At 68.7% G+C, this 55,572-nt stretch carries 56 protein-coding genes and 1 tRNA gene (1 of these 57 only partly in view); 43 read left to right on the plus strand and 14 right to left on the minus strand.

What is annotated here, in order from left to right; all coding sequences use genetic code 11:
• Positions 1–1,103 (plus strand): TonB-dependent receptor domain-containing protein (locus V7D63_RS04420; RefSeq protein ID WP_333591049.1); only part of this gene is annotated, 1,103 nt, incomplete at its 5' end.
• A 72-nt stretch (positions 1,104–1,175) separates the two neighbouring features.
• Complete coding sequence (locus V7D63_RS04425; protein ID WP_333591050.1) at positions 1,176–2,462, plus strand: SMP-30/gluconolactonase/LRE family protein; 1,287 nt, start codon at positions 1,176–1,178, stop codon at positions 2,460–2,462.
• Position 2,463: 1 nt separating this feature from the next.
• On the opposite strand, the gene V7D63_RS04430 is transcribed toward V7D63_RS04425, so the two are convergent.
• Entirely contained in the window at positions 2,464–3,249 is a 786-nt protein-coding gene (locus V7D63_RS04430; protein ID WP_333591051.1) for a LytR/AlgR family response regulator transcription factor, read from the minus strand.
• Positions 3,250–3,251: 2 nt separating this feature from the next.
• A complete protein-coding gene (locus V7D63_RS04435; RefSeq protein ID WP_333591052.1) occupies positions 3,252–4,361 on the minus strand; it encodes a sensor histidine kinase in 1,110 nt (369 codons plus the stop codon).
• A gap of 208 nt (positions 4,362–4,569) precedes the next feature.
• On the opposite strand from V7D63_RS04435, the gene V7D63_RS04440 reads away from it, so the two are divergent.
• The 8 genes from V7D63_RS04440 (at position 4,570) to V7D63_RS04475 (ending at position 10,441) form a co-directional block, all read left to right on the plus strand.
• Positions 4,570–4,779, plus strand: coding sequence for a hypothetical protein (locus V7D63_RS04440; RefSeq protein ID WP_333591053.1), 210 nt, complete (start codon positions 4,570–4,572; stop codon positions 4,777–4,779).
• Positions 4,779–5,162 (plus strand): MarR family winged helix-turn-helix transcriptional regulator, encoded by a 384-nt coding sequence (locus V7D63_RS04445; protein WP_333591054.1) that lies wholly within the window; start codon positions 4,779–4,781, stop codon positions 5,160–5,162. Before V7D63_RS04440 ends, V7D63_RS04445 begins: the two co-directional genes overlap by 1 nt.
• On the plus strand, positions 5,159–5,881 hold the full coding sequence (locus V7D63_RS04450) for a response regulator (protein WP_333591055.1): 723 nt from the start codon (positions 5,159–5,161) through the stop codon (positions 5,879–5,881). The genes V7D63_RS04445 and V7D63_RS04450 overlap by 4 nt, the downstream gene beginning before the upstream one ends.
• A 184-nt stretch (positions 5,882–6,065) precedes the next feature.
• Positions 6,066–6,332: a hypothetical protein gene (locus tag V7D63_RS04455; protein WP_333591056.1), complete on the plus strand. Its 267-nt coding sequence runs from the start codon at positions 6,066–6,068 to the stop codon at positions 6,330–6,332.
• Entirely contained in the window at positions 6,332–6,772 is a 441-nt protein-coding gene (locus V7D63_RS04460) for a Spy/CpxP family protein refolding chaperone (protein ID WP_333591057.1), read from the plus strand. The genes V7D63_RS04455 and V7D63_RS04460 overlap by 1 nt, the downstream gene beginning before the upstream one ends.
• 6 nt (positions 6,773–6,778) lie before the next feature.
• Positions 6,779–7,345, plus strand: a complete 567-nt coding sequence (locus tag V7D63_RS04465) for an RNA polymerase sigma factor (RefSeq protein WP_333591058.1) — start codon at positions 6,779–6,781, stop codon at positions 7,343–7,345.
• Positions 7,346–7,445: 100 nt separating this feature from the next.
• Positions 7,446–9,194: a copper resistance system multicopper oxidase gene (locus V7D63_RS04470; RefSeq protein ID WP_333591059.1), complete on the plus strand. Its 1,749-nt coding sequence runs from the start codon at positions 7,446–7,448 to the stop codon at positions 9,192–9,194.
• The gene (locus tag V7D63_RS04475; RefSeq protein WP_333591060.1) at positions 9,191–10,441 is read left to right on the plus strand and encodes a copper resistance protein B; all 1,251 of its coding nucleotides are present in this window, start codon (positions 9,191–9,193) and stop codon (positions 10,439–10,441) included. The genes V7D63_RS04470 and V7D63_RS04475 overlap by 4 nt, the downstream gene beginning before the upstream one ends.
• Positions 10,442–10,513: 72 nt before the next feature.
• On the opposite strand, the gene V7D63_RS04480 is transcribed toward V7D63_RS04475, so the two are convergent.
• Positions 10,514–10,589: transfer RNA gene (locus V7D63_RS04480), tRNA-Lys, on the minus strand.
• A gap of 162 nt (positions 10,590–10,751) precedes the next feature.
• Here V7D63_RS04480 and V7D63_RS04485 point away from each other — a divergent pair.
• The 3 genes from V7D63_RS04485 to V7D63_RS04495 all read left to right on the plus strand — a co-directional run bounded on the left by V7D63_RS04485 (position 10,752) and on the right by V7D63_RS04495 (position 12,936).
• Positions 10,752–12,188, plus strand: coding sequence for an amino acid permease (locus tag V7D63_RS04485; RefSeq protein WP_333591061.1), 1,437 nt, complete (start codon positions 10,752–10,754; stop codon positions 12,186–12,188).
• Positions 12,188–12,538, plus strand: a complete 351-nt coding sequence (locus V7D63_RS04490; RefSeq protein ID WP_333591062.1) for an Hpt domain-containing protein — start codon at positions 12,188–12,190, stop codon at positions 12,536–12,538. Before V7D63_RS04485 ends, V7D63_RS04490 begins: the two co-directional genes overlap by 1 nt.
• 68 nt (positions 12,539–12,606) lie before the next feature.
• A complete protein-coding gene (locus tag V7D63_RS04495) occupies positions 12,607–12,936 on the plus strand; it encodes a beta/gamma crystallin-related protein (protein WP_442882113.1) in 330 nt (109 codons plus the stop codon).
• A gap of 13 nt (positions 12,937–12,949) precedes the next feature.
• Here the strand turns inward: V7D63_RS04495 and V7D63_RS04500 are convergent, their stop codons facing one another.
• From V7D63_RS04500 to V7D63_RS04510, 3 genes are all read right to left on the minus strand, one after another.
• A complete protein-coding gene (locus tag V7D63_RS04500) occupies positions 12,950–14,401 on the minus strand; it encodes a sigma-54-dependent transcriptional regulator (protein WP_333591064.1) in 1,452 nt (483 codons plus the stop codon).
• A 124-nt stretch (positions 14,402–14,525) separates the two neighbouring features.
• On the minus strand, positions 14,526–16,346 hold the full coding sequence (locus tag V7D63_RS04505) for a DUF4153 domain-containing protein (protein ID WP_333591065.1): 1,821 nt from the start codon (positions 16,344–16,346) through the stop codon (positions 14,526–14,528).
• A 61-nt stretch (positions 16,347–16,407) separates the two neighbouring features.
• Positions 16,408–17,115 carry a PepSY domain-containing protein gene (locus V7D63_RS04510; protein ID WP_333591066.1) on the minus strand — a complete coding sequence of 236 codons (708 nt, stop codon included), beginning with the start codon at positions 17,113–17,115 and terminating at the stop codon, positions 16,408–16,410.
• A gap of 115 nt (positions 17,116–17,230) precedes the next feature.
• On the opposite strand from V7D63_RS04510, the gene V7D63_RS04515 reads away from it, so the two are divergent.
• The 12 genes from V7D63_RS04515 (at position 17,231) to V7D63_RS04570 (ending at position 27,848) form a co-directional block, all read left to right on the plus strand.
• Positions 17,231–19,036 carry a M3 family oligoendopeptidase gene (locus V7D63_RS04515; RefSeq protein WP_333591067.1) on the plus strand — a complete coding sequence of 602 codons (1,806 nt, stop codon included), beginning with the start codon at positions 17,231–17,233 and terminating at the stop codon, positions 19,034–19,036.
• 73 nt (positions 19,037–19,109) lie between these two features.
• Positions 19,110–22,169, plus strand: a complete 3,060-nt coding sequence (locus V7D63_RS04520) for a tetratricopeptide repeat protein (RefSeq protein WP_333591068.1) — start codon at positions 19,110–19,112, stop codon at positions 22,167–22,169.
• 91 nt (positions 22,170–22,260) lie between these two features.
• Entirely contained in the window at positions 22,261–22,503 is a 243-nt protein-coding gene (locus V7D63_RS04525; protein ID WP_333591069.1) for an aa3-type cytochrome c oxidase subunit IV, read from the plus strand.
• Between the two features lie 110 nt (positions 22,504–22,613).
• A complete protein-coding gene (locus tag V7D63_RS04530) occupies positions 22,614–23,747 on the plus strand; it encodes a Re/Si-specific NAD(P)(+) transhydrogenase subunit alpha (protein WP_333591070.1) in 1,134 nt (377 codons plus the stop codon).
• Complete coding sequence (locus tag V7D63_RS04535; RefSeq protein WP_333591071.1) at positions 23,744–23,962, plus strand: hypothetical protein; 219 nt, start codon at positions 23,744–23,746, stop codon at positions 23,960–23,962. Before V7D63_RS04530 ends, V7D63_RS04535 begins: the two co-directional genes overlap by 4 nt.
• Positions 23,962–24,300 (plus strand): NAD(P) transhydrogenase subunit alpha, encoded by a 339-nt coding sequence (locus V7D63_RS04540; protein WP_333591072.1) that lies wholly within the window; start codon positions 23,962–23,964, stop codon positions 24,298–24,300. The genes V7D63_RS04535 and V7D63_RS04540 overlap by 1 nt, the downstream gene beginning before the upstream one ends.
• Positions 24,297–24,581: a hypothetical protein gene (locus tag V7D63_RS04545; RefSeq protein WP_333591073.1), complete on the plus strand. Its 285-nt coding sequence runs from the start codon at positions 24,297–24,299 to the stop codon at positions 24,579–24,581. Before V7D63_RS04540 ends, V7D63_RS04545 begins: the two co-directional genes overlap by 4 nt.
• On the plus strand, positions 24,581–24,883 hold the full coding sequence (locus V7D63_RS04550; RefSeq protein WP_333591074.1) for a nucleotidyltransferase domain-containing protein: 303 nt from the start codon (positions 24,581–24,583) through the stop codon (positions 24,881–24,883). The genes V7D63_RS04545 and V7D63_RS04550 overlap by 1 nt, the downstream gene beginning before the upstream one ends.
• A 32-nt stretch (positions 24,884–24,915) precedes the next feature.
• Positions 24,916–25,227 (plus strand): HepT-like ribonuclease domain-containing protein, encoded by a 312-nt coding sequence (locus tag V7D63_RS04555; RefSeq protein WP_333591075.1) that lies wholly within the window; start codon positions 24,916–24,918, stop codon positions 25,225–25,227.
• Complete coding sequence (locus V7D63_RS04560) at positions 25,224–26,639, plus strand: NAD(P)(+) transhydrogenase (Re/Si-specific) subunit beta (RefSeq protein ID WP_333591076.1); 1,416 nt, start codon at positions 25,224–25,226, stop codon at positions 26,637–26,639. The genes V7D63_RS04555 and V7D63_RS04560 overlap by 4 nt, the downstream gene beginning before the upstream one ends.
• A 368-nt stretch (positions 26,640–27,007) precedes the next feature.
• Positions 27,008–27,427, plus strand: a complete 420-nt coding sequence (locus V7D63_RS04565; RefSeq protein ID WP_333591077.1) for a cupin domain-containing protein — start codon at positions 27,008–27,010, stop codon at positions 27,425–27,427.
• A gap of 13 nt (positions 27,428–27,440) precedes the next feature.
• Complete coding sequence (locus V7D63_RS04570; protein ID WP_333591078.1) at positions 27,441–27,848, plus strand: DUF1801 domain-containing protein; 408 nt, start codon at positions 27,441–27,443, stop codon at positions 27,846–27,848.
• Between the two features lie 3 nt (positions 27,849–27,851).
• Here V7D63_RS04570 and V7D63_RS04575 read toward each other — a convergent pair whose 3' ends face one another.
• A complete protein-coding gene (locus V7D63_RS04575; protein WP_333591079.1) occupies positions 27,852–28,079 on the minus strand; it encodes a hypothetical protein in 228 nt (75 codons plus the stop codon).
• Between the two features lie 90 nt (positions 28,080–28,169).
• Between V7D63_RS04575 and V7D63_RS04580 the strand changes: the two genes are divergently transcribed.
• Both V7D63_RS04580 and V7D63_RS04585 read left to right on the plus strand, forming a co-directional pair.
• Positions 28,170–29,159, plus strand: coding sequence for a helix-turn-helix transcriptional regulator (locus V7D63_RS04580; protein ID WP_333591080.1), 990 nt, complete (start codon positions 28,170–28,172; stop codon positions 29,157–29,159).
• Positions 29,160–29,188: 29 nt separating this feature from the next.
• Entirely contained in the window at positions 29,189–30,589 is a 1,401-nt protein-coding gene (locus tag V7D63_RS04585) for a hypothetical protein (protein ID WP_333591081.1), read from the plus strand.
• A gap of 4 nt (positions 30,590–30,593) precedes the next feature.
• On the opposite strand, the gene V7D63_RS04590 is transcribed toward V7D63_RS04585, so the two are convergent.
• Complete coding sequence (locus tag V7D63_RS04590; RefSeq protein ID WP_333591082.1) at positions 30,594–32,000, minus strand: helix-turn-helix domain-containing protein; 1,407 nt, start codon at positions 31,998–32,000, stop codon at positions 30,594–30,596.
• A gap of 151 nt (positions 32,001–32,151) precedes the next feature.
• Between V7D63_RS04590 and aceA the strand changes: the two genes are divergently transcribed.
• Both aceA and V7D63_RS04600 read left to right on the plus strand, forming a co-directional pair.
• Complete coding sequence (gene aceA / locus V7D63_RS04595; RefSeq protein WP_333591083.1) at positions 32,152–33,429, plus strand: isocitrate lyase; 1,278 nt, start codon at positions 32,152–32,154, stop codon at positions 33,427–33,429.
• Positions 33,430–33,449: 20 nt separating this feature from the next.
• Positions 33,450–33,659: a hypothetical protein gene (locus V7D63_RS04600; RefSeq protein ID WP_333591084.1), complete on the plus strand. Its 210-nt coding sequence runs from the start codon at positions 33,450–33,452 to the stop codon at positions 33,657–33,659.
• A 6-nt stretch (positions 33,660–33,665) separates the two neighbouring features.
• On the opposite strand, the gene V7D63_RS04605 is transcribed toward V7D63_RS04600, so the two are convergent.
• Positions 33,666–35,969 (minus strand): ATP-binding protein, encoded by a 2,304-nt coding sequence (locus V7D63_RS04605; RefSeq protein WP_333591085.1) that lies wholly within the window; start codon positions 35,967–35,969, stop codon positions 33,666–33,668.
• A 108-nt stretch (positions 35,970–36,077) separates the two neighbouring features.
• On the opposite strand from V7D63_RS04605, the gene V7D63_RS04610 reads away from it, so the two are divergent.
• From V7D63_RS04610 to phoB, 6 genes are all read left to right on the plus strand, one after another.
• On the plus strand, positions 36,078–37,502 hold the full coding sequence (locus tag V7D63_RS04610) for a sensor histidine kinase (protein ID WP_333591086.1): 1,425 nt from the start codon (positions 36,078–36,080) through the stop codon (positions 37,500–37,502).
• 115 nt (positions 37,503–37,617) lie between these two features.
• Positions 37,618–39,048, plus strand: coding sequence for a phosphate ABC transporter permease subunit PstC (gene pstC, locus V7D63_RS04615; protein WP_333591087.1), 1,431 nt, complete (start codon positions 37,618–37,620; stop codon positions 39,046–39,048).
• A complete protein-coding gene (gene pstA / locus V7D63_RS04620) occupies positions 39,041–40,339 on the plus strand; it encodes a phosphate ABC transporter permease PstA (RefSeq protein WP_333591088.1) in 1,299 nt (432 codons plus the stop codon). The genes pstC and pstA overlap by 8 nt, the downstream gene beginning before the upstream one ends.
• A 37-nt stretch (positions 40,340–40,376) precedes the next feature.
• The gene (gene pstB, locus V7D63_RS04625) at positions 40,377–41,171 is read left to right on the plus strand and encodes a phosphate ABC transporter ATP-binding protein PstB (RefSeq protein WP_333591145.1); all 795 of its coding nucleotides are present in this window, start codon (positions 40,377–40,379) and stop codon (positions 41,169–41,171) included.
• On the plus strand, positions 41,168–41,893 hold the full coding sequence (phoU, locus tag V7D63_RS04630) for a phosphate signaling complex protein PhoU (RefSeq protein WP_333591089.1): 726 nt from the start codon (positions 41,168–41,170) through the stop codon (positions 41,891–41,893). Before pstB ends, phoU begins: the two co-directional genes overlap by 4 nt.
• 23 nt (positions 41,894–41,916) lie before the next feature.
• Positions 41,917–42,609, plus strand: a complete 693-nt coding sequence (gene phoB, locus V7D63_RS04635; protein WP_333591090.1) for a phosphate regulon transcriptional regulator PhoB — start codon at positions 41,917–41,919, stop codon at positions 42,607–42,609.
• A gap of 139 nt (positions 42,610–42,748) precedes the next feature.
• On the opposite strand, the gene V7D63_RS04640 is transcribed toward phoB, so the two are convergent.
• Positions 42,749–43,657 (minus strand): Hsp33 family molecular chaperone, encoded by a 909-nt coding sequence (locus V7D63_RS04640; RefSeq protein WP_333591091.1) that lies wholly within the window; start codon positions 43,655–43,657, stop codon positions 42,749–42,751.
• Positions 43,658–43,794: 137 nt separating this feature from the next.
• Between V7D63_RS04640 and V7D63_RS04645 the strand changes: the two genes are divergently transcribed.
• The 4 genes from V7D63_RS04645 to V7D63_RS04665 all read left to right on the plus strand — a co-directional run bounded on the left by V7D63_RS04645 (position 43,795) and on the right by V7D63_RS04665 (position 49,914).
• Entirely contained in the window at positions 43,795–45,201 is a 1,407-nt protein-coding gene (locus tag V7D63_RS04645) for an SDR family oxidoreductase (protein WP_333591092.1), read from the plus strand.
• 54 nt (positions 45,202–45,255) lie between these two features.
• Complete coding sequence (gene serA, locus V7D63_RS04655; RefSeq protein ID WP_442882112.1) at positions 45,256–47,160, plus strand: phosphoglycerate dehydrogenase; 1,905 nt, start codon at positions 45,256–45,258, stop codon at positions 47,158–47,160.
• A gap of 90 nt (positions 47,161–47,250) precedes the next feature.
• Positions 47,251–49,062 carry an autotransporter domain-containing protein gene (locus V7D63_RS04660; protein WP_333591093.1) on the plus strand — a complete coding sequence of 604 codons (1,812 nt, stop codon included), beginning with the start codon at positions 47,251–47,253 and terminating at the stop codon, positions 49,060–49,062.
• A gap of 225 nt (positions 49,063–49,287) precedes the next feature.
• A complete protein-coding gene (locus tag V7D63_RS04665; protein ID WP_333591094.1) occupies positions 49,288–49,914 on the plus strand; it encodes a M23 family metallopeptidase in 627 nt (208 codons plus the stop codon).
• Here V7D63_RS04665 and V7D63_RS04670 read toward each other — a convergent pair.
• Positions 49,911–50,300, minus strand: coding sequence for a hypothetical protein (locus V7D63_RS04670; protein ID WP_333591095.1), 390 nt, complete (start codon positions 50,298–50,300; stop codon positions 49,911–49,913). The genes V7D63_RS04665 and V7D63_RS04670 overlap by 4 nt on opposite strands.
• A 135-nt stretch (positions 50,301–50,435) precedes the next feature.
• Here V7D63_RS04670 and V7D63_RS04675 point away from each other — a divergent pair, with 135 nt between their 5' ends.
• Together V7D63_RS04675 and V7D63_RS04680 are read left to right on the plus strand one after the other, a co-directional pair.
• Complete coding sequence (locus tag V7D63_RS04675; protein WP_333591096.1) at positions 50,436–51,404, plus strand: ABC transporter ATP-binding protein; 969 nt, start codon at positions 50,436–50,438, stop codon at positions 51,402–51,404.
• Entirely contained in the window at positions 51,401–52,789 is a 1,389-nt protein-coding gene (locus tag V7D63_RS04680) for an ABC transporter permease (protein WP_333591097.1), read from the plus strand. Before V7D63_RS04675 ends, V7D63_RS04680 begins: the two co-directional genes overlap by 4 nt.
• 221 nt (positions 52,790–53,010) lie before the next feature.
• Here V7D63_RS04680 and rpsU read toward each other — a convergent pair whose 3' ends face one another.
• Positions 53,011–53,247, minus strand: coding sequence for a 30S ribosomal protein S21 (gene rpsU, locus V7D63_RS04685; RefSeq protein ID WP_092312110.1), 237 nt, complete (start codon positions 53,245–53,247; stop codon positions 53,011–53,013).
• A 187-nt stretch (positions 53,248–53,434) separates the two neighbouring features.
• On the opposite strand from rpsU, the gene V7D63_RS04690 reads away from it, so the two are divergent.
• Positions 53,435–54,124 carry a COQ9 family protein gene (locus V7D63_RS04690; RefSeq protein WP_333591098.1) on the plus strand — a complete coding sequence of 230 codons (690 nt, stop codon included), beginning with the start codon at positions 53,435–53,437 and terminating at the stop codon, positions 54,122–54,124.
• A complete protein-coding gene (locus V7D63_RS04695; protein ID WP_333591099.1) occupies positions 54,121–54,372 on the plus strand; it encodes a YdeI/OmpD-associated family protein in 252 nt (83 codons plus the stop codon). The genes V7D63_RS04690 and V7D63_RS04695 overlap by 4 nt, the downstream gene beginning before the upstream one ends.
• A gap of 10 nt (positions 54,373–54,382) precedes the next feature.
• Here the strand turns inward: V7D63_RS04695 and V7D63_RS04700 are convergent, their stop codons facing one another.
• Together V7D63_RS04700 and V7D63_RS04705 are read right to left on the minus strand one after the other, a co-directional pair.
• Positions 54,383–55,093, minus strand: coding sequence for a DUF4386 domain-containing protein (locus tag V7D63_RS04700; protein WP_333591100.1), 711 nt, complete (start codon positions 55,091–55,093; stop codon positions 54,383–54,385).
• A gap of 211 nt (positions 55,094–55,304) precedes the next feature.
• Positions 55,305–55,572 carry the 3' portion of a 5-(carboxyamino)imidazole ribonucleotide synthase gene (locus V7D63_RS04705; protein ID WP_333591101.1) on the minus strand. 812 nt of this gene lie beyond the right edge of the window, so only the last 268 of its 1,080 coding nucleotides appear in the window; its start codon lies off the right edge, out of view; the stop codon is at positions 55,305–55,307.

The raw sequence follows: 55,572 nt of genomic DNA on the forward strand, positions 1-55,572 counted from the left end.
ACACCTATTCGATCCAGGGTTCCTGGCGTCCGATCGACGACCTGCTGTTCCGCGTGACGCAGAACACGGCCATCCGCGTGCCGAACCTGGGCGAACTGTACTCGCCGCAAACCCAGACCTTCGCCAACGGCTTCGTCGATCCCTGCGTCGTGGCCAATATCAACGCCTTGGCTGACGCGACCATCCAGACCAACCGCCGGGCCAACTGCCAGGCCCTGTCGAACGCGGCCGGCTTCAGCTTCACCTTCGTGAATCAGACCGACCCGAACGCCTTCCAGCCGACCTACGGCACGGGCGGCATTCCCGGCGTGCAAGGCGGCAATCCGTTCCTGACCCCGGAAACCTCGGACTCCTTCACCGCCTCGGTGGTGTGGACGCCGTCGTACTTCCCCAACTTCTCGCTGGTGCTGGACTACTACAAGATCGAGATCGACGACGCGATCGACACCACCACCGGGCTTCAGAACGCGGTCCAGTGCGTGAACGGCAATACGATCAACCAGGCGGCGTGCGACACCATCACGCGCGATCCGACCACCTGGATGATCTCGACCTTCATCGAAGGTTCGCTGAACTACGCCAAGCTGACCGCGGAAGGCGTCGACTTCTCAGCCAAATACCGCTTCGACATCGTCGATGTGATCGGCCAGGACTGGGGCCGCATCAACTGGAACCTGCGCGGCTCCTACACGATCGAGCAGAACGACTACACCAACATCGCGCTGCCGGACTTCCCGACGATCTTCGCCGACACGGTCGGCACGCCGCGGGTCCGCTTCCTGTCGACCGTGGCCTGGCAGCCCACCGACCGCCTGACCCTGTCGTGGGATTGGGACTGGCAGGCCAGCCAGGAGATCGAGGACGCGGATGTCCTGGTCGCCAATCCCGACCGTTACGACACGGCCAAATATCTGGAGACCGGCGCCTTCAACCAGCACGACTTCACGATGGCCTATCAGGTCACCAACGACCTGCGGGTCCGTGCCGGCGTGGTCAACGCTTTCGACGAAGAGCCGGCGCACTGGTTGGGCCGCAACACCGCCGACAATTTCGACATGTTCGGCCGCCGCTACTTCGTCAACTTTAACTACAAAGTCTGGTAGGTTCGGAACCGGCCAGCGACCGGGGCGGCTCGAAAGAGCCGCCCTTTTCTTATCAGATCTCGGAGAAGACCCGTGTCTCGACTACCCATGACGGCGGTGTTGGCCGCTCTCCAGTTGGCGGCGCTCCCGGTCCAGGCCCAAGACGTTTCGCCCGCGATGCGCTTTCGCCAGTTGCGCGCCGAAGCGGTGGCGGCGGCGAACGCCGACGACCTGGCGACCGCCGCCGACAAACTGGCCCAGGCCGACGGCGTCGTGCGCAATCATCCGGGTCTGATCCAGTTGCGCGCGCGTGTCGCCGCGGCGTCCGAGCAGCCGGGGGAGGCGCTGGCTCAATGGCGTCGTTACGCCGGTCTGGGCCTGACGGCGAATCCGGCGCGCGACCCCCTGTATGCGGCGATGACGGCCCTGCCGGAATGGCCCGCGGTCGCGGACGCCTTGACCGCGAACCGAGCGCTGATAGGGGTGCTGGAGCCGCGCGCGCTCATCCCTGAAGCCGTGGCCGCCGAGAGCGTGGTCCGCGACGCGACGCGACAAAGGCTGTTGGTGTCCGCCATCGTGGGCCGAACGATCATGCAGATCGGCGCCGATGGAACGGCGGCCCCTTATCTGAAGGCCGAGGCTCCGGTGGCTGGCGTGTTCGGCCTGGCCGTCGATGAGGCGAGGGGGGTGTTGTGGGCCGCCTCGGCCGGGCTGGCGGCCGCGACGCCCGCCGACGATCCGTTGCGGGACAAGGCCGAACTGCTGAAGATCGACCTGGCCAGCGGACGCCTATTGGCGCGCTATCGAGCGCCTGACGCGCCGCGCCGCAATTTCGGCGATGTCGCCGTAGGACCGGACGGGACCGTCTATGTGTCGGATTCCCTGGCGGGGGACGTCTGGCGGCTGGGGGTCGAGGATGAGGCGCTGCGGCGCCTCGTGCCCGTCGGCGTCTTCGGTTCGCCGCAAGGCATGGCCGTGAGCGCGGACGGCGAGACGTTGATCCTGGCCGACTATGGATCGGGCCTGCATCGCATCGCCCTGGCGGACGGACGGGTCACGCCGATGCCGTCTCCGCGAGACGCCTCGCTGATCGGGATCGACACCCTGTTGCGGCGCGGCGACGACCTGATCGTGGTGCAGAACGGAACCGCGCCGATGCGGGTGTTGCGACTGACCCTGTCGCCGGACCAGACCGAGGTCGTGGCGGCCCGAACCCTGGCGGCCAATCTGGAGAGCATGACCGATCCGGCGGGCGGTTCGCTGGACGGGGCCTCTCTGTTGTTCGTCTCGATCAGCCAACTGGGCGCCTATGGCGATGACGGCGCGCTCAGAGACGGGCCGCCGCCGCCGGCCGTGATCTCACGGCTGAATCTGGACTGAACTACAGCCGCCAGCGTTTCAGGCGCGTGACGTTCATCAGGCGATCGACATAGGTCGGGCCGACGTCGATGGTGCGGCCGTCGGTCAGGCTGAGCGTCAAACCCTTGCCGCGGCGCCTGAAGGCGCGGACCTGGTCCAGGTTGACGATGGTCGATCGGTGACACCGCGCGAAGGCGGCCGGGTCCAGCCGACTCTCCAACGAACTGACCGTCTCTCGGTGCAGGATGTCGCCGTCGGCCGTGTACAGCATCACATAGTCGCCCTGGGCTTCGATCAGTCGGATGAGACCGACGGGCAATCGGATCATCTCGTCGCGCCGCCGAACCCAAAGGTGGCCGTCATGCCCGTTGGAGCCGTCCGCGTCTTCGGACTGCAAGGTGGCGACCAAGGCCTGGAGATCGGCGAAACGTTGATCGGCGCTGCGTGCGTTCAGCCGGGTGCGGGCGCGACGAACGGCGTCTCGCAGCCGCTCGAAGGCGATCGGCTTGGTCAGATAATCGACCGCCGCCAGCTCGAAGGCCTGGACGGCGTAGTGCCGAAAGGCGGTGGCGAAGATGACCTCGGGCATATGGTCGTCGGGACCGATGGTCTCGATCACGGACAGGCCGGTCTGATCCGGCATTTCAATGTCCAGGATGGCGACGTCCGGCCGGTGGCGCGCGATCAGGCGGCGGGCCTCGCCGCCGGTGGAGGCCGTCGCCACGATCTCGGCTTCGGGAATGCAGGCCAGGGCGGTTTCGAGCCGTCTCAGCGCCAGGGGTTCGTCGTCGGCGATGAGAATCCGCATGATCAGGCCGCCGGCAGGATGATTTCGGAACGCCAGCCGGGCTTCAACGGCGCGGCGACCAGACGGGCGGCTTCTCCATACAGAATGGCCAGGCGCTCACGCGTGTTGGCCAGGCCGACGCGCAGGCCCGAGGTTGAACGCCGCATCGGCTTCGCATCGTCCTGGACCCAGATGTGCAGGCCGTCCGTTTCACGGCGAGCGCCGATGGTCACGGTGACGGGGTCCACGGAACGCGCCAGCCCGTGCTTGATCGCGTTCTCGATCAAGGGCTGCAGAATCAGGCGGGGGGTTTGGCTGTCGAGCGCGGCCTCCTCGATCTCGTACCGGACCTTCAAGCGATCCGGGAAGCGCACCTGTTCGACGCCCAGGAACAGGCGCTCGATTTCAAGCTCTTCACGCAAGGGCGCCATTTCGTGCGGCGACACGTCGATGACGCGGCCGAGAAAGCCGCTGAGCTGCATCAGCGTGCGCTCGGCCCGCTCGAAATCGCGGTCGTGCACCAGGCTGGAGACCGCGTTCAGGGCGTTGAACAGGAAGTGCGGCTGCAACTGATTGCGCAGCGCCGTCAGTTGAGCCTGCTGCGCCAGGGTTCGTGCGACGGCGACCTGGCGGTCGCGGATGCGTATGTCGTCGGCGCCGGCCACGACGCCCACAAAGCCCGCCCATGTCATCAGAATCCACAGGAAGCCCAGATAGGTGACGGCCAGTTCGGAAGGCTTCAGATAGCGGTCCTCGATCACATACAGCGGGGACAGCCAGTAAAAATAAGTCTCGTTGCACAGGGTGATCACGGCGCAGGCGATCAGGGCGAGACCGGCGACGCGCAGGAAATAGCCGATGAAGCCGCCCGGACGACGCATGCGACGGGTCAAGGCCCAGACGCCCAGGCAAACCACGAACCCCGTCGCCCAGGTGCAGCAACGCGCCAGAGTGGTGCCCAGGTCATTCGTCCAATCCAATATGAACGAACGGGCGATCACATGCGCCGAGTGGGCCGACCAGAGCAGGGCGGTCAGAACCAGGACATCGCGATCCAGCGTCCCGAACCGGCGCGGCGCGGCGTCGGACGTCAGCAGACGGTCTGGTCCTGTGTCCAGGGCGTCGTAAGGCATCACGGCTTCCCTCGTGTCGCGACGACTTTGCATCGCCGCACGGCGTATTGCATCCGCGATCACGTCTCACGCGCAACGGCGTCGATGAAGACGGCCATAGCCGCGACGAACGACCGTGATCAGCCGCAGACCCGCCCATTGGCGCCGATCAACGCGGTTGCATGCCGGTTAGTCTTCGGTGACGGACATGCAAATCGGAAACCCGGTCATGAAGCTTCGCGCGACGATCAGCATCGACTTTGAAGCCGAGGACGTTCTCGACGCCCGCAGCAAGAAAAGAGAGATCGAGACCCGTCTTCAGGCCCTGCAGGCGACGTACGACGACCTGAGCCTGGTCGTCACGGAACGGCGCCCGCGCATCCGGCCCCGCGCACCGGCGCCGGCGGCCGTCTATCGGCCCGCCGCTACGGCCGTCTGATGGGGGCGGCCGAAGGGGTGTTGGACTGGCTGATGCTGGTCAAGGCGCGCGCGCCCGGACTCAGCCTGGGCCAACTGGCCGCGCTTCTGCACACGGCGCGTCGCGAAGGCGTTCGCATGACCGAACTGGCCGATCTGTGCCGCGAAAGCGTCGCCAACACCTCGCGTTATGTCCGATCGATGACCGCCGTCGACTATCCCGGCTCGCTGGGAGAGGCGCACGGATTGCTGGAGCTGCAGCGCGGCGCCCAGGACGCCCGTGTCCGTCATGTCCTGCTCAGCGCGGACGGCCGCGCCCTGATCAAGGCCCTGGAGGCCGTCATGGACCCGGCGAGTCTCGAAACGACGGGTTCGGCCCAGGACGAGGGAGCGCGCCGTCCATGACCGTGATCGAAACGTCGCCCATCGCGCCGATGCGTCCCCGCCCGCGTCCTCGTCCGGCGTCGGTTCTGTTGATCGACCCCCTGCGCGGAGAAAGACGCGCCCTGACCGGCTATCTGACGGCGCAGGATCTGGCGGTGGTCGAAGCGGATCACGTCGATGAGGCGCGACAGCCCATGGACGACCATGACGTCGTCGTCGTGGCGGCCTCCCTGCCGGATCCGGCCGTTTCGGCCTTCATCCGCCGTTCGGCCGAGGCCGACGGGCCGCCCATCCTGGTGATGTCAGAGACCGCCGAATATGTGGAGCGGGTCCTGGCGTTGGAGCTGGGCGCCGACGACCTGGTGCCGCGTGAGGTCAATCCGCGCGAACTCCTGGCGCGGCTGAGGGGGCTGATGCGTCGTCGTCATCGGCGCCGAGACGCCGCGCCGCGCCTGTCGCATGGGGGGGGCGCGACATGGACCCTGCAACTCTCCAGCCGGGCCTTGCTGGCCCCCACCGGACGCCGGATCGACCTGTCGCGCGCCGACCTGGCGCTGCTGACGGCGTTCGCGGACGACAGCGACAGCCAGATCCTGGACAACAGCCAGCCCGGCGGAAGCCTGCGCACCGCCGTCAGCCGTCTGCGCCAAAGGGCGCTCAGCCACGCACAGATCGACCTGCCGATCCGCAACGTCCGCGGTCTCGGCTATCGTTTCGACGCCCCGATCTCGAAGGTCTGACGCGCCGCTGACGGCGACGCCCCGGCCGCGCCTGTTCGCCCCTGCGCAGGCTCTCCTGCTATTGAAACCGGCGCACCGGTGATCGTTTCGCCTCAATCCGGGAGCCGGATCCTCGGCCGTGAAGCGAGGGATCGCCGTCGGGCGTGCGTAGATCTGAGCATGGGGCGGGGAAAGGGCACGCATCATGGATGAGTTGGACCGGTGGCTGACGCGCGCGCCGACGGACGAACCGTCGCTGGACGGGCTTGAGCGCGACGTGTGGGACAGGGTTCGCGCCTTGCGGACGGCGCGGGTTCAGACCCGTCTTCGCATCGTCGCCGTCGTCCTGGCCTTGAGCGTCGGCGTCGCCAACGGCGGCCTGGGCGCCCGCCTGGCGCACGCGCCGACGTCCGAGATGTCGGTGTTCGGGACCGCCTCGCTGTCGCCGTTGGCGCGTCTGGAGGCCGGCTGATGTCGGGGGGCTGGAAGTCCATCGCGCTGACGGCGGTCCTGGCGGCCCTGGCCGGGGGTGTCGGCGCCTGGGGCGGCGCGACATGGGTGCTGAAGCGCGAGGCGCGGCCGTCGCTGCACGAGATCGTGCATGAGGACCTGAAGCTGAACGCCGACCAGTTGGCGCGCATCGAGGTGCTGGAGGCCGACTTCGCGACACGCCGGGTCGCGCTGGAGCAAGAGGTCCAGGCGGCCAATCGGGAGCTGGCCCGGGCGATCGCCGCCAGCAACGGCGACAGCCGGGTCGTTCAACCCGCCGTGGATCATTTCCACGATGTCATGGGCGAATTGCAGCAGGCCACCATCGCCCACATCTTCCAGATGCGGGCGGTGATGACGCCGACCCAGGCGGAACGCTTCGACAGAAGCGTGGTCGAGGCGCTCACGGCCGAAGGCGCCTAGGCCGCCGTGACGGGACCAGACGACCTTGCGGCCCGCGCCGCGGGCGGCGACGCCGACGCATTCGGGCGGCTGATGCAGGCGACCAAGTCCGACCTCTATCGCTTCGTGCGCCGCTATGTGGGCGATGCCGAAGAGACCTATGACCTGATGCAAGAGACCTATGCCGCGGCCTGGCTGGCGATCCGGCGGTATGATCCCGAACGGCCGTTCGAGACCTGGCTGCGCGCCATAGCGATCAACAAATGCCGGGATTGGAGCCGTCGCCGCCGTGTTCGGCGCTGGCTGTTCGGCGCCGTCGATCTGGACACGCCGCGGGCGATGGCGACGCCCGATCCGGGGCAAGACGCCTTTGACGACCTGGCGACGGCCCAGACCCTGTCACGCCTGGAGCGTGCGATCGCGGACCTGCCGCCCCAGCTCAAGGAGCCGCTGTTGCTGACCGCGATCGAGACGCGCAGCCAGGCCGAGGCGGCCGTCATCCTGGGCGTGTCGGTGAAGACGATCGAGACGCGGGTCGCTCGCGCGCGACGCAGACTGGCCCAGGTTCTGGACCCCGACGACGCGCGGCGCTGACGCCCGCACTGCGTCAGCCTGTCGCGAGGGGACGATCCCCGGCAAGCGTATTAACAAGGCAAGACGCCGCCCGCTGCGGCGTGAGTCCATGGAGCCGAGTATGAAGTTCGACCGTCGAGCCGTCTTGCGCGGCGCCGTCGCGGGCGGGGGCGTCTTGGCCCTGCAAGGCGTGACGCCCGCCTGGGCCAGGACCGGTTCGCCGGGACTGCGGCCGGACCAGCCGACGCTGACGGGACCGGACATCGATCTGACGGTCGGGCGGACGCCGTTCACGGTGGGCGGCCGCACCGCGACGGCGACCACGGTCAACGGCGGGCTTCCGGCGCCGCTGCTGCGCCTGCGCGAAGGCCAGAATGTGCGCATCGCCGTGCACAACGGGCTGGACGAGGACACCTCGATCCACTGGCACGGGGTCTTGCTGCCGTTCCAGATGGATGGCGTGCCGGGGATCAGCTTTCCCGGCATCCGGCCGAGCGAGACCTTCGTCTATGAGTTTCCGATCATCCAGTCCGGGACCTTCTGGTACCACAGCCACTCGGGTCTTCAGGAGGCGGTGGGCCACTATGGTCCGATCATCATCGACCCGGCGGAGACCGATCCGGTCGCCTATGACCGCGAGCACGTGCTGATCTTTTCGGACTGGAGCTTCCTCAGTCCGCACGCGCTGCTGGAGAAGCTGAAGAAAAGCCCCGGCTATTTCAATCGCCAGCGCACCTCCCTGGCCGGTCTGATCGACGGCGGCGACCGGATGAGCCTGGAGGAGCGCCGGATGTGGGGCGCGATGCGCATGGACCCGCGCGACATCCTGGACGTCACCGGCTCGACCTACACCTATCTGATCAACGGCCACGGCCCGGACGAGAACTGGACCGGACTGTTCCGGCCGGGCGAGCGCGTGCGCCTGCGCCTGATCAACGCCTCGGCCATGTCGATCCTCAACATCCGCATCCCCGGCCTGGCGATGACGGTGGTGCAGGCCGACGGAGAGAACGTCAGGCCGGTCGAGGTCGACGAACTGCAACTCTCCATCGCCGAGACCTATGACGTCATCGTCCGCCCGACCGAGGACCGAGCCTACACCATCGTGTCCGAGGCCATCGACCGTTCCGGCATGGGTCGGGCCACCCTGGCGCCGCGTCTGGGCATGACGGCCGAGGTTCCGCCGCTGCGTCAGGTTCCGAACCTGACCATGCGCGACATGGGCATGGGCGGGATGTCGGGCATGGACCACGGCGCCATGGGCGCCATGGATCACGGCGACATGGACCACGGCGACATGGGCGACATGAACATGCGCGATCCCGACAACGCCCCGCCCGGCATGGCGGTCGGCGTCGGGGTGGACATGGTCAACATGTCGCCGATCAACCGGCTGGGCGAACGGCCGACGGGCCTGGAGGACGTCGACCACCGGGTGCTGGTCTATACCGACCTGGTCTCTCTGGCGCCGAACAAGGACCGGCGCGCGCCGTCCCGCACGCTGGAGATCCACCTGACCGGCAATATGGAGCGGTTCATGTGGGGCTTCGACGGGCGCAAATTCAGCGAACTGGTCGAGCCGATCCGCTTTGAACGGGACGAACGGGTGCGCGTCACCCTGGTGAACGACACCATGATGTCCCACCCCATCCATCTGCATGGGCATTTCTTTGAACTGGTGACGGGCGGTCCCGCCGGGCATCAGCCCCTGAAGCACACCGTGAACGTCGCGCCAGGCTCCAAGGTGACCTTCGACCTGACCGCCGACGCGCCCGGCGACTGGGCCTTCCACTGCCACATGCTGCTGCACATGCACGCGGGGATGTTCAACGTCGTCACCGTGCGTCCCCTGGATGGAGCCGCCTCGTGATCAAGACCGCGATCATCCTGTTTCCTCTGGTGGTCATGGCCGCGCCGGCCGCCGCCCAGTCGCACGCCGGCCACGCCCCCGCCGCCCAGGTCCAGGCCGCCCCCTTGCCGCCCGGCCGCGTGCGCCGCGGATCGCCGAACGGTGACGCCGCGCGGGTCGGCGCCCCCGGCGCGCCGGTCTGCCCGGTCGGGTCCGTGCCGGAACGCATCCAGACCCCGGCCGACCCGCACGCGGGCCATGACATGTCGGGCATGAGCATGGGACAGGCGCCCGCGACGGCGCCCGCCGACCCGCATGCAGGTCACCACATGCCGGACATGGGCGGGAACCGGGCTCCGGCGGCGCCAACGACCGATCCGCATGCGGGCCACGACATGTCCGCCATGCCGGGGATGACGGCGGCGCCTGACGATCCTCATGCGGGCCACGCCATGCCGGGCATGACGGGCATGGTCATGCCGCCCGTCGTTCCGACCAGCGCCGACGATCCGGGGCGTCCGCCGCAGGCGCCGCCGCCCGTCGCCGCGACGCGCGGACCCGCCCATGCGGCCGACCTGTATTTCGACCCCGCCGAGATGACCGCCGCGCGCGAACGGCTGCGCGTCGAAAACGGCGATGTGCGGACCACGACGGTGATCCTGGATCAGTTTGAGGCCGGGTCCGCCGAAGGAGACACGACCTACGCCTGGGGCGCCCAGGGCTGGACCGGCGGCGACATCAACCGCTTCTGGTGGAAGTCGGAAGGCGAGGGCGCGTTCGACGGCGAGGTCGAGGAGGCCGAGTTGCAGGCGCTGTACAGCCGCGCGATCTCGCCCTTCTTCGACGTCCAGGCCGGGGTGCGGCAAACCTATCGGCCCGATGGCGACCGCACGGATCTGGTGCTCGGGGTCCAGGGCCTGGCCCCCTATTGGTTCGAGGTGGGCGGCGCCGTCTTCCTGTCGACCCAGGGCGAACTGACCGCCCGGGGTGAGGCGGAATACGACCAACGGATCACCAACCGCTGGATCCTTCAGCCGCGCGCGGAGATCAACCTGTCGGCCGAAGACATTCCTGAACTGTCGATCGGATCGGGCGTCACTTCGCTGCAGCTCGGCGCGCGTCTGCGCTACGAGATCCGCAAGGAGTTCGCGCCCTATGTCGGCGTCGAATGGACGCGCCATTTCGGGAACACCGCCGACTATCTGAAGGCGGCGGGCCACGACGTGGAGGACACGCGCCTGGTCATCGGCCTTAGCGCCTGGTTCTGAGACGAAGGGGCGGACGGCGAGAACGCCGCCCCGGCGCCTCGGCTCTAGGTCGGCGATTTCAAAAGAAGACGATGGTGGGTGATGTAGGGTTCGAACCTACGACCCGCTGATTAAGAGTCAGCTGCTCTACCAACTGAGCTAATCACCCGAACCGATCGTCTCGCTTCGGTACGTGCAAGCACCGTGCCGAAGGGCCGCTGCACATAGGGGGGATCGGGGGGCGGCGCAAGCGGCATTTCGCCGTTCAGGCGCAAGCGATATGGTTCATTCTGGGAATCGGCCCGCCGACGAACGGCGGCGAGGGGGAAACATGGCGTTCTGGAACCGACGGCGCTCGATCGAAGCCATCACCGACATCGAGGGCCACGCCCGGTTGAAGCCGACCATGAGCTGGCCGCATCTGATCGCCCTGGGCGTCGGGGCCATTGTCGGCACCGGCATCTACACCCTGATCGGGGTGGGGGCGGCCAAGGCGGGACCGGCGGTGATGCTGGCCTTCCTGATCGCGGGCCTGGTCTGCGTGTTCGCGGCCCTGGCCTATGCCGAGCTGGCGACCATGATCCCGGCGGCGGGTTCGGCCTACACCTATTCCTACGCCGCGCTGGGCGAGTTGCTGGCCTGGGTGATCGGCTGGAGCCTGATCCTGGAATATTCGCTGGTGGTCTCGGCCGTGGCCGTGGGCTGGTCCGGCTATTTCAACGGCTTCCTGGAGAGCATGGGGTGGGGGTTGCCCGCCTATCTGACCAGCGGGCCGTTCGGCACGGATACGCCGGGCCTGGTCAATCTGCCGGCCGTCGGCATCGTCGGTGTGGTGGCGGGCATGCTGATGCTGGGCACGCGTGAGAGCGCCACGGTCAACGCCGTGCTGGTGGTGATCAAGGTCATCGCCCTGGGCGCCTTCGTCGCCATCGCCGCCCCGCATTTCAACCCCGCCAACCTGGAGCCCTTCATGCCGTTCGGCTTCGCCAAGTCGGTGACGGCCGATGGGGTGGAGGTCGGGGTCATGGCCGCCGCCGCCATCATCTTCTTCGCCTTCTACGGCTTCGACGCCGTCTCGACCGCCGCCGAGGAGACCAAGAACCCCGGCCGCGACCTGACCATCGGCATCGTCGGTTCGATGGTGATCTGCATCATCATCTACATGGTCGTGGCCGCCGCCGCCGTCGGCGCCATGCCGTTCGGCCAGTTCGCCGGTTCGGACGAGCCGCTGGCCCATATCGCCCGGACCCTGGGCAGCGACACCGCCGCCACCCTGATCGCCGGAGCGGCCATCGTGGCCCTGCCGACGGTGTTGCTGGCCTTCATGTACGGCCAGAGCCGCATCTTCTTCGTCATGGCGCGCGACGGCATGCTGCCGCGCGGCCTGGCCAAGGTCAGCGCCAAGCGGGGGTCGCCGGTGCTGATGACGGGCGTGACGGCGGTCCTGATGGCGGTGATCGCGGGTCTGTTCAGCCTGGGCGAACTGGCGGCCCTGGCCAACGCCGGGACGCTGGCGGCCTTCATCGCCGTGGGCGCGGCCCTGATCGTGCTGCGCATCCAGCAGCCGAACCGCGAGCGCCGCTTCAAGGCGCCGTTGTGGCCGGTGGTCGGGGCGGGCGCCATCCTGGGGTGCCTGTATCTGTTCGTCAGCCTGCCCCATCTGACTCAGGTCAATTTCTTCATCTGGAATGGCATCGGCCTGGTGCTCTATCTGCTGTTCGCGCGGGGCAATACGCGGCTGGCCAAGGGCGAAGAGACCCCCGCCTGATGGCCCGGCGTGACCTGACCGGCGCCGTCGATTTCGCCGTGCTGGAGCGGATGACCGGCGGCGACGACGGGGTGACCGAAGAGATCCTGGGCCTGTTCGCCCAGCAGGCGGCGCTGTGGTCGCCATTGCTGGACGTGCGCGAGGAAGGCTGGCGCGACGCCGTGCACACGCTGCGCGGCGCGGCGGCGGGCATAGGGGCCGAGGATCTGGCCGCCGCCTGCGCCCTGGCCGAGACGTCGGAAAAGGCCGAGGCGCCGCCGCTGCTGGACCGGGCGCGCACGGCGCTGGACGCGGCCTTGGCCGACGTCGCGGCGTTTCGCCACGAGCTGATGCTGCGCTCGCTGCGTTGACGGAAGGCGGAAACAGGCGCTCCATCGCGTGCACATTCGCAACGATGGAGATCCCCATGCGTACGCTGATGCTGATATCCGCCGCGACCCTGCTGGCGGGCGCGGCCTTTGCTCAGACGCCGTCGGATCGTTCGCCGCAATCGCTGACCGGTCAGGACCGCAGCCATGTGACCCTGTATGGCCAGCCTGGCCTGTCGGGCGCGCGCTACATGATCACCATGCGCACCGGAAATCTGAATTCGATGCAGCGCGTCGAGAGCCTGCGCGTCTTTGGCGGCAAGTGGGAGATCTGCGACCGTCTCGAATTCCAGGGCGAATGCCGGATCGCCGAAGGGCGCTATCTGACCCTGTCGGACCTGGGCCTGCGCCGCATCGCCTCGCTGCGTCCGGTCGCCTGACGCCGGAGCGGGGTCAGCCCGCTTCCTTCAACTGCCCTTCCAGCCCCTGTTCGCGCACCTTGCGGTACAGGGTGGACCGGCCGATGCCGAGGCGGCGCGCGATCTCGCTCATGTGACCGGCATAGACCTCTATCGCGTGCTGGATCAGGTCGCGCTCGATCTCCTCCAGCGTCCGCAGATGGCCCCGGTCATCGACCACGCGGATCGGCGAGTCGGGCAGGGGCGGCAGCTCCACGCTGGAAAGCATCGGCGCGGCGGGCGCCAGTGGAGCCTCGATCGGCAGCGGCGCCGCGAGACCCGAGATGGCCGGGAAGTCGTGCGGCTGCAGGAAGGGCGCGTCGGCCAGGACGATGGCGCGGAACACCGCATTCTCCAACTGGCGCACATTGCCGGGCCAGTCGAAGCCTTGCAGCATCGTCAGGGTCTCGGGCGCGCATCCGGCCACGCGCTTGCCCTCTTCGGCGTTGAAGCGGCCGATGAAGCGGTCGACCAGGGCCGGAATGTCCTCGCGGCGGTCGCGCAGGGCGGGGGCCTCGATCGGATAGACGTTCAGGCGGTAGAACAGGTCCTCGCGGAACACGCCCTCGCGCACTTGTTGCGACAGGTCGCGATTGGTGGCCGAGATGATGCGCACATCGATCTTGACCGGGCGTTTGCCGCCGACGGGATCGACCTCGCCTTCCTGAATGGCGCGCAGCAGCTTGACCTGCATGTCCAGCGGCAGTTCGCCGATCTCGTCCAGGAACAAGGCGCCGCCGTCCGCCTCGCGGAACTTGCCCAGGGTCTTTTCGACCGCGCCGGTGAAGGCGCCCTTCTCATGCCCGAACAGGATGGACTCGATCAGATTGACCGGCAGGGCGCCGCAGTTGACGGCCACGAACGGCTTGCCGGAACGATCACTGGCGCCGTGCAGGGCGCGGGCGATGACCTCCTTGCCGACGCCGCTCTCGCCGGTGATCAGCACCGGGATGGTCGATTTGGCGGCGCGCGATCCCAGCGATTTCACCAGCCGCATGGCCGGACCGTCGCCGACCAGATCGTCGAAACTGGCGCGGCCCTGGGCGCGTTTGGTCAGGCGGCCGACCTCGGCCTCCAGCCGCGTCAGTTGCAGCGCATTGGTCACGCCGACCATCAGCCGGTCGGCCGACACCGGCTTGACGAAGAAGTCCTGCGCCCCGGCCTGCATGGCCTTGACCACGGTGTCGACGCCCGCATTGGCGGTCAGCACGATGACCGGCGTGGTCACGCCCGCGGCGCGCAGCTCGGCCAGGCATTCCATGCCCGTCATGCGCGGCATGACCAGATCGAGCAGGATCAGGTCGGCCCCCCCGCCGCCGGTCATGCGGTCGATGGCCTCGCCGCCGCTCTCGGCATGGACCACGGCATAGCCTTCGCGGTCCAGCACGGCCTGGATCAGGCGGCGCTGGGTCGGATCGTCATCGACCACCAGAACGGTCTTGGACATGCGGATCACCCCTTCTCGGCATCACCGACGGCCGGTCCTCGTTGGAAGCGGGACTGGCTCGTTTCGGGACGATTTCTAGGGCGACGAGGTGAAAATCACGTTGGGAGGCGTGGTGAGCGGGGGGTTAATCGGCGGCGGCGGCCGTATTGCATTCGCGGGTCCGATCGAGACGCGCGACGGCGCCGTCTCCGAATTGAAGGTCGGGCCAGGCCGGCGTCGAGGGTTTCAACCCGCCGTTCTTCATCATCAGCCGGGGGTCGGTGATGCGGATGCGGTCGCCGTCGCAACCGGCGAGGCGATAGGCGCCGCGCGCCCGCCAGCCGTCGGCCGTGCGTTCCATCAGCTCGACGTTGAAGCCGGTCGCGATCAAGACTTCCACGCGGCCGTCGCCGTTCAGGTCCATCGTCGTGACCACGCAATCGCCCGCCGCGCGGCAAGGGACGCGGGGATCGCCGGGCCTGACCGGAACCGCCAGCTCCGCCGGAAGCGGCGAACCGGCCGGATAGACTTCGAACACCGGCGTCACGTCCGGGGCGTCGACGTCAGGCAGGCTGTAGCGGTTCTTGGCGGCCTGCGCCTCGCGCGCCCGGCGGGCGATCGTTGGGTCCGATGAACGGGTCAGGCGCGCCAGGGCGGCCTGTCCCGCTCGCCCGCTCTCGAAACGGAGGAAGCGATAGTCGAACTTGTCGGGCGTCACCGCCCCGCGCTCCAGCCGGGCGACCTGGCTGGCGACCGACAGGCGGGCCGGGTCGGCGATGGGGGTGAACAGGCAGATGACGACGACGATGGCCAGCACGCCCGCCAGCACATTGGTCCGCTCCAGCGGCTTCATCCAGTCGCCGCCGCGCCACAGGGGCGACAGGGCCGCGAAGCCGTAGCCGCCCGCATAGACCGCGCCGAGCAAGGCGCAGGCCGAGGCGATGATGCGGTCGGGCGTCAGGCCGTACTGGCCGATGCGCAGCGACAGCCCCCAGACGGCGATGGCGATCAGCGGCGTCAGCAGCACCGACGCCACGCGCACCGCCAGCCGCAGCACCGCGGGCGGACGGTTGTCAGGCTCGCCGTCCTGATAGGCGGTGTTGATCAGGATCACGAGCGCGCCCGCCGCCGCCAGCACCAGGGCGGTCGTGCTGCCGGTGCGCCACAGCCCCTCCATGCCGGTGAACGGCAGGGCCGCCAGGAAGCCGCCGACCAGCACGGTGATGACCAGCAGCAGCCACGACAACAGCATCAGGGCCACCGACCGCACGCCTCGGATCAGGCCGGGCCGCACATCGGTCAACTGGACCGCCAGGGCGAAGGCGACGGCCATCAGAGGCGCGCTGAACCAGGCTTCGCGCAGAAGGTCGTTCAGGGCGCCGATGCCGATCAGGTTGAACAGGGCGCCGCCCAGATGCAGCAGCAGCCAGAAGGCCAGGGCGAAACCCAGCGACAGGGCCAACTGCACCCCCGCCAGCCAGGCGGTGTCGAAATAGGTCGGATAGGCCGCGATCAGGCGCCGCTCGCGATCCGCGGGCAGCACCAGGTGATGGCCGATGAACAGGGCCGCCGCCGCGAACGGCATCAAGGGGAAGTCCAGGAACGGCGGATCAGTCATCTCGCTGGCCGACTGTCGGGCGATGTCGCTCCAGCCCAGCAGGGCCAACACAAGGCCCGCCGACAGGGTCCAGATCACCAGCGTGACCAAGCGCAGACGTCCGATCCCCGCCAGCAGGGCGGCGGGTAGGTAGAGGGTGACCAGCAGCAGGGGACCGAAGATCTCGGGTTGGGTCGCGGGCCAGACGTGCGTGGCGCTCTCACCATCGGCGGCGTGGATCAACCAGGCCAGGACCAGCCCCTGGATCAGGCCGACGGCCAGCCGCGCGGCGGCCGTGACGCCCCAGGCGGTGTCGGACAGGCTGTCGCGACCCGTCCGTTCCGGGGTTTCGGCGGAGGTCTCGGTCATGTCGCGCGTCCCTCGTTCGAGGCGCAGGGTGACCCAAGCCGTCGCCGTTGGAAAGCGGGCCTCAGACGCGTCGCCGCGACCGCGCCCAGTCGCGCGCCAGCCGGATCCACAACAGGACGAAGCCGCTGAGCACCACGGTGAAGGCCAGGACGGTGGTGAAGATCAGCAGCGGATGGTTGAAATTCTCCCCATCGCCGAAATTCATGATGTGGAGCCGCCAGAAGAAATCATAGAAGCGCCACATGCCGGAGCGGCGGCTGACGACCTCGCCGCTGTCGGGCGACAGATAGAAGGTGGTGCGTTCGGCGTCGTCGAAATCGACCCGCCACAGGGGACCGTCCTTGCCGGTTTCGGCCGGGGCCTGGGCCAGCAGCCGGGCCGAGATCGGCGCGCCGTCGCCCGTGTAGGACCCGGCCGCCAAGCGTCGCGCCTCGTCGGGGGTCATCGCCGGGAAGCGGGCGCCGGTCGCGGCGGACACCACGGTCGCGGCGCCGTCGACGGGCGTCAGGATCCAAGCCGGGCCGCGCGGCGTGGGCTTCAGCTCGGCCTTGACCGGATCGAGACCGGTCGCGGCGCGCACGGCGTCCAGTGAGCGCAGGCCGGGGGGCAGGGGGGCGGGATCGACGGCGCGGACATGATGTTCGCCGCGCACCCGTTCGATCGGCAGGGCGGTCATCACCAGGCCGCCGCCGACCCAGAACAGGATCTGCAACCCGACGACGAGCGCGATCCATTTGTGCAGCCAGGTCGCCGCCCTCAGCACCTGCATGGTCCGTCTCCTCGTTCGCGGGGCGTCGGCTTACGCCGGGCGGTCGGCGCGCGCCAGACCCGTTCGGACGCGAAGGCCGTTGCGTCGGGGCTTCGGCGTCCCCACTAATCCCGGCATGAACGCACCCTTCAAGACCGCCGCCCCCGTCACGCCCGACGCCCCGTCATGGGACCTGTCCGATCTGTATTCCGCCCGCGATGACGCCCGCGTGGCTGGGGACCTGGCCGCCGCCCAGGCCGTGGTCGCCGAGCTGAACGGGCTGGAGGGCCGGCTGGCGGCGTCGGCGGGCGATGCGGCGGTCCTGGGCGGCCTGCTGGACCAGGCCATCGGCCTGTACGAACGGGCGTCGGACCTGTTGGGCGCGCTGGGGGCCTATGCCTTCCTGGCCGCCTCGACGGCGCGCGACGATGCGGACGCGCAAGGGTTCGAGGCCGACCTGCGCGAAAAGATCACCGCCATCGCCACGCCGACCGTGTGGCTGACGCTGGAGATCAACCAGATCGACGACGCGGCGTTGGAGGCGGCCTTGACCGCCGATCCGAATGCGGCGCGCTGGCGGCCCTGGCTGCGGCGGGTGCGGGCGATGAAGCCGCATGAACTGTCGCCCGAGCTGGAGCGGTTCATCGCCGAACGCGCGCCGATTTCGGCCCAATGGCCGCGTCTGTTTGACGAAACGCTCGCGGCCCTGCGGGTCGAGGCGGGCAAGGAGACCCTGACCCTGTCCGAGGCGCTGAACCGGCTGTCGGACCCGAAGACGGCGCGGCGCAAGGCGGCGGCCGAGGGGCTGAACACCGCCCTGGGCGCCGAGGCGCGGACCATGGCCCTGGTGCTGAACACCGTCGCCGCCGACAAGGCGATGGAGGAACGCTGGCGCGGATTCAGACGTCCCGCCGACAGCCGCCACCTGGGCAATGAAGTCGACGGCGACGCCGTGGACGCCATGGCCGAGGCGGTGGCTCAGGCCTATCCGCGTCTGTCGCACCGCTATTACGCGCTGAAGGCCAAGGCCATGGGCAAGGCGCGGCTGGACCAGTGGGATCGCAACGCCCCGATCGAGACGACGGCCCCGCGCGCCTATGACTGGGATCAGGGCAAGGCGGTGGTGCTGGACAGCTTCGCCGATCTGGGCGGGGACTTCGCGGACCGGGCGCGGTTGTTCTTCGACCGGCCGTGGATCGACGGGCGGGCGCGGCCCGGGAAACAGTCGGGCGCCTATTCCCACCCCGTGACGGCGGATCGGCACCCCTATGTCTTCCTGAACTGGATGGGCGAGCGGCGCGACGTGCTGACCCTGGCGCACGAACTGGGGCACGGGGTGCACCAGACCCTGGCGGCCGGGCAGGGGACGCTGCTGGGCGACACGCCGCTGACGCTGGCCGAGACGGCGTCGATCTTCGCCGAGGGTCTGACCTTCGACCGGCTGCTGGCGATCTCGCCGAAGTCGGAACAGCGCGGTCTGTTGGCTGGGCGGATCGAGGACGGTCTGAACACCGTGGTGCGCCAGATCGCCTTCCACCGCTTCGAGACCCGTTTCCATGACGAACGCCAGTCGGGCGAGGTCTCGGTCGAGCGCATCGGCCAGATCTGGCTGGAGGAGATGGGGGCCAGTCTGGGACCGGCCGTGACGCTGAACCCCGGCTATGAGCACTGGTGGAGCTATGTCAGCCACTTCGTGCACACGCCCTTCTATGTCTATGCCTACGCCTTCGGCGACCTGTTGGTCTCGGCGCTGATGGAGGCGCGGCGGGCCGATCCGGCGGGGTTCACGCCGCTGTACCGCGAGCTTTTGGCCGGGGGCGGGACCCGGACCTATGTCGAGGCGCTGAAGCCGTTCGGCCTGAACCCGCGCGACCCGGCCTTCTGGGCGGCGGGCTGCAAGCGGCTGGAGCGGCTGGTGGATCAGTTCGAGGCCGTCGCCTGAATCGATCCATCACTTGACGTATGGTCGGCGCCGCCTTCCTGTCTAACCCGCGTAAAAAGGGTGCGACGGCATGGTGCGAGTTCTGATTGCGGCGGCGACCGCCGGAGCGGCCTTGATCGGCGGCGTGGCGTCGGCGCAGGAGGTCGAGCGCGCGCCGGTCCCCGATTGGGTCGAACCGCTGCCCCTGACGAACGCCCCGGCGACGCCCGATGACGCCCCGATCCGCATGCTGGCGGTCGATGAACAGATCCGCCTGGACGCCGAGGGCGTGCACACCTTCTACCTGCGCCGTATCCAGGTGCAGACCAGCCAGGGACTGCCCTACGTCAGCACCGTCAGCGCCGTCTGGAATCCGCCGCGCGACCGGCTTCAGGTCCATGCCGTGCGCATCATCCGCGGGGACCAGGTGATCGACGCCCTGGAGGGCCAGACCTTCCAGACCCTGCGCCGCGAGGACAATCTGGAATCCTCCATGCTGGACGGGCGGCTGACGGCGACGCTGCAACCGCGCGACGTGCGGGTCGGCGACATCGTGGAGACGGCCTTCACCATCCACGACGACGGCGGGGTGCTGGCGCCGCACCGCGAGGCCCTGTCGCAACTGAGTTCCGGTCTGCCCGTCGTCTATTACCGGATGCGCGCCAGTTGGCCCGCGAACATGACCCTGCAAGCGACGGCCAGCGCGCCGTGGACGGACGTCCGTCCCCAACGCCAGGGGCGGGACTGGGTGTTCCAGATCGAGGCGCGCGACCTGGCGCCCGAACACCTGCCCGACAATCTGCCGGGCCGTTTCCGCCTGAACCGGACGACCCAGATCACCGACATGGCCGATTGGAGCGCGGTCTCGACCCTGATGGCGCCGCTGTACGCCCGGGCCGAGACGCTGGAGCCGGATTCGCCGCTGACGGCCGAGATCGAACGCCTCCGCGCCGCCCACGACACCGACGAGGCGCGGGCCGCGGCGGCGCTGCGTCTGGTTCAGGACGAGGTCCGCTATCTGGCCCTGTCGATGGGCGAGGGTGGCTATGTGCCGATGAGCGCCGACGAGGTGTGGCGCAGCCGTTACGGCGACTGCAAGGGCAAGACCGTGCTGTTGCTGGCCCTGCTGCACGGCCTGGGCATCGAGGCCGAGGCGGCCATGGTCAGCACCGGCAACGGCGACGGCCTGCCCGAGCGGCCGCCCGTGGTGGGCTGGTTCGACCATGTGATCGTCCGCGCGACCATCGGCGGCCGGGTCTATTGGATGGACGGCGCCCGCGTCGGCGACCGCAGCCTGGCCGATCTGGTCCCGCCGTCCTACCACTGGGGCCTGCCGGTTCGGGCCGAGGGCGCGGGCTTCCTGCCGATTGAACAGCCTTCGCCCAGCCTGCCCAACGTCGAAACCGTGTTGGACGCCGACGCCTCGGCGGGTCTCGATGCGGAAACGCCGATCACGATGGACTTCATCTATCGCGGCGATTCGGCGGTGCAGATGCGTCAACGGGTCGGCTCGGTCCCGCGCGACCAGTTGGAGACCATGATGCGGGCGTCGATGGACGACGATTCCGGCACCCTGAAGATGGAATCGGTCGACACCCGTTATGACGACGAGACCAACACCTTCCACCTGATCTTCCACGCCAAGGGGCGGCTGAGCTGGGTCAATACGACGGGCGGCCGGGTCATGGGCGTGGCCGAGGCGGCCATCACGATTCCCAATCAGCCGAAACGCGAGGGCCTTCAGGCGCCCTACGCCGACTATCCCTACGCCCTGTATCATCCGTTCATGAGCAGGGTGACGGTGCGGGTCCGGCTGCCCAACGGCGGTGAGGGGTTCAGCATCGAGGGCGGCGATCAGGTGATCGAGGCGGGCGGCTATCGCATCGAGCGTCGCGCGGCTCTGAACGACGGCGTCGCCGTGGTGACGCGCATCATGACCAGCCTGGCCCCTGAAATCTCGGCCGAGGAGATGGACCGCGCGCGCAAACGTTCGGAAAGCCTGGTCGACACCGTCGCCCGCATCCGCGCGCCCGCCGCCTATGCCGCCACGGACGCCGACCGCGCCCGGCTGGAGCCTGGCGACGACGCCGTGTCCGAACTGGTCGAACGCGCCGAGGCGCTGTGGAAATCCGGCGACAACGAAGGCGCGCTGGCGCTGCTGGACGCCGCCGTCGCGAAGGAGCCGGACAACGCCAAGGCGCGCCGCACGCGCGGCGACGTGCGGCTGGACCAGAACGACTTCACCGGCGCGCGTGAGGATTTCGACCACGTCGTCGAACTGGACCCCGTCGATGTCGAGGCCCTGGTGGGCCAGGGCCGCGTCGCCGCGAGCGAAGGCCGCTACGCCGACGCCGTCGTCAGTTTGACGATCGCCCTGCGGTTGGACCCGACGGATGTGGAGGCCTTGTCGCGACGTGGCGCGGCCTATCACCAGATCGGGCGCTGGGACCGATCCCTGACCGACTATCGCGCGTTGAAGACCGCCTTGCCGAATAATGACACGGGGCTGTTCGGCGAGGCGCGCGCCCTGATCCGTCTGGATCGGGCGGATGAGGCGCGGACTCTGGCGCGGGCCAAGCTGGAGACCGATCCCGTCAACTATGTCGCGAACAACATCCTGGCCGAGATCGCCAGGCGGCAGGGCCGGTTCGAGGAAGCGCTGACGGCCATCGACGCCGGGATCGCGGCGTCGCCGGACAACTATAATCTGCTGACGTTGCGCGCCGAGCTTCGCGCCCGTTCCGGCGACGCCCCCGGCGCCCGCGCGGACTTCGCGACCCTGCGGGCCGTGTCGGGCGGAAACCCCTTCCTGATGAACAATATCTGCTGGAACCAGGGCATCACCGGTTTCGACTTGGATCAGGCCCTGGCCGATTGCGACGTCGCCGTCGCCACGGGCGAGGCCAGCATCATCGACAGCCGGGCGATGGTTCTGCTGCATCTGGGCCGATACGAGGAGGCGAAGGCCGCCTATGACCAGGCCCTGGCGGGCCAGCCGAACCAGTCGGCCTCGCTGTATGGACGCGGCCTGGCGCGCCTGGCGCTCGGCGACGCCGGCGGCCGCGAGGACCTGGATCAGGCCAGGCGGTTCGACGTGGACGTCATCGACGATTTCGCCGTCTTCGAGGCGCGCCATCCCGAGATCAGGCGATGACGCGGCGCCAATCGCGAGCGAGCGGGCTTGAGCCGACCGTCGTCCCGGTTATAAGAGCCACGAACCGACTCTGAGGACGCCCGAGACCGCCATGGCCGCTTCCAAACACACCGACGACTACGCCCGCGGCTCGCAGGAGATCAGCGAACAGGTCTCGACCTGGCATCTGTTCCTGGCCCTGGCCAAGTGGGGTTCGCTGATCATCGGCGCGGTCGTGCTGTTCCTGACCCTGTGGTTCATGCCGAACGGCAGCTTCTTCTCGGGCTTCTTCGCGGGGGCCTTCATGCTGGCGGCGGGCTGGTTCTTCCTGCGCTCCAAGCCGACCTCGCACTGAATTCTTGCGCTGCCGCTCGCGACGCGGCCGCTCACGGCTTGAGCGTGCTTTGACGCCTCCCCGACAATCGGCCTAACGTCGCACCGTTCAGATTGAACGGGGAGATTCGCTTGGCCGTCGCCGTCGCCGTCACCCGCGAACGCCGAGAGGGCGAAACTCGCTGCGCCGTCACGCCCGAGACGGTGAAGAAGCTGATCGCCATGGGCGCGACCGTGGCGGTCGAGGCGGGGACGGGTCTGGGGTCCTCCATCCCCGACGCCGACTACGCCGCCGTCGGCGCGACCATCGCCAAGGACACCAAGGCCGCCCTGGCCCACGCCGACGTGCTGCTGAAGGTGCGCGGCCCGACGGCCCAGGAGATCAGCGCCCTGAAGTCCGGCGCCATCGTGATCGCCATGCTGGACGCCTATCGCGAGAAGGACACGGTCGAGGCGCTGAAGGGCGCGGGCGCGACCGCCTTCGCCATGGAGTTCGTGCCCCGCATCACCCGCGCCCAGGTCATGGACGTGCTGTCGTCCCAGGCCAACCTGGCCGGATACCGCGCGGTGATCGAAGCGGCCAACGCCTTTGGACGCGGCTTCCCGATGATGATGACGGCGGCGGGCACGGTCGCCCCGGCCAAGGTCTTCGTCATGGGCGTGGGCGTGGCGGGTCTGCAGGCCATCGCCACGGCGCGGCGGCTGGGCGCGGTGGTCACCGCCACCGACGTGCGCCCGGCCACTAAGGAACAGGTCGAGAGCCTGGGGGCCAAATTCATCGCCGTCGAGGACGAAGAGTTCGCCAACGCCCAGACGGCGGGCGGCTATGCGAAAGAGATGTCCGCCGAATACCGCGCCAAACAGGCGGCCCTGACCGGCGAGCACATCAAGAAACAGGACATCGTCATCACCACCGCCCTGATCCCCGGCCGCGCCGCGCCGGTGCTGGTCACGGCCGAGCAGGTGGCCTCGATGAAGCCCGGCTCGGTGCTGGTCGACCTGGCCATCGAGAACGGCGGAAACGTCCAGGGCGCCAAGCTGAACGAGACGACGGTGACGGCGAACGGCGTGTCCATCGTCGCGCCCGCCAACCTGCCCGGCCGGATCGCGGCCGACGCCAGCAATCTGTACGCCCGCAACCTGGTCGCCTTCCTGGACCTCATGGTGAAGGACGGGGCCGTGGCGCTGGATCTGGAGGACGAGATCCTGAAGGCGGCGGTCGTCACTCACGGCGGCGCCGTTGTGCATGAGGGGGTGAGGGGATGAACGACACGCCCAAGGACAATGGATTTCTGCACGGCTTCCTTTCCGCCACGGCGGCGCTCGGCGTCCTGCTCTTGTGTGTCTGGATCGGTCTCTGGGCGGTGCAGGCCCTCGGCGGGCCGGACTGGCGCATGCCGATGAAGCTGCTCTACAGCGCGTTCACCCTGATCTTCCTGGGCCTGGCGCTGCGAACCGTGATGACGGCGAGGAAGAACTGATGGAACACGTCGATCCCACCGTCTTCCGCCTGGCCATCTTCGTGCTGGCGATCTTCGTCGGCTATTACGTCGTCTGGTCGGTGACCCCGGCCCTGCACACGCCGCTGATGGCGGTGACCAACGCCATCTCCAGCGTCATCATCGTCGGCGGGCTGTTGGCGGCGGCGGCCCTGTCGGGCGATGCGACCGGCGTGAATGGCTGGATCGCCAAGGGCGCGGGCGTCGCGGCCGTGACCCTGGCCAGCGTCAACATCTTCGGCGGCTTCATGGTCACCCGACGGATGCTGGCCATGTACAAGAAGAAGGACAGGCCCAAGGCGGCTTCGGGGGCCGGATGACGCCCGACGCCGTCCGCATCGCGATCTTCGCCTCCTGGGCCGCCACCGGCGTCGGGCTGGGCCTGTGGGTCTGGAGCTGGATCGGCGCCAAGACCGCCATCCAGAAGCTGCGTTTTCAGGACTGCGGCATGGTGCTGGTCTTTTCGGCCATAGTGGCGCGGGTGATCGTCCAGACCAAGGCGTGGACCGCCTTCGACTGGCTGCTGCTGGTGCTGGGACCGATCTTCATCGCCGCCGCCCTGTGGCGGCTGACGCGAACGATGGCCGCAGGGAGGGACTGATGGGCGAACCGCGGACCCTTCTGGACCAGGCGCTGACCGCCGTTCGGGAAGAGCGGCCGTCCGCACGGGCCATGGGGGTCGAACTGGTCGGGATCGTCGGCTCTATCGCCAGGGGCGAGGGGCGCACCGACAGCGATGTCGATGTCGTCTATGACGTGATCGGGCGGCCCACTCTGTTGGATCTCGGCGCGATCGTCGTGGAGTTGGAGGACCGACTTGGGCGACGTGTCGATCTCATCGGGCGCGAGGCGATGAAGCCCGATCGATGGGCGTACATGGGCCGTGACCTCGTGGTGGCCTGATGGATGAGGCCGTTCGGATCAGGCTGACGGAGATGCGCGATAACGCCGCCCAGGCGCTGGCGTTTCTCGACGCTCGGGGACCGACCGAACTCGACGCCGATCCCCTCTACGCCTACGCCATCTTGCACGCCGTGCAGATCGTCGGGGAGGCGGCGCGCAAGGTCCCGGACGACATTCGCGACAGGGCGCCGTCGGTGGCGTGGCGGGCGTCGGTCGCCATGCGAAACATCCTCGTCCACGACTACGGCAAGGTCAGTCTTCAAATCCTCGTGGATACGGTGCGGAATGATTTTCCGCCCCTGATCGCCGAACTCGAACGCCTTCTGAGGGAACAGGACACATGAACGCATCGATCGCGGCACTGGCCTATCTGGCGGCGGGCGTCCTGTTCATCCTGTCGCTGCGGGGCCTGTCCAGCCCCGAGACCAGCCGCCAGGGCAACACCTTCGGCATGATCGGCATGGCCCTGGCCATCGGGGTCACCCTGCTGACGCTGGGGACCTCGGGCGCGCTGGACCCGTTGACCCTGGGTCTGATCGCTGGCGGCGTTGTCGTGGGCGGGGGCGCCGGCGCCTTGATCGCCAAGCGCGTCGCCATGACCGACATGCCGCAACTGGTGGCCGCCTTTCACAGCCTGGTCGGCATGGCCGCCTGTCTGGTCGCGGTCGGCGCCGTCTATGCGCCCGAGGCCTTCGGCATCGCCAACGGACTGGGCGGGATCAAGACCGCCTCGATCATCGAGCTGAGCCTGGGGGTGGCCATCGGGGCGGTGACCTTCACCGGCTCGGTCATCGCCTTCGCCAAGCTGAACGGAAACATGAGCGGGGCGCCGATCATCCTGCCGGCGCGGCACCTGATCAACATCGGCCTGGCCCTGGGCCTGGTGCTGCTGATCGGGGTCATGATCGGTTCGGGCGGGACGGCGGTCTGGGCCTTCTGGGGCGTGTTCGCCATCGCCCTGATCCTGGGCGCGACCCTGATCATCCCCATCGGCGGAGCCGACATGCCGGTGGTGGTGTCGATGCTGAACAGTTATTCCGGCTGGGCGGCGGCGGCCCTGGGCTTCACGCTGGAGAACATCGCCCTGATCATCACCGGCGCCCTGGTCGGGTCGTCCGGCGCCATCCTCAGCTACATCATGTGCAAGGGGATGAACCGCAGCTTCTTCAGCGTCATCCTGGGCGGCTTCGGCGGCGAGACGGCGGGCGCGGCGGGCGGCCACGTCGAGACCCGGCCGGTCAAACAGGGCAGCGCCGACGACGCCGCCTTCATCATGAAGAACGCCTCAAAGGTCATCATCGTGCCCGGCTACGGCATGGCGGTGGCCCAGGCCCAGCACGCCCTGCGTGAAATGGCCGACAAGCTGAAGGAGGAGGGCGTCGAGGTGAAATACGCCATCCACCCCGTCGCCGGCCGCATGCCCGGCCACATGAACGTGCTGCTGGCTGAGGCCAATGTGCCCTATGACGAGGTGTTCGAGCTGGAGGACATCAACAGCGAATTCTCGACCTGCGACGTGGCCTTCGTCATCGGCGCCAACGACGTGACCAACCCCGCCGCCAAGACCGACCCCCAGTCGCCGATCTACGGCATGCCCGTGCTGGATGTGGAGAAGGCCGGCACCGTGCTGTTCATCAAGCGCGGCATGGGTTCGGGCTATGCGGGCGTCGAGAACGAGCTGTTCTTCCGCGACAACACCATGATGCTGTTCGCCGACGCCAAGAAGATGGTCGAAGGGATCGTGAAGGGGCTGTGAGGTGATCCAGCCCGGCGATTGGGGCACGCTCTTACGAAGTCCAAGACCAGAAACGGTCGTTAGTTGGTTCTTGTGGCTAGCCGTCGCCTTACCGGTGATGCTGGCGCCGATGGTGCTGCATTTTCAGCCCGGCTACGTAACGCGAAAGCCGAGACCAGCTCTTTGGATTGCGGCAACACTGACGGCTTTGCTGACCGCGTTTGGAGTATATGTCGGGGTTCAAGACCGCTGGCATCAGGCACGGTGTTGGAGAGGTTTGGCTGACGGTGTTCGACCTGTAGCACCGCGATGCGAGAGCGTTCCGCCGCATGGAGTTAGCGGCCTTTACAATCAGCCGGGCTGGCACAAGCAGTGATCCAATCTGACCCATGACCGCCGATGACATCATCCGCCGCCTTGGCTTCCAGGCCCATCCCGAAGGCGGGCACTACCGCGAGACTTTCCGCGATCCCCGGTTGATAGACGGGCGGGCAGCGTCGACGGCGATCCTGTTCCTGCTGAAGGCCGGAGAGCGGTCACATTGGCATCGCGTCGATGCGGTCGAGGTCTGGCACTTTCACGCCGGGGCGCCGCTGGCGCTCAGCATCGAGGGCCAAGGCGTGCTGACGCTGGGAGCCGATCTGGCGGCGGGGCAGACGCCGCAGGGTGTGGTTCCGACCGGCGCCTGGCAGGCGGCGGAGAGTCTGGGCGACTGGACGCTGGTTGGCTGCACCGTCGCGCCGGGTTTCGACTTTGCGGGATTCGAGCTTGCACCGCCGGGCTGGACGCCGGACGGTTGGAGCAACTGATGGGAGCGTGCTGATGCCGTCCGAACCCAAGACCAAACCCACCGACGCCTCGGTCGCCGACTTCATCGCCGCCGTCGAGAATCCGAAACGCCGCGCGCAGGCCCAGGTCATTCATGACCTGCTGACCGAGGTCAGCGGGGAAAAGGCCGTGATGTGGGGACCGTCGATCATCGGCTACGGACAATATCTCGGCCCGACCGGGTATTGGCCGCTGCATGGGTTTTCGCCGCGCAAGGCCAATCTGGTGCTGTATTTCGCGCCGGAGTTCCCCGAACGGGAGGCCCTGCTGGCCAAGATGGGTCCGCACAAGTCCAGCGTGTCGTGCGTCTATGTCACCGATCTGAACAAGATCGACCTGGACGTTGTGCGCGAACTGGCCGTCTGTTCGGCCGCCTCGACGCGGTTGAAGCACCCCGACTGAGCGTCAGGCCGCCAGCCGCATGTCGGCCGCCTCCCAGCCGCCCCGGGCTTCGTCCCACAGGGCGTCCTCGTCGGTGTAGCGCATGGCGGACGCTGCCGAGATGACGTCGACCACCTGTTCCTCCAGCCGGTCCCAGATCACGGCCAGGTCGGCGCAGCCCTCGGCCTCGCACGGCACGATCAGATAGCGGCTGGCGTTGACGGCGGCGGCGGGGGCGAAGCGGCGGGCCATGGTGTGTCTCCGGTCTCGTCGGTGTTCCGATGAGTGGACAATGCTGCGGCATTACGCCAAAATCGGACGTATCATTTCAGGGGCGCACGGATGCGGCACGACAAGGCGGCCATGGTCATCGAACTGGCGCGGCGCATGGCGGCCTCGGCCGAGGGGCTGACGCTAGACGAGATGGCGCGCGACATGGGCGTGGGCCGCCGCACGGCCGAACGGATGCGCGACGCGGTGTTGATGCTGTTTCCGTCGGTCGAGGAGGTGTCGGACCCGCCCAGCAAGCGCTGGCGCATCCGGGGCGGGCTGAACGGCTTTGAGCAGGCGCCGACCGCGACCGAGATGCTGGAGCTGACGAAGGCGGCCCAGGGGCTTCGCGCGGCGGGCGAACCGGCGCGGGCGGCGGCGCTGGAGGGGCTGGAGCGCAAGATCAAGGCGGCCATGCGCTCGGCCGCCCTGAACCGCATGGCGCCCGATCTGGAGGCTCTGGTGCGGGCCGAGACCATCGCCGTCCAGGCCGGGCCGCGCCCGACGGCGGACGAGACCATGCTGGCCGAGATCCGCAACGCCGTCCTGGCGCAGCGGCCGCTGGGCTTCCTCTATTCACGGCCGGGGGCCGAGCCGCGTCGGCGTGGCGTGGCGCCGTGCGGTCTGATGTTCGGACGGGCCAACTATCTGGTCGCCGCCGACCGCGAGACCGGCAAGATCCAGACCTTCCGCCTGGACCGGATGAGCGGGGTCGAGGCCCAGGAGGGGCACGCCCCGCCGCCCGCCGACTTCGACCTGGCGGCCTTCTCGACCCAGTCGTTCGGCATCTATCAGGACCAGATCGAGAAGGTCGAACTGTGCGTCACGCCGCAAGGCGCGGCCGAGGCGCGGGGGTGGCGCTGGCACCCGACCCAGACGTTGCAGGACAGGCCCGACGGATCGGTCATGGTGCGGTTCGAGGCCTCGGGCATGCGCGAGCTGGCCTGGCATCTGTTCACCTGGGGCGAACAGGTGGAGATCCTGGCCCCGGAACGGTTGAAAACGGTCATGGCCGAGGAATTGGCGGCGGCCGGCCGCGCCTTGGAGCGGTCACGAAGTTGAGCTGTCGTGGCGGGAAACAAGGGGGAGACATGCGCCGCATCCTGACCGTCCTGACCGCCGCCTGGCTGATCGGCTCGCCCGCCTTGGCCCAGGACCAGACGCCGGACACCATCGCCCGCGTCGCCGTGACCCGCGACGGCGCGTGCTGGACCGCGGACTATGACCTGGCGCTGGGCCGTCCGGCCTTCGCCTTCGTGGTATCGGCCCTGCTGCGCGAAGGGCGCAGACCCTGGCGGCCGGATCGCTGGACGGTTCAGACGCCGGGCGTCGAGATTGCGCGGATCGGAAACTACGACGTGCTGAAAAGCACCGACGGCCGCGACCTGCCGCGTCGCATCCGCATCGTCATGAGACCCATGGGCGGAGACCTGGAGGCCGAATATTCGCCGTCGCTGGTGTTCAGCGACGGCGCCGTGGCCCTGTTCAGCGAGCAGTTCGACCTGATCCCTCTGGACAGCGCCGAGGCGGCGCGCGACCTGCCGGCCGATCTGAACGGGGTCGAACTGCCCGGCGGCCTGACCGAGGCGACCTGGCGCGATCGGGCGGGACCGGTGCTGTTCCGGGGCGAACGCCAGGCCTCGGTCACGGCGGCGGATGCCGAGACCTATGTGCTGTTCGGCGGGACCGACCCCGACCAGGGCGAGGCCATCGCCGCCGTGGTCGATCCCAGCCTGCCCGCCTGGCTGAAGGAAGAGCTGGAGCGGTTCACGCCACAGGTCATGGACTATTACGCCGCCCACGTCGGCCCGCGCCGGGGCGACCGTCCGACGGTGATGGTCAGTTGGTCTGGTCCCGCCGACAACCTGTCCAGCATGGCGGGCAGCGTTCTGCCCAATCTGATCGTCATCGACTTCGAGGGCGAGGGGGTTCTGGAGCCTTCGCCCGAGGTGCTGGCGCGGGCGCGCTGGTTCTTCGGCCATGAGTCGGCGCATTTCTGGCTGGGCAGCCAGGGTCTGCGCTATGAGGTCGCCCGCGACGCCTGGATCACCGAGGGCGGGGCCGATGTCATGGCCGTGCGCGCGCTGGCGGCGCTGGACCCGACCTATGACGCCCGCGAGGAACTGCAACGCGAGATCGACGACTGCATCGACCTGACCACCGGAAAGTCCGTCGTCACGGCTGCGGGACGCGGCGAGCTGCGCACCAACTATGCCTGCGGCGCCGTATTCTGGCTGGTGATGGAGGCGGTGGCCGAAAAGGATGTGTTCGGGGTGCTGGCGGACCTGATCGCGGACAATCCCGAAGGGGTGCTGACCCGTCAGGAATGGCTGGATCACCTGGATCTGGTGTCGAACGACAGGTCGCTGTCGTACGACATCGATCGCCTGCTGGATCAGGGGGCCGCCGATCCCGCGATCCTGATCGCCAGCCTGCTGCGGCGCGCGGGCGTGGATTTCCAGATGGTCGCCGGCCAGCCGGAGCTGGATTGAGAACCTAGCCCGTCGCGAAGGGATAGGGGCTGATCGACTTGGCCCAGTCGTCGACGGCCAGGGGACGATCCATGGGCGGCGCCGCGCGCTCGGCGCACGGATGGCGCGGGCACAGGCGGCAGGCTGGGCCGATGGGCGTGATCTCGGGGTTGGAGAGGTCCAGCCCCCGCGCGTGGATCAGGCGATGGGCGTGGCCGATCTCGCAGCCCAGGCCGATGGCCAGGTCCTGGCCCTCGGTGAAGAGGTCCCGGCCCTGGCGGTCGATGGTGCGGGCCAGGGTGAACCAGCGGCCGCCGTCCGGCGTCTCGACGATCTGGGTGATGATCCGGCCCGGCGTCCTGAAGGCCGCGTGCAGCCGCCAGCGCGGGCAGGCCCCGCCGAAGCGCGAGAAGGGAAAGGCGCCCGCCGCGAACCGCTTGGAGACATTGCCCGCCTGATCGACCCGCATCAGGAAGAAGGGCACGCCGCGCGCTGCGGGCCGCGACAGGGTGGTCAGACGATGCGCCGCCTGTTCAAACGAGACGCCGAAACGCGCCTGCAATCGGGGCAGGTCGTAGCCGCTGTCTTCCGCCAGGGCGTGAAAGGCGCCGTAGGGCATCAGCACGGCGGCGGCCAGGGCGTTGGTCAGGGCGACCTTCAGCAGGGCGCGCGACGCTTCGGGCGGGGCGGCGGCCGCGATCACGGTCTCGATCTCGGCGGCGTGTTCGGCGGCGGCCAGTTGATAGGCGACGGCGAAGGCGCGTGAGGCCGGTCCCAGGGTCTCGGACAGCAACAGGCGGCGGCGATGGGGATCGAACCGGCGGGTCCATTCCACCATCACCTCTGCGGGCAGGGTGCGGACGCTCAAGCCGTGACGGGCCGTCAGGCGGGTGCGGGCGCGGGTCTCGAACGGTTCGCCCGGCGTCTCGGCCTCCAGCGCTTCGGCTAGGACCTCGCCCAGGGCGTCGAACTCCGGGAAGTGGTTTTTGCGCGCCTGCAGATACTCCCGGACCCAATCGGCCGGGCTGTCGGGATCGGGGGCGCCGCTGTCGCGCGCCCGACGCTCGGCGAAGGCGCGATACAGGCGCAGGAAGGCGTCGGACAGGGCGGGCTGGTCCTGGATCGCCTGGATCACCTCATGGCGGGGCACGGTCAGTCCCTGAAAGACCGGATCGGTCAGGGCCTCGTTCACGGCGGCCTCGGTGGCGTCGCCGCCCGCCGCCGTGAAGTCGCGCAGGTCGATGTCATAGGTTTCGGCCAGACGCAGCAGCAACTGGGCCGACAGGGGGCGTTGGTTGCGCTCGATATGGTTCAGATAGCTGGGCGAGACGCCCAGGTCGGCGGCCATGGCCGTCTGAGTCAGGGCGAGCTGACGCCGCAGCCGTTTCAGGCGTCCGCCCAGGAACAGTTTGTGATCCGTCTCCCCGCGCATATGGCGAGAATGTCATAATGTGACTAATCAAGACAAGTCATATTGTGACCAATAGACTTCTATTATGCCCTAGATGGCGGTGCGGATCGTGACTTCGTGTGGTCTGATCCTGGGACGAGGCGGCGTCGGCCGCTGTTCAGGAGCGACCGTCATGACCACCTTCGCCGATCTGGTTCCGGCCCCCATCGGGCGTTTCGACGGGATCGAGCGTCCCTACACGCCGGACGAGGTCCTGCGTCTGCGCGGTTCGGTGCCGATCACCCACACCCTGGCGGAACGCGGCGCCAATCGTCTGTGGGAGCTGCTGCATTCGGAACCCTATATCAACGCCTTGGGCGCGGTGACCGGCAACCAGGCCATGCAGATGGTCCGGGCGGGTCTGAAGGCCATCTATCTGTCGGGCTGGCAGGTGGCGGCCGACGCCAACACCGCCGGGGCCATGTACCCGGACCAGTCGCTATACCCGGCCAACGCCGCGCCTGAGCTATGCCGCCGCATCAACCGCACCCTGCAACGCGCCGACCAGATCGAACACGCCGAGGGCGGGGCCAAGCGCGACTGGTTCGTGCCCATCGTCGCCGACGCCGAGGCCGGTTTCGGCGGGCCGCTGAACAGCTTCGAGATCATGAAGGCCTTCATCGAGGCGGGCGCCGCCGGCGTTCATTTTGAGGATCAGTTGGCGTCAGAGAAGAAGTGCGGCCACCTGGGCGGCAAGGTGCTGATCCCGACCCAGGCGCATGAGCGCAACCTGATCGCCGCCCGTCTGGCCGCCGACGTCATGGGCGCCCCGACCCTGACCGTGGCGCGCACCGACGCGGAAAGCGCCCAACTGATCACCTCGGACATCGACGAGCGCGACCATCCCTTCATCGACCGCGACAACCGCACGCCCGAGGGCTTCTATCGCCTGAAGCCCGGCACGGGGTTGGACCACTGCATCGCGCGCGGCCTGGCCTACGCCAAATACGCCGACGTGCTGTGGTGGGAGACCTCGCACCCCGACCTGGACGATGCCCGCCGCTTCGCCGAGGCGATCCAGAAGCAGCATCCGGGCAAGCTGATGGCCTACAACTGCTCGCCCTCGTTCAACTGGAAGGCGCGTCTGGACGACGAGACCATCGCCAAATTCCAGCGTGAGCTGGGGGCCATGGGCTATAAGTTCCAGTTCGTGACCCTGGCGGGCTTCCACAGCCTGAACAACGGCATGTTCGAGCTGGCCAGCGGCTATCGTGATCGCGGCATGGCGGCCTATTCCGAGCTGCAGCAGCGCGAATTCGCCAATGAGGCCGCCGGTTATACGGCGACCCGGCACCAGCGCGAGGTCGGCACCGGCTATTTCGACGCCGTCGCCACCGTCATCTCGAACGGCCAGTCCTCGACGACGGCGCTGAAGGACTCCACCGAAACCGCCCAGTTCGCGGCGGCCTGAGCAGACAAGGAGACACGATCATGCAACCGCTGACCAACACCCAGGCCATCATCGACTTCTGCCTGGCCCCCTTGAGCCTGGACACCGGAACCGAGGCCGAACGCGAGGTGCGCCGCCGCATGGCCCAGGTCATCGGCACCTTCCAGCGCAAGACGGCCCAGCCGGTGGCCGTCGACTTCACCAACATGCCCAGCCAGGTCATCAACGAGGCCGCGCACGGCAACGAATAGGCCGCTTCAGGCGGCGGCGGACGCCCGATCCGTCGTCGCCGGCTCGGTCACCAGGGCCAGCAGTTCCGAGGTGTCGAACGGCTTGGCGACATGGTCGTCGGCCCCCGCCGCCTGGCCCGCCGCCACATGTTCAGGCAGGGCGTTGGCCGTCAGCATGACGATGCGGGCGCGCGGGCGGCCCTCGGCGGCCTCATGCAGACGCAGTTCGCGCGTGGCGGTCAGGCCGTCCATCACCGGCATCTGCATGTCCATCAGGACCAGGTCGAACTCTCCATCGCGGAAGGCCTGAACCGCCTGGGCGCCGTCTTCGACGGCGGTCAGCTCCACATCGGCGGCGGCCAGGACCAGTTCGACCACCTTGCGGTTGGTCGGATGATCGTCGGCCAGCAGGACGCGCAGTCCGCGACGTGACGGGGCGTCCGGGATCATGACCTCTGTTTCGACGGACGTGGGCGCGGGCGCTTCGACCTGACGCAGGGGCACGGTCAGGATGAAGGCCGAACCGCCGCCCAACTCGCTCTCGCAGTCCAGATCCCCGCCCATCATCTCGGCCAGTTGACGACAGATCGCCAGGCCCAGGCCGGTGCCGCCGAATTTGCGGGCGATGCCGCCGTCGGCCTGTTCAAAACGGGTGAACAGGCGCGCGCGCGTCTCAGGGTCGAAGCCGATGCCGGTGTCCTCGACGGTGAACCGCACGGTCGGCGCGCCGTCGCGGGCGGGTCCCGCCTCGGCCCGCAGGGTCACGAAGCCGGTCTCGGTGAACTTCACCGCATTGGACACCAGATTGGTCAGGATCTGCTTCAGACGCACCATGTCGCCCTGGACCCAGGTTCGCGCCTCGGCGGCGATGTCGACGGTGAAGCCCAGGCCCTTTTCGCGCGCCGAGGCTTCGTAAAGCTGACCGGCCTCCTGGACCGCGCGCGCCAGGTCGAAGGGGTCTTCGGTCAGTTGCAGGCGGCCGGATTCGACCCGCGCCAGATCCAGGATGTCGCTGAGCAAGGTCTGCAAGGTGTGGCTGGACGAGGACATCAGCGCCAGCATCTCATGCTGTTCCTCGCTCAATCCGGTGCGTTCCAACGCCTGGATCAGCCCGATCACGCCGTTCAGCGGGGTGCGGATCTCATGGCTCATATTGGCCAGGAACTGGCTCTTGGAGCGATTGGCTTGTTCGGCCGTGTCGCGCGCCTCGGCCAGGGCCTGGGCGTCGCGTTTCAGGTCGGTGATGTCGTTGACCACGGTCACGATGCCGCCGTCGCGGGTATGGCGATCCTGGACACGCAGCCAGCGGCCGTCGCCGATCTTCTGCTCGAAGCCGTTCATCGCGGCGCGCCGGGCGGCCATCCGCTCGGCGATCCATTCCTCCTCGCGCCCGCGCGCGTGCTCATACAGGTCCAGGCGGATGCCTTCGCGCAGCAGTTCGATGAAGGGCATGCCCGGCTTGAGGATGGACGCCAGTTCGGGGTTCACCTGCACATAGCGGGCGTTCCATAGGATCAGCCGGTCGTCGGCGTCGTAGAAGCCCAGGCCGTCGGGCATGGCGTCGATCGCCTCGCGCAGATGCCGCATGGCGCCGGTGCGCCACCAATAGGCGGCCGCCGCGACGGCGCCGCCGACGATGCACAGAAGCATCACCACGCCGATGGCCCAGGTCAGCATGTCGTCTCGGCTCAATCCCGACGAAACGGTCGTCGCCGCTTCGCCAGGCGAGATCCAGAAGCCGCTCATGGAGATGAGATACATGGCCATCAGACCGGCCCAGCCGCTGACGCCCGCGCTGATCGTGCCCCACACGTTGCCGGCCGATTGGAAGCGCACCGCCTCGATGCTGAGCGCCAGATTGACGGCGAAGCCCAAGGCCAGGGTCTCCATGCCCCAGTGAACCACGCCCGAGGTCCGCAGCGAGCCGACGGCCAGGACGTGCATCGCCAAAAGGCCCAGCGTGCGCACCACGACGGCCGCCAGCACTCGGCTGGGACTCATGGACAGGCCCGCTACGCGAGCCGCGACATGAAGGGCGGCGACGGCCATGACCAGGGCGGCCGTCATGCCGATGGGGTCATAGGTCACCGACGCCCCGACATCGAACGCCATCAAGGCGATGAACTGCGCGCCCCACAGGAGCAGGCCGCCGATGACCGATGCGACGGCTTCCAACCTTGTCGCGGCCAACGCCTGCCCGTCCCAGCGCGCCAGTCGGGCGCGATTGAACAACAGACGGGCGATGACGGCGCCCAGCAGGCACAGCAGGGACGCCGGGATCAGCGCCGCGAGATCGTGCTGGTATGCCAGGCTGATGGGCGCCCAATCCAAATGAAGTCTCCCGCGATCAGGCTGGCACTCTTGTCGCAAAGAGGTGAAAAAAGCGTGCGGAGGGGCGCAGCGGCGCCCATCGAAGATTCCTCGTCTCCAGGTCGCGCCATGCCTTACGAACAGTCGCCGTCGCCCGTCGCGCCCGCCACCGGGTCGCGGTTGTGGACGGTCGGCGCCAGCGGCGGGGTGGCGGTCCTGGTGCTGGTCTTGAGCGCGGTGCTGCACCGCGAGGCGGCGCCGCTGTTGCTGAGCGGGGCGGCGGTGACGGCGGTTCTGACCTGGCTGATCAATCGCGGCGCGCCGACCGCGGCGGCGCCCGCGGCCGAGACGGAGGCTCCGCCTGTGGTGGTCGAGGACGGGGAGGGGGCCTTGCTGGGTGCGGCCTTCGAGGCCCTGGAGGATCCGGTGCTGATCGTCGGCGGCGGCGAGGCCGACGACATCGCCGGCCGCCGCGTTCTGCTGGCCAATGCGGCGGCGCGGGACCTGTTGCGGTTGCAGACGCGGGGCGGCCTGCTGCTGTCGGCGATCCGCGACCCCTCGGTTCTGGAGGCCGTGGACGAGGCCCTGTACGGCGGGCTGGATCGCGTCACCGACTATACGCCCGGCGGCGCGCGCGACCGGCGTTGGCGCGCCTTCAGCCGCCCCCTGCCGCCCAGCGGCGACGGCCAGCCCCTGGCCCTGCTGCTGCTGCGCGACGAGACCGACGCGCGGCGCATGGAGATGATGCGCGTCGACTTCCTGGCCAACGCCAGTCACGAGCTGCGCACGCCCCTGGCCTCGCTCAGCGGCTTCATCGAGACGCTGAAGGGGCACGCGCGTCAGGACGATGCGGCGCGCGAGAAATTCCTCGACATCATGTCGGCCCAGGCTGAGCGGATGGGACGGCTGGTCGCCGACCTCCTGTCGCTCAGCCGCATCGAGCTGAACGAACATATTCCGCCGTCGGGCCGGGTCGATCTGGCCCGTGCGGCGGCCGACGTCATCGACGCGGTCAGCTTGCTGGCGCGGGAACGGGACGTGACCATACGGCTGGACGGCGAGGCGGCGGGCGTCGCCGTCGTCGGCGACCGCGACGAAATCATTCAGGTGATCCAGAATCTGGTCGACAACGCCGTCAAATATTCACCGCCCGGCGCGACGGTCGATCTGACCGTCCAGCGGGGTCTCAGCGCCGAGACCGTGGCCGCCGCCCCGCCCGACGGCCTGGCCCGTCTGCCGCTGGTGACGCCCGATCACGAGGGCGGAACTGCCTATGCCGCCGTCACCGTGCGCGACCGCGGGCCGGGCATGGCGCGTGAAAACCTGCCGCGTCTCACCGAACGTTTCTATCGCGTCGAGGGCCAGAAGAGCGGACCCAAGGAAGGCACCGGCCTGGGCCTGGCCATCGTCAAACACATCGTCAACCGCCACCTGGGCGGCCTGGCGGTGGCCAGCGCGCCGGGCCAGGGCACGGCCTTCACCGCCTGGTTTCCCATGGCCAAGACGCCGGCCAAAGACCTGGAGGCCGTGCTGGCGGAGCCGCCCGCGCCGTAACAGAACTGTCATGGCCCCGTCTTATTCCGCTGACCAATCACGGGCAGTTATCGCCGCGAGTTGAACGGGCGAATCCGGCCGACTCGCGGTTTGGCGCGCGGCGCCGTGGATTTCGATGACCTGGCTTCTTCCTCTGATCCTGTTGCTGGCCGGCGGCCTGGCCTATGCGGGCGGACTGGCGCTCGCGCGCCGTCGCGGCCGGGATCAGAACAGCCATTCGCGGCCCAGCCAGCATGCGGCCCTGGCCCTGATCTGGGCGGTGGTTCCGGCCCTGATCGTTCTGGTCGTCGGCCAGATCGCCCTGCCGACGGTGACGTCGGGCCTGATCGAGGCGCGAGAGGCGCCCGCGGTCGCCGAGCTGGAGCCTTTCCGCCGCGCCGCCTTCTATAGCGACGCCCGCCGCATCGGCGCGGGCGAACAGGCCCAACAGATCTGGCCCGCGCCCCTGGCGCAGGAACTGACCACCACCGGCAAGCGCATCGTCTGGGTGCGCGACGGCCTGACCCTGGCCCTGGCCGCCGCCGTCGCGGCCGCGTCGCTGTTGGGCGGTCTGTTCGCCTTCGCCCGCATCCGGCCCGGCTTTCGCGCCCGGAACAAGGTCGAGACCTGGATCGCCGTGGCCCTGTTCGCCTGTTCGGCCATCGCCGTTCTGACCACGGTCGGGATCATCGCCTCGCTGGTCTATGATTCCTGGCGCTTCTTCCAGTCGGTGCCGATCACCGAATTCCTGTTCGGGACCAAATGGAGTCCCCAGATCGCCATCCGCGCCGATCAGGTGGGGTCGTCCGGCGCCTTCGGGGCCGTGCCCCTGTTCGCCGGGACGCTGCTGATCATGTTGATCGCCATGCTGGTGGCCGGGCCGATCGGCCTATTCTCGGCCATCTATCTGTCGGAATACGCCGGGCCGAAGACGCGGGCGACGGTCAAGCCGCTGCTGGAGATCCTGGCGGGCGTGCCGACCGTGGTCTACGGCTTCTTCGCCGCCCTGACGGTGGGACCGGCGCTGCGGGTCTTCTTCAACACCATCGGCGGGTGGCTGATCGGCGGGCCGCTGGACGGGCTGGGGCAGTATCTGGCCCTGGTGCAGAACCAGATGGCCCTGACGGCCGGGGCGGTGATGGGCATCATGCTGATCCCCTTCGTCTCGTCCCTGTCGGACGACATCATCAACGCCGTGCCGCAGTCGCTGCGCGACGGCTCCCTGGCCATGGGCGCGACCAAGTCCGAGACCATCACCCGGGTGCTGATGCCTGCCGCCCTGCCGGGCGTGGCCGGAGCCTTCCTGTTGGCCGTGTCGCGGGCCATCGGCGAAACCATGATCGTGACCATGGCCGCCGGCCTGGCCGCCAATCTGACCTTCAATCCGCTGGATACGGTGACCACGGTGACGGTGCAGATCGTCACCCTGCTGACCGGCGATCAGGAGTTCAACAGTCCCAAGACCCTGGCCGCCTTCGGCCTGGGCCTGACGCTGTTCCTGGTGACGCTGAGCCTGAACATCGTCGCCCAGCGCATCGTCGCCGCCTATCGGGAACAATATGACTGACGCCGCCGACATGACACCGGCCGCGTCGACGCCGATGCGGGACCGCCTGGCCGCCGGGCTGAAGCGCCGCCATGCGCGCGAGGCGCGGTTCCGCTGGTACGGACGGCTGGCCATCATCGCCGCCCTGGCCTTCCTGGCCCTGCTGCTGGGCCGGATCGTCAGCCAGGGCTATCACGCCTTCTACACCCACACCGCCGCCGTGCCGGTCTATCTGGACCCGGCGTGCATCGACCGCGGCTACCCGGCGGGCACGAATTTCGAGCAGTTGACGGCCGAGCAACTGCTGGCGCGCTGGCGCATCGCCGACGACGCCCAAGGCTCCCAGGCCCAGGCCATGAAGGCCCTGTTCTCGTCCGAGCTGAAATTCCGTCTCGCCGAATTGGTGACGAAGCGGCCCGGCCTGATCGGTCAGACCGTGCCGGTCACGGCGCCGCTGTCAGACGACGCCGACCTGTATCTGAAGGGCGAGATCCGCCGCGACGTGCCGTCGGATCAGCGGCGTCTGTCCGACCAGCAACTCGACTGGCTGGACCGGCTGAAGGCCGAGGGCGCCGTTTCGGCGCGCTTCAACAAGGCCCTGTTCCTGAACGGCGATTCGACCCAGCCGGAACTGGCGGGCGTGCTGGGGGCGGTGGTCGGTTCGGCCCTGATGCTGTTGGTGACGGCCCTGATCGCCATCCCCCTGGGCGTCGGCGCGGCCGTCTATCTGGAGGAGTTCGCGCCGCGCAACCGGCTGAGCGAGCTGATCGAGGTCAACATCAACAACCTGGCCGCCGTGCCGTCGATCGTCTACGGCCTGCTGGGCCTGGCCCTGTTCATCAACTGGATGCACCTGCCGCGGGCCAGCCCGCTGGTCGGGGGGCTGGTTCTGGCGCTGATGGCCCTGCCGACCCTGATCATCGCCACCCGTTCGTCGCTGAAGGCGGTGCCGCCGTCGATCCGCGAGGCCGCCCTGGCCATGGGCGCCAGCCGCACCCAGGCGGTGTTCGGCCACGTCCTGCCCCTGGCCATGCCGGGGGTGATGACCGGCGCCATCATCTCCATGGCCCACGCCCTGGGCGAGACGGCGCCCCTGCTGCTGATCGGCATGATCAGTTTCGTGCCGGGCGTGCCGATGGCGATCGACCAACCGGCGGGGGCTTTGCCGTCGCTGATCTACATCTGGGAGAACGCCTCGGAGCGGGCGTTCCACGAACGCACGGCCGCCGCGATCATGGTCCTATTGGCCTTCATGATCGTGATGAACATGGCCGCGATCATCCTGAGGCGGCGCTTCGAGCGTCGGTGGTAAGCCCATGAACAACCCCATCTATCGCGCCGCGGACGGCATGGAATCGGGAGCCTCGACGGCTTCGCGCGTCGCCGCGCCGGTCAAGATCGCCGCCCGTGACGTCTCGGTCTTCTATGGCGACAAACAGGCGCTGTTCGACGTCAGCCTGGACATCCAGGACAAGACGGTCACGGCCCTGATCGGCCCGTCCGGCTGCGGCAAGTCGACCTTCCTGCGGACCATGAATCGCATGAACGACACCATCGCCGACGCGCGCGTCACCGGCCGCATCGAGATGGACGGCCAGGATGTCAACGACCGCTCGGTCGATCCGGTGCTGCTGCGCGCCCAGGTCGGCATGGTGTTCCAGCGGCCCAATCCCTTCCCCAAGTCGATCTGGGAGAATGTCGCCTACGGTCCCAAGATCCACGGCCTGACCAGCTCCAAGTCCGAGCTGGACGACGTGGTGCAGAGCGCCCTGAAACGCGCCGGCCTGTGGGACGAGGTCGCCGACCGATTGCAGGCCTCGGCCACCGGCCTGTCGGGCGGCCAGCAGCAGCGTCTGGTCATCGCCCGCGCCATCGCCGTGAACCCGGAAGTCATCCTGATGGACGAACCCTGTTCGGCCCTGGACCCCATCGCCACGGCGCGCATCGAGGAACTGATCGACGAACTGCGCGAGCGGTTCTGCATCGTCATCGTTACCCATTCGATGGCCCAGGCGGCGCGGGTCAGCCAGCGCACGGCCTTCTTCCACATGGGCCGCCTGGTCGAGGCCGGAGACACCGAAGAGATCTTCACCAACCCGCGCGAGCGTCGCACGCTCGACTACATCACGGGTCGTTTCGGATGAACCAGCACACCGTCAAGGCCTATGGCGACGAGCTGAACCAGATCACGGCCGAGGTCGCCCGCATGGGCGGTCTGGCCGAGGCCCAGGTCGCCGACGCCATCGAGGCCGTGGCCCGCCGCGACGTGGCCCTGGCGCGCGCGGTGATCGAGCGGGACGCCAAGCTGGACGCCTTTCACCGCGACATCGAGCGCAAGGCCATCCGCCTGATCGCCCTGCGCCAGCCGGTGGCGTCGGATCTGCGCAAGACCCTGTCGGCGATGAAGCTGGCGGTCGATCTGGAGCGCACCGGCGACCTGGCCAAGAACATCGCCAAACGCGGCCTGGTGCTGGCCGAGGGCGAGCCGATGCAGGTTCTGACCCGCTCCATCGAGCGGATGGGCAAGCTGGTGTCCAACCGCCTGCGCGACGTGCTGGACGCCTATACGGCTTCGGAAGTCGATCGCGCCATCGCCGTCTGGACCTCGGACGACGAGGTGGACGAACACTACAACAGCCTGTTCCGCGAACTGCTGACCTACATGATGGGCGACCCGCGCACGATCGGGGCCTGCACCCATCTGCTGTTCATGGCCAAGAACCTGGAGCGGATCGGCGACCATGCGACCAATATCGCCGAAACCATCCACTATGAGATCACCGGCGAAGAGATGATGGGCGAACGCCCGCGCTTCACGCCGCGCCCCGGCGACGACGCGCCTACCCCGACCCTTCCGGTCGTCTGAACTAGAGCTTCGGAGACACAGCCGTGCAGCCCTACATCCTGGTGATGGAAGACGAGGACGCCCTGTCCACCCTGCTGCAATACAACCTCGAAAAGGAGGGCTACGACGTCACCGTGGCCGCCGACGGCGAGGAGGGGCTGGTCCAGGTCGACGAACGGGTGCCCGATCTGGTGCTGCTGGACTGGATGCTGCCCAAGGTGTCGGGGATCGAGGTCTGCCGCCGCCTGCGCGGGCGGCCCGAGACGCGCAACCTGCCGATCATCATGCTGACCGCGCGCGGCGAGGAATCCGACCGCGTGCGCGGCCTGGACACCGGGGCCGACGACTATCTGACGAAGCCGTTCTCTATGGTTGAGCTGATCGCGCGGATGCGGGCGGTGCTGCGCCGCATCCGGCCGGGCCTGGCCGACGACCGCATCACCCATGGCGACATCGTCATCGACCGCGTCGCCCATCGCGTGCGCCGCGCGGGCCAGGAGGTCCATCTGGGACCGACCGAATTCCGCCTGCTGGACCACCTGATGCAGCACCCCGGCCGGGTGTTCAGCCGCGAACAGTTGCTGGACGCGGTCTGGGGCAGCGACGTCTATGTCGAGGCCCGCACCGTCGATGTGCATGTCGGCCGCCTGCGCAAGGCGCTGAACATCGACGGCACCGTCAACCCGATCCGCACCGTGCGGTCGGCGGGGTATTCGCTGGACCTGGGCGGGCGGTAGGCGAAAATCCTCCCCAGCGAAGCGGGGGAGGGGGACCACGAAGTGGTGAAGGGGGCGACCACAGACACCGGCGCTTGAACTTGCCCCCTCCACCGCCTTCGGCGGTCCCCCTCCCCCATGTCATGGGGGAGGATTAACCTCAGGCCGGCTCCGCCTCGCTCGGCTCCAACTCATAGACCTTCGAGCAGTATTCGCACGTCACGCGGATCAGGCCGTCGTCCTCGACCATGTCGGCCCGATCCTGGGCCGAGAAGGCCTTCAGGGTCGAGGCGATGCGGTCGCGCGAGCAACGGCATTCGGCGCGCAGGGCGCGGGCGTTCTCCAGCCGCACGCCGTCCTCGTGGAACAGACGGAACAGCAGGGTCTCGGGCGTGATGGTCGGGTCCAGGATCTCGTCGTCGGCCAGGGTGGCGAACAGGGCGCGGCTGCGGTCCCAGGCCTCGACCGTGTCGCCGCGCGCATCGTCGGCGGCGATGATCTGGATCATGGCCCCGCCCGCGCGCCAGCTTTCGCCCTCGGCGGTGGCGACGCGGCCGACGGCCAGGCGCACCTTGGTCGGCACCTGTTCGGACTGTTCGAAATAGTGTTCGGCGCACAGGCTCAGGCTTTCGCCCTCGATCGGCGTCATGCCCTGGGTGCGTTCAAAATCGGCGCCGCGATCCAGGGTCATGACGAACACGCCCTTGCCCAGCAACGTCTGGGCGCCCGGCCGGGCGAAACCGGTCGAGACGGCCGCGACCTCGTCGGCGTCGTAACGGCAGAAGCCGCGCAGGGTCCCCGAGGTGTCATAGTCGGCCACGACATAGCGCACCGGCCCGTCGCCCTGGGCCTGGACGATCAGACGGCCCTCGAACTTCAGGCTGGAGCCGACCAGGGCCGCGAGGGCGCAGGCTTCGCCCAGCAGGCCGGCGACCGGCTCGGGATAGGCGTGGGCCGACAGGATTTCATCCACGGCGGCGCCCAGGCGGACCAGACGGCCGCGCACGGGCCAGCCTTCGATCTGGAAGGCGGCGGCCAGGTCATCGGTCAGGGGGCGGGCGTCGGTCACGAGGACTCCGGGGGATGGAAAATCGGAAGCGGCCTAGATAGGCGCCCGCTTCGTCCATGGTAAGGGGCGTGTGCGAACCGGAGGAACCCGGGCGTCCGGCGCCCCGTTTCGGAACCGAACTGAAGGCCCAAGACGACATGACCAAGGCGCGACTGAAACCTCTGAACCAACAGGCCATGGTCATCACCGGGGCGACGTCCGGCATCGGCCTGGCCACGGCGCGGCGGGCGGCGCGGGCCGGGACCTGCGTCTTCCTGATCGCGCGCGGCGAACAGGATCTGAAACGTCTGACCGAGGAGCTTCAGGCCGAGGGTGCGCGCGCCGCCTATGCGGTGGCCGACGTCGCCGACTATGACGCCCTGGCCGAGGCGGCCGAGAAATGCCGTCGGCTGTTCGGCGGCTTCGACACCTGGGTCAACAATGCCGGCGTGTCGATCTACGGCCCGATCCGCGAGACGACGCTGGAGGACCAGCGGCGGCTGTTCGAGACCAACTACTGGGGCGTGGTCAACGGCTCGCTGGTGGCGGCCGAGCATCTGCGCGAGCGGCCGGACGGCGGGGCCATCGTCAATGTCGCCTCGATCCTGTCCGACGCGCCGGTTCCGGTTCAGGGCGTCTATTCGGCGTCCAAACACGCGGTGAAGGGGTTCACCAACGCCCTGCGCATGGAGCTGATGCGCGAGCAGGCGCCGATCACCCTAAGCCTGGTCAAACCCTCGGCGGTGGACACGCCCTACAGCAAGCATGCCCGCAATCTGACCGGCCACGCTGTGCACCGTCCCCAGCCGGTCTATGCGACCCATGTGGTGGCCGACACCATCCTGTACTGCGCCGTTCACCCGATCCGCGAGATCACCGTGGGCGGGGGCGGGCGGCTGATCGCCAGCTTCTATTCGGCCCTGCCGGGTCTGGCGGAGCCTCTTTTCGCCCGGTTCGCGCCTTCGCTGATGCGGGATCGTCATTCCGCCTATCAACCGTATGACGACGGGCTTTACGACCCGACCGAGGACGGCCTGGACGAAGAGGTTCACTATCCGATGGTTCGGCAGTTCAGCCTGCTGGCCGAGGCGCGCAAACATCCCGGCGTGACGGGCGGCGCCCTGGCCCTCGTGGCGCTGACGGCCCTGGCGGTGGTGCTGTTGAATCAGCGCGGCGGCCCGACGCGGCTGGAGCGGATTCGCGGCCGGTTCGACCCGCGCGGCTGGATCGACGCCGACGATTTGCGCGACCGTTTCGGCGGTTTCGCCGACAGTCTGCGTCATGGCCTGGACCAGGCGGGCGACCGCGCCTCAGGCCTCGGCGAAGAGGCGCGGAACCGTTCCAGACGCTGGTGGCGCGATGCGCAAAGATCGTCGCACAAGATTATGAAAAAGAACAGAAAATCTGCACGTTTCCATGCCCGTGAGGCGAGCGATTACGCCCGGGATCACGCCAAGGAGGGGGGCGCCATCCTGGCCCTGGCCGCTATCGCGGCGGCGATCGGCGCGGCGGCGCTGGACGCTCGGCGGCCGGACAGCCGACTGCGTGGTCTGACCCGTCAATGATTGATCGACCCTAAGGCGGTTGCTGCGACTGCGAAGGTGGGCCACGCTGCGGCGATGACCGCCCGACCCGCCGCCCGACCCGCCTATGTCTTCGACTTCGATTCCACACTGGTCCGCATCGAGACGCTGGAGGCCCTGGCCGATCTGGCCCTGGCCGGCACGCCGGACGCCGATGCGGTGCGCGCCGAAATCACGCGCCTGACCGATCAGGCCATGTCCGGCGAGATCGGCTTCGGCGAGGCGCTGCGGCGACGCCTGGGCATGCTGCCGCTGACCCGCGCCCACGTCGACGCCCTGGCCGAGCGCATCCTGGACGAGGGGGCGCCGTCGGTGCGCCGCAACCGCCAATGGTTCCTCGACAACGCCGACCGGGTGGTCATCGTGTCGGGCGGCTTCCGGGAAGTGATCGCGCCGATCGCGGCCCGGCTGGGCGTCGCATCCGACCGGGTGCTGTGCAACGACCTGCGCTACGATTCCGAGGGCCGGGTGACGGGCGTGGACGACGCCAATCCCCTGTCGCGCGCGGGCGGCAAGATCGAGGCGATCCGCGCGCTGAACCTGCCCGGCCCGGTGGTCATGGTCGGCGACGGCTGGACCGACGCCGAGGTCAAACAGGCGGGCGCCGCCGACCGCTTCTACGCCTTCACCGAGATCGCGCGCCGCCCGCCGGTCATGGCCGTGGCCGACGCCGTGGCCGCTTCCATAGACGAACTGCTGCACGCCGAGGGCGAGAAGGGCCGGTTCAGCTATCCGCGCAGCCGCATCCGCATGCTGTTGCTGGAGAATGTGCATCCCGCCGCCGTCGAGCGGCTGGAAGAGGCGGGCTACACCGTCGAGACCGAGACCGGGGCGCTGGATGAAGACGCCCTGATCGAACGCATCAAGGGCGTGCACGTGCTGGGTCTGCGCTCCAAGACCCAGGTCAGCGAACAGGTGCTGGCCGCCGCCGACAAGCTGATGGCGATCGGCGCCTTCTGCATCGGCGTGAACCAGATCGACCTGGCCGCCGCCGCCGCGCGCGGCGTGGCGGTGTTCAACGCGCCCTATTCCAACACCCGTTCGGTGGTCGAGCTGGCGATCGGGGTCATGATCGCCCTGATGCGCGACGTGGCCGACAAGTCGGCGGCCATGCACCGGGGCGTGTGGAACAAGTCGGCGACGGGCGCCAAGGAGCTGCGCGGCAAGACGCTGGGCATCGTCGGCTACGGCGCCATTGGCTCGCAACTGTCGGTCCTGGCCGAGGCCTTGGGCATGCGGGTGGTCTTCTTCGACCTGTCCGAGCGGCTGGCCCTGGGCAATGCGCGCCGGGCGCGGTCACTGAACGCCCTATTGGCCGACAGCGACGTGGTCAGCCTGCATGTCGACGGGCGGGCCGAGAACGCCGCGCTGATCGGCGCGGCCGAGTTCGCGGCCATGAAGCCGGGCGTGCTGTTGCTGAATCTGTCGCGCGGCCATGTGGTCGATGTCGACGCCCTGGCCCAGGCGGTTCAGGACGGCCGGATCGGCGGCGCGGCCATCGACGTCTTCCCCGAGGAGCCGCGCACCAACGCCGACCCGTTCGACAGCCCGCTGACGGGCCTGCGCAACGTCATCCTGACCCCGCACATCGGCGGCTCGACCGAAGAGGCGCAAGAGGCCATCGCCGAGTTCGCGGCCGAGCGCCTGCTGGGCTATCTGAACCGAGGCGACACCACCTTCTGCGTCAACCTGCCGAACGTGCAATTGGCGGATGTTTCGGGCGGGCACCGCATTCTGCACATCCACCGAAACCAGCCGGGCGTGATGGCCGAACTGAACCAGGCGCTCAGCGCGGCGGGGCTGAACATCCTGGGCCAGCATCTGAAGACCGACGAGCGCACGGGCTACGTCATCACCGACGTCGATCGCGATTACGACCCAGAGGCCCTCAAAGCCTTGAAAACTGTGGCCGGAACGCTGCGCTTCCGCCTGTTGCATTGAAAGCTGACGCAACGGCATCTTGAACCTGACGCAAACGGGCGCACAGTGGCCTTCAACGGCCGCAATTCGTCGGTCTCGGGAGGAATTCAGATGTCTCGCTTTCTACGCTCGGCCGCCGCGGCCGCGCTGACCGTCGCCGCCGCCTGCGCCGTCGCCGGTTCGGCCAACGCCCAGAGCTACACCCGCCTGGTCGTCTTCGGCGACAGCCTCAGCGACAACGGCAACCTGTACGGCGCGACCGGGAATACGACGCCGGTGTCTCCGCCCTATTACCAGGGGCGGTTCTCGAACGGGCCGGTGTTCACGGAACTGCTGGGCTTCAACGCTGGGCGTTTCATCGCCGGCGCGCCGGTGACCGGCAGCATCAACCTGGCCTTCGGCGGCGCCTTGACCGGGACGGCGGCCTCTCCGCTGGGCATGCGCTCGCAGCTTCAGGCCTATCTGGGCGGCGGCGGCCGTTTCGGCGCGGGTGATCTGGTCAGCGTCCTGGGCGGCGCCAACAACATCTTCCAGAACATCGCCGCGGCCGGCGCCTCGCCCAACCCGCAGGGCGCCATCGCCCCGATCGTCATCGCGGCGGCCTCTGACGTCAACTTCATCGTCAACAGCGCAGCCTCGGGCGGCGCGGGCACGGTGCTGGTGACCAATCTGCCCAAGCTCAGCCAGACGCCGCAGTTCCGCGTCAGCCCGGCCGCGCCGCTGGCCGACTATGCGGTCACGACCTTCAACTCGGCCCTGTTGTCGGGTCTGCGCACCACGGCGGCGGCGAACCGCAACAGCAACATCATCATGATGGACATCTACAAGATCGGAGACACCATCGTCGCCAACCCCGGCGCCTTCGGCCTGACCAACGTCACCGACACCTGCTTCAATGGCGTGACGGTGTGCGCCACGCCGGATACCTATTTCTACTTTGACGGGGTTCATCCGACGGCGCGCGGCCATCAGATCCTGGCGGCCCTGGCCGACGACTACCTCTATTACGGCGACCAGGGCGCTCAGACGGCCTTGCAGGGCGAGACGGCCTTCCGTCACCGCGAAGACAGCCTGGACAACGCCTCGGAGGCCCTGTCGGGCCGTCACGCCTGGGAAGCCGGCACCGGCATCTCGGTGACAGGCCTGTACGACCAGACCAAGACCGACGCGCGCGGCGTGGTCGCCTCGGCCGAATCGACCGGCCACGGCGCCCGCATCGCTCTGGAAAGCGGCACCGAGTCGCTGCGCTTCGGCCTGGCCGGTAGCTGGCGCGAGGCCGAGGTCGAGGGCGGCGGTCATGACTTCACCCTGACCTCCATGGGTCTGGACGCCTATGCGGGCTACCGCTCGGGCAATGTGTTCATCAACGCCGCCGCCGGCCTCTCGAACGACGACTACAACGACATCGAGCGCGCCACCTCGCTGGCCCCGATCGTTCACAGCGCCTCAACGGGGGGGATGTCCAAGGGCGCGCGTCTGCAAGCCGGGATGTGGTGGGACATGGGCGGCGGCCTGGCCGTTTCGCCCCGCGCGGCCGTCACCTGGGTGTCGTCACACGTCGGCGGCTACTATGAGCAGGGCGTCGCCGCCCAGTATCAGTACGCCGAGCGCACCGTCGAAGGCGTCAGCGCCGAAGTGGCCCTGCGCGCCGAAGGCGAGATGGGACCGTGGGGCTTCTACGCCGAGGGCGGCTATCGCGACTCGCTGGATGACAACAGCGACGCCGTGCACGTCCGCATCGCCGGCAACACCGCCCGTTACCTGGCCCGCGAGGTCGAGGAGCCGTTCGGCGGCCAGATCCTGGCTTCGGCCGGCCTGACCGGCGACATGGGTCCGTTCAAGGTCGAGGTCGGCTATCGCGGCCGCTTCGGCGACCACGCCGACAGCCACATGGGCGCGGTGACCTTCAAGCTGCCGCTGTAAGCGAACGGCTTTCAAACGACGGGGAAGGCGCGGTTTCGGCCGCGCCCTTTCTGCTGTCCGGTTCCCCGCCGCGACGATCCGTCGCTCCGCGTGACGGCGGGGCGCCCCAAAGTCGCCCCATCCATCCTTAGAACACCGGCTTCACCGATCCGGCGCCGCGCGCCCGAGCCGCTCGCGGGGGTCGATCCCCCCGCTCATGCGAGCCGAAGCCGGAGACGCCGCCGAATGCGACGCCTGTTGCCGACCGCGAAGACCTTCCTGATCCATTCGGGCCAGACCGCCGCCCTGGCGGGCCTGGCCGTCATGGCCATGGCCGCCGCCCCCTATGTCGCCCCGACGGAGGCCGCCGTCCACATCGAGCCGGGTTCGCTGCCGACCGCCGCCCCCGTTCAGGCCGTGGCCGAGGCCGCTGGGCCGGTGATCCGCAAACTGGTCTTCGACGCACCGGTGCGCGGCCACGCGGTCAACTCGGACTTCGGCCTGCGCAAGCTGGCGGGCGAGGCGCGGGCGCGGGCGCACGAGGGCGTGGACATCGCCGCCCCCACCGGCACCGGCGTCTTCGCAGCCGCCGAGGGCGAGGTCCTGCGCACCGGCTACGACCCCGCCGGCTACGGCCGCTTCATCGAGGTGCGTCATCCCAACGGCATGACCAGCCTGTATGGCCATCTGAGCCGCATCGACGTGCACTCGGGCCAGGCGGTGAACGAGGGCGCGCGCATCGGCCTGGTCGGCTCGACCGGCTATTCGACCGGGCCGCACCTGCATTTCGAGGTGCGCCGCAACGGCCGTCACATCAATCCGGCCAAGGTGCTGGGCCGCAGCTTTGACGTCGCCGTGAAGATGCCGGGCTAGGCCTTGGCGCCCGCCCTGGCTCCGAACCATCCGCCCGCCGCGATCACGACCAGCGACGCCGCGATGATCCAGGTCGGGTGCGGCAGCATGAGGAAATTCATGACGGTCAGGGCCGCCATGGCTCCCGCTGCGATCCATCCGGCCAGCCGCCGCGCGGCGGTCTTGGCGCCGATGAAGGCCCCGCCCAGGGCGGCGATGAAATAGACCACGACCAGGCCGACCTTGGCTCCCATCGGCGCATTGGCCATCAGGGTCCGCATGGCCTCCGGGTCGCTCATGTCGGGCGTCGGCATCGGAAAGGCGGCGTGCAGGGCGAACTCGCCCGCCACCACCAGGGCCATGATCACGACGACGCCGACGACGACGCCCAGGATCAGTTTCAGCATTTCGGTGTCTCCCCCAGAACCGGTGCAGCGTCCCCTTGATGCGGCGCGGCGTCAACCGTCGTTACGCGAGCCGTTTCGACTGGCGGCGTCCGTCGCCCCCTTGCTAGGCTGACGCCAACGACAGGGGGAGGATGCATGTCGGCGGCTTTGACGCTGGAGTCCGTGAGCAAACGCTACGGCGAATTCCAGGCGGTGTCCGATCTCAGTTTCGCGGCGCCCCAGGGGTCGATCTGCGGCTTCCTGGGTCCGAACGGGGCGGGCAAGACCTCGACGATCCGCATGATCCTGGGCCTGCAGCCGGCGACGTCGGGGCGGATTGAGATCCTGGGCGCGACCGACGGCCGCCGCGTGCGCGACCGCATCGGCTTCCTTCCCGAGGAGCGCGGCCTGTACAAGAAGATGACGCCGGTGGACGCCATCGCCTTCTTCGGCTCGCTGAAGGGCCTGCCCGCCAGCGAGGGGCGACGCCGGGCCAGGGAGCAGTTGGAGGCCCAGGGCCTGGGCGACGCGGTCAATAAGAAGATGAAGGAGCTGTCCAAGGGGATGGCGCAGAAGGTCCAGTTGATCGCCTCGGTCGTGCACCGGCCCGAGTTCGTGATCCTGGACGAACCCTTCTCAGGCCTGGACCCGATGAACCAGCAGGGGCTGGAGCAGATGATCCGGGGGCTGGCCGCCGACGGGGCGACGGTTCTGTTCTCGACCCATGTGATGCAGCACGCCGAGCGGTTGTGCGACAAGGTCGTGCTGTTGGCGCGCGGCAAGAAGGCGTTCGAGGGCACGGTGGACGAGGCGCGGGCGACGTCTCCGCGCGTGCTGGACCTGACCGGCGCCATCTCGCCCGAGGCCGTGGCGGCCCTGCCCGGCGTGGCGGGCGTGGAGACGGTCAGTGAGGCGGACGGGGTGCGCTCGCTCAGGGCGACCCTGGCGCGCGGCGCGGGCGGGCAGGAGGCGCTGAAGGCGGCCTTCCTGGGCGGTCTGGACGTGCGCGGCTTCTCGCTGAAGGAGCCGACGCTGCACGACGCCTTCATCGCCCTGACCGGCGATCATCCCGACCAGGACCAGTCGATCGCGCGCGAGACGGGAAAGCGGGAGACGGGCCAATGATGCGCACCCTGTTGATCGCGCGGCGGGAATACGCCGCCTATGCGCGCACCGTGGGTTTCTGGCTGTCGCTGCTGGCGTTTCCGCTGTTCGCCGTGTTGGGCGGGGCGGTGCCGATCCTGATCCGTTCGTCCGAGCCTGTGCGGGCCGTGGCGGTGGTGGAGGAGGGGGCGAACGCCACGGGCCTGGCCGCCGCCGTCCGCGACGCCCTGGGCCGTGACGCCGACCGACGGGCCGAGCGCGCCCGCCAGGCCGCCGAGGCCGCGGCCAAGACCACCGGCGCGCCGCCTCAGGCGACAGCCGCTTCGGGGGCCATGGCCTCGCTGTCGCGGCCGAAGCTGCGGCTGGTGGAAACGCCGGCTGACATCATCGCCGCCGCGCCGGGCGCAGCCCAGGACGCGGCCGTGCGTCGTTGGCTGACCGACGACACGCCCAAGGACCAACGGCTGGACGCCGTCGTCTTCCTGAGCCGCGAGGGCGATGCGCCCCAGGCCCGGGTCTGGACCGCGCGGGCCACCGACGACACGGTCGAGGACTTCGTGCGCGACGCCCTGCGCTCGGCCAATCGCCGCGCCGTGTTCGAGGGCGCGGGCATCGACGCCTCGGTGGTCGAGGCGACCGAACGGTTCCGTCCCGATGTGACGGTCTTCTCGCCCAAGTCGGCGAGCGGGGGCGAGGTGTCGTTCCGCGACAAACTGCCGGCCATCATCGGCCTGGCGTCCGGCTTCCTCTTGTGGTCGCTGATCATCACCGGCGCCTCGATCCTGCTGAACAGCGTGATGGAGGAGAAGTCGAACAAGATCCTGGAGGTGCTGCTGTCCTCGGCCTCGGCGACCGAGATCCTGACGGGCAAGGTGCTGGGGGTGGCGATGCTGACCCTGACGGTGCTCTTGGCCTGGGGCGGGATCGGGGCGGCGGGCCTGCTGAACTTCGCGCCCAGTCAGGCGGTGGATGTGGGCCAGGTGGTGCTGCACGGCGGCATGCTGGGCTATTTCGCGGCCTTCATGGTCGGCGGATACCTGATGTACGCGGTGCTGTTCGCGGCCATCGGCGCCTTCTGCGAGACGCCGCGCGACGCCCAGACGCTGATGGGACCGATCATGATGGTTCTGATCATCCCCATGCTGACCATGCAGATGGCCATCATGTCGCCGGACGCCCCGGCGATCCGCATCATGTCGTGGATTCCCTTCTTCACGCCGTTCCTGATGATCGCGCGCATGCCGTCGGACCCGCCGATGATCGAGGTGGTCGGGTCGATGGCGGGGATGTTCATCTTCGCCCTGATCATGGTGCTGATCGCGGGCCGGGCCTTCCGGGCGGGCGCCCTGTCGGACGTGAAGCTGAGCTGGAAGACGTTCGCGGGCGCGATCAAGCGGGGGGAGTGACTTGAGATTCCTTCTCCCCCTGGGGGAGAAGGTGGGCCGCGGAGCGGGTCGGATGAGGGGTAGGCCCGACCCGACCTCGACGTCAGCCCGTCAGCACGCCTGACACAGCCCCCTCATCCGTCATGCTTTCGCATGACACCTTCTCCCCCAAGGGGAGAAGGGCATAGAAAAGGCCCGCCGGTTCGCACCGGCGGGCCTTTGATCTTTCGGCGGCGCGAGCCTTACCGACCGGGGCGCGGCTTGGGCGCGGGCAGCAGGCCTTCGCGCTGGGCGCGCTTGCGGGCCAGCTTGCGGGCGCGACGAACGGCCTCGGCCTTCTGGCGGGCGCGCTTCTCCGAGGGCTTCTCGTAGTGCACGTGGCGCTTCATTTCACGGAAGCTGCCTTCGCGCTGCATCTTCTTCTTCAGGGCCTTCAGCGCCTGATCGACGTTGTTGTCGCGGACGAAAATCTGAACCAGGTTCAACTCTCCTTTGGCCGCCCGCCGCGTCCTGTGAGGGAGACGGGCAGACAAATAAATCTCGGGTCCGACGGACGGGGTCCGCGGATGAAGGCGCGCTGATACACGAGCCGCCCGGCCGTGTCCAGATCGTCGCGGTCACATCTGAAGGCTCGAAACGCCCGCCGGACAGGCCTATGCTGGCGTCATGACCGAGGCGCCACACCTGCCGAACGACACTGGGACCGGGGCTGATTCCCCCGACTGGGCCGACCGTATGGAGCAGACCGTGCTGGACACGGCGATCCAGCGGGCGCCGGACCTGGGCTGGAACGCCCGGCTGGTGCGCGCGGCGTGCGAGGCGAACGGCCTGTCGTTGGGCGATCAGGAGCTGTTGCTGCCCAACGGCGCGCGCGATCTGGCCGTCCTGCTGTGGCGGCGGCGCGACGATCAGGCCATGGCGGCGTTGGACGCCGTCGATCCCGCGACGCTGAAGATTCGCGAACGCATCGCCCAGGCCGTCTCGGCCCGGCTGGAGGCGGGGGCGGCCGATGCGGCGGCCGAGAAGCGCGCGGCGGGCTTTCTGGCCCTGCCGACCAACGCCGACCTGGCGGCGGGCCTGACCTGGGCCACGGCGGATCGGCTGTGGCGCTGGGCCGGGGATACGGCCACGGACTGGAACCACTATTCCAAGCGGGCGATCCTGTCGGGCATCCTGGTTCCGGCCATGACGATGCGCCTGTTCGACGGGCGCACGGCGGCCGAGGCCTTCGTCGCGCGCCGGATCGAGAACGTCATGGCCTTCGAGAAGTGGAAGGCCGGCAAGGATTTCGACGCGCCGCTGCGCAAGATGACCGAGACGCTCAGCCGGATGCGGTACGGCGCGCGGTCGGCATGACCGAGACGCCGCCGCCGGGCGGCGTGGCGCACGCCCTGCCCGACGATCTGCGAGGGGCGCTGGAGGGCGAGCCGGCGGCCCTGGCGACCTGGCGGGACATCACGCCCCTGGCGCGCAACGAATGGATCTGCTGGGTCGAGTCCGCGAAGAAGGCCGAGACGCGGGAAAAGCGCATCCGCTGGGGCTGTGAGAACCTGCGCGACGGAAAGCGTCGGCCCTGCTGCTGGCCGGGTTGCACCCACCGTTAGGCGCTCCGGCTCAGTCGCGGGCGTTCAATCGGCTCCAGGCCTGGGCGTTCAGGCCGCGCGCCAGCAGCCACAGGCTGATCGCCCCTTCGCCGACCAGGCCGGGCAACAGGATGTAGTCGGCCAGACCGCCCGGCAGGGGCAGCTCCAAAAGCACCCTGAGGCTGTTCAACAGATAGCAGGCCCCGGCGAAGCCCATCAGCAGCCCGACCCAGGCCGGGATCAGCCGCGACCGAACGACCAGCCAACCGATCATCAGGCAATAGACGCCGAAGAAGGCCAGGCTGATCGTATAGCCGCGGCCGTGCAGCATCAGGAAAAGCGCGGCCAGGTCGGCCTGATCGGTCAGGCCGGGCGCCTGGTTCAGGATCACCAGGGGCGCGATCAGATTGACCAGCCCCACGGCCAGGACGGCGATGCCCGTCAGGCTGAACACAGCCGCCGCGGCCGACAGGCTGCGGCTGTAGGGGCGGAAGGCGGCGTAGAAGACGGCCGTCACCACCAGATAGCAGGCCAGCATGGCTAGGTCGGAGACGACGCCGAGACGGAACAGGTCCTCGCCCGCGCGCAGCGAGGCGGCCAGGGCCTGGGGATCGGAACGGTCCAGGCCGCTGCGGGTCCCGACCTCGGCGAACAGGCCGAAGGCGATGGTCCCCAGATAGGCCAGGGCGGCGATGCGGACGGGCGGGCGTTTCGGCGCGCCGGCCGGGGCGTCATGGCTCATGCGGTTTCCCCCACGTTGCGACGACCCTGACACGGTGGGGGGCGGCCGCCAACTTACCGAAGGGTAATGGAATGGCCCGTCGGGATCGGAGCGGTTTGATCCGGGCCATGTCGATCGGTCATGGCGCGCCGTTCCGAAAACGTCATGGCCTTCGGGAGGCCGCATCGAGAGAAGGCGGGGCAAGGCCCATCCCCCTCCCAATGGGAGAGGATCAGAGGTTTTTGACCCGGTTCACATGGGCCATCTTGCGGCCGGGGCGGGCCTCGGCCTTGCCGTAGAGGTGCAGACGGGCGTCGGATTTGGCGGCCAGTTTCGACCACTGCTCGACCTCGTCGCCCAGGAGGTTGGTCATCTCGACGCGGGCGTGGGCCGTCGTCGGACCCAGCGGCCAGCCGGCGACGGCGCGGATATGCTGTTCAAACTGGTCGCAGACGCAGCCGTCCTGGGTCCAGTGGCCGGTGTTATGCACGCGCGGCGCG

The organism is Brevundimonas sp., from assembly GCF_036732845.1.
GTDB lineage: Bacteria > Pseudomonadota > Alphaproteobacteria > Caulobacterales > Caulobacteraceae > Brevundimonas.

Excerpts from the sequence above, each read along its gene's own strand:
- V7D63_RS04430 (WP_333591051.1), bottom strand. The coding sequence starts at position 3,249 with ATGCGGATTCTCATCGCCGACGACGAACCCCTGGCGCTGAGACGGCTC.
- V7D63_RS04435 (WP_333591052.1), bottom strand. The coding sequence starts at position 4,361 with ATGCCTTACGACGCCCTGGACACAGGACCAGACCGTCTGCTGACGTCC.
- V7D63_RS04440 (WP_333591053.1), top strand. The coding sequence starts at position 4,570 with ATGAAGCTTCGCGCGACGATCAGCATCGACTTTGAAGCCGAGGACGTT.
- V7D63_RS04445 (WP_333591054.1), top strand. The coding sequence starts at position 4,779 with ATGGGGGCGGCCGAAGGGGTGTTGGACTGGCTGATGCTGGTCAAGGCG.
- V7D63_RS04450 (WP_333591055.1), top strand. The coding sequence starts at position 5,159 with ATGACCGTGATCGAAACGTCGCCCATCGCGCCGATGCGTCCCCGCCCG.
- V7D63_RS04455 (WP_333591056.1), top strand. The coding sequence starts at position 6,066 with ATGGATGAGTTGGACCGGTGGCTGACGCGCGCGCCGACGGACGAACCG.
- V7D63_RS04460 (WP_333591057.1), top strand. The coding sequence starts at position 6,332 with ATGTCGGGGGGCTGGAAGTCCATCGCGCTGACGGCGGTCCTGGCGGCC.
- V7D63_RS04470 (WP_333591059.1), top strand. The coding sequence starts at position 7,446 with ATGAAGTTCGACCGTCGAGCCGTCTTGCGCGGCGCCGTCGCGGGCGGG.
- V7D63_RS04485 (WP_333591061.1), top strand. The coding sequence starts at position 10,752 with ATGGCGTTCTGGAACCGACGGCGCTCGATCGAAGCCATCACCGACATC.
- V7D63_RS04490 (WP_333591062.1), top strand. The coding sequence starts at position 12,188 with ATGGCCCGGCGTGACCTGACCGGCGCCGTCGATTTCGCCGTGCTGGAG.
- V7D63_RS04495 (WP_442882113.1), top strand. The coding sequence starts at position 12,607 with ATGCTGATATCCGCCGCGACCCTGCTGGCGGGCGCGGCCTTTGCTCAG.
- V7D63_RS04500 (WP_333591064.1), bottom strand. The coding sequence starts at position 14,401 with ATGTCCAAGACCGTTCTGGTGGTCGATGACGATCCGACCCAGCGCCGC.
- V7D63_RS04505 (WP_333591065.1), bottom strand. The coding sequence starts at position 16,346 with ATGACCGAGACCTCCGCCGAAACCCCGGAACGGACGGGTCGCGACAGC.
- V7D63_RS04510 (WP_333591066.1), bottom strand. The coding sequence starts at position 17,115 with ATGCAGGTGCTGAGGGCGGCGACCTGGCTGCACAAATGGATCGCGCTC.
- V7D63_RS04515 (WP_333591067.1), top strand. The coding sequence starts at position 17,231 with ATGAACGCACCCTTCAAGACCGCCGCCCCCGTCACGCCCGACGCCCCG.
- V7D63_RS04525 (WP_333591069.1), top strand. The coding sequence starts at position 22,261 with ATGGCCGCTTCCAAACACACCGACGACTACGCCCGCGGCTCGCAGGAG.
- V7D63_RS04535 (WP_333591071.1), top strand. The coding sequence starts at position 23,744 with ATGAACGACACGCCCAAGGACAATGGATTTCTGCACGGCTTCCTTTCC.
- V7D63_RS04540 (WP_333591072.1), top strand. The coding sequence starts at position 23,962 with ATGGAACACGTCGATCCCACCGTCTTCCGCCTGGCCATCTTCGTGCTG.
- V7D63_RS04545 (WP_333591073.1), top strand. The coding sequence starts at position 24,297 with ATGACGCCCGACGCCGTCCGCATCGCGATCTTCGCCTCCTGGGCCGCC.
- V7D63_RS04550 (WP_333591074.1), top strand. The coding sequence starts at position 24,581 with ATGGGCGAACCGCGGACCCTTCTGGACCAGGCGCTGACCGCCGTTCGG.
- V7D63_RS04555 (WP_333591075.1), top strand. The coding sequence starts at position 24,916 with ATGCGCGATAACGCCGCCCAGGCGCTGGCGTTTCTCGACGCTCGGGGA.
- V7D63_RS04560 (WP_333591076.1), top strand. The coding sequence starts at position 25,224 with ATGAACGCATCGATCGCGGCACTGGCCTATCTGGCGGCGGGCGTCCTG.
- V7D63_RS04565 (WP_333591077.1), top strand. The coding sequence starts at position 27,008 with ATGACCGCCGATGACATCATCCGCCGCCTTGGCTTCCAGGCCCATCCC.
- V7D63_RS04570 (WP_333591078.1), top strand. The coding sequence starts at position 27,441 with ATGCCGTCCGAACCCAAGACCAAACCCACCGACGCCTCGGTCGCCGAC.
- V7D63_RS04575 (WP_333591079.1), bottom strand. The coding sequence starts at position 28,079 with ATGGCCCGCCGCTTCGCCCCCGCCGCCGCCGTCAACGCCAGCCGCTAT.
- V7D63_RS04580 (WP_333591080.1), top strand. The coding sequence starts at position 28,170 with ATGCGGCACGACAAGGCGGCCATGGTCATCGAACTGGCGCGGCGCATG.
- V7D63_RS04585 (WP_333591081.1), top strand. The coding sequence starts at position 29,189 with ATGCGCCGCATCCTGACCGTCCTGACCGCCGCCTGGCTGATCGGCTCG.
- V7D63_RS04590 (WP_333591082.1), bottom strand. The coding sequence starts at position 32,000 with ATGCGCGGGGAGACGGATCACAAACTGTTCCTGGGCGGACGCCTGAAA.
- aceA (WP_333591083.1), top strand. The coding sequence starts at position 32,152 with ATGACCACCTTCGCCGATCTGGTTCCGGCCCCCATCGGGCGTTTCGAC.
- V7D63_RS04600 (WP_333591084.1), top strand. The coding sequence starts at position 33,450 with ATGCAACCGCTGACCAACACCCAGGCCATCATCGACTTCTGCCTGGCC.
- V7D63_RS04610 (WP_333591086.1), top strand. The coding sequence starts at position 36,078 with ATGCCTTACGAACAGTCGCCGTCGCCCGTCGCGCCCGCCACCGGGTCG.
- pstC (WP_333591087.1), top strand. The coding sequence starts at position 37,618 with ATGACCTGGCTTCTTCCTCTGATCCTGTTGCTGGCCGGCGGCCTGGCC.
- pstA (WP_333591088.1), top strand. The coding sequence starts at position 39,041 with ATGACTGACGCCGCCGACATGACACCGGCCGCGTCGACGCCGATGCGG.
- pstB (WP_333591145.1), top strand. The coding sequence starts at position 40,377 with ATGGAATCGGGAGCCTCGACGGCTTCGCGCGTCGCCGCGCCGGTCAAG.
- phoU (WP_333591089.1), top strand. The coding sequence starts at position 41,168 with ATGAACCAGCACACCGTCAAGGCCTATGGCGACGAGCTGAACCAGATC.
- V7D63_RS04645 (WP_333591092.1), top strand. The coding sequence starts at position 43,795 with ATGACCAAGGCGCGACTGAAACCTCTGAACCAACAGGCCATGGTCATC.
- serA (WP_442882112.1), top strand. The coding sequence starts at position 45,256 with ATGACCGCCCGACCCGCCGCCCGACCCGCCTATGTCTTCGACTTCGAT.
- V7D63_RS04660 (WP_333591093.1), top strand. The coding sequence starts at position 47,251 with ATGTCTCGCTTTCTACGCTCGGCCGCCGCGGCCGCGCTGACCGTCGCC.
- V7D63_RS04665 (WP_333591094.1), top strand. The coding sequence starts at position 49,288 with ATGCGACGCCTGTTGCCGACCGCGAAGACCTTCCTGATCCATTCGGGC.
- V7D63_RS04670 (WP_333591095.1), bottom strand. The coding sequence starts at position 50,300 with ATGCTGAAACTGATCCTGGGCGTCGTCGTCGGCGTCGTCGTGATCATG.
- V7D63_RS04675 (WP_333591096.1), top strand. The coding sequence starts at position 50,436 with ATGTCGGCGGCTTTGACGCTGGAGTCCGTGAGCAAACGCTACGGCGAA.
- V7D63_RS04680 (WP_333591097.1), top strand. The coding sequence starts at position 51,401 with ATGATGCGCACCCTGTTGATCGCGCGGCGGGAATACGCCGCCTATGCG.
- V7D63_RS04690 (WP_333591098.1), top strand. The coding sequence starts at position 53,435 with ATGACCGAGGCGCCACACCTGCCGAACGACACTGGGACCGGGGCTGAT.
- V7D63_RS04695 (WP_333591099.1), top strand. The coding sequence starts at position 54,121 with ATGACCGAGACGCCGCCGCCGGGCGGCGTGGCGCACGCCCTGCCCGAC.
- V7D63_RS04700 (WP_333591100.1), bottom strand. The coding sequence starts at position 55,093 with ATGAGCCATGACGCCCCGGCCGGCGCGCCGAAACGCCCGCCCGTCCGC.